Raw genomic sequence first — 57,671 nt, forward strand, 5'->3', positions numbered from 1 at the left:
ATTAGGGCTTCATCTTGAAGGTCCGTGGCTGAATCTGGTGAAAAAAGGTACTCATAATCCGGGATTTGTCCGTCAGCCGGACGCTGCGCTGGTCGATTTCCTGTGCGATAATGCCGATGTGATCACCAAAGTGACGCTGGCGCCAGAAATGGTCCCGGTCGAGGTCATCACCAAACTGGTAAATGCAGGTATTGTTGTTTCTGCAGGTCACTCAAATGCGACGGTAAAAGAAGCAAAAATCGGCTTCCGCGCAGGCATCACCTTTGCGACACATCTGTTCAACGCGATGCCGTATATTACCGGCCGTGAGCCCGGTCTGGCGGGTGCGATTCTTGATGAAGCCGATATCTATTGCGGTATCATCGCCGATGGCCTGCACGTTGACTACGTTAACATTCGTAATGCCAAACGCCTGAAAGGCGACAAGCTGTGCCTGGTCACCGATGCGACCGCGCCGGCAGGTGCAAACATTGAACAGTTCATTTTCGCTGGTAAAACAATATACTACCGGAATGGATTGTGCGTTGATGAGAACGGTACGTTGAGCGGTTCATCATTAACCATGATTGAAGGCGTACGCAATCTGGTCGAACATGCGAATATCGCTCTCGACGAAGTCTTACGCATGGCAACGCTCTACCCTGCTCGCGCCATTGGCGTCGACAAACAACTCGGCAGCATCGCGCCAGGCAAAGTAGCCAACCTGACTGCGTTCACGCACGACTTTAAAATCATCAAGACCATCGTTAATGGCAACGAGGTCGTTACTGAGTAAGAGAAAGAATGACACCAGGCGGACAAGCTCAAATAGGTAATGTTGATCTCGTAAAACAGCTTAACAGCGCGGCGGTTTATCGCCTGATTGACCAGCATGGGCCAATCTCGCGAATTCAAATTGCCGAGCAAAGCCAGCTTGCCCCCGCCAGCGTAACTAAAATTACGCGTCAGTTGATCGAACGCGGGCTGATCAAAGAAGTCGATCAGCAGGCCTCCACCGGAGGCCGCCGCGCTATCTCTATCGTCACCGAAACCCGCAACTTCCACGCCATCGGCGTACGCCTGGGCCGTCACGACACGACGCTCACGCTCTATGATATGAGCAGTAAAGTGGTCGCCGAAGAGCATTACCCTCTCCCGGAGCGCACCCAGGAAACGCTGGAGCATGCCCTGCTCAACACCATTGCAACGTTTATTGAGAGCTGCCAGCGGAAAATCCGTGAGCTGATTGCGATTTCCGTCATTCTGCCTGGCCTGGTTGATCCTGAAAGCGGCGTCATCCGCTATATGCCGCACATTCAGGTCGAAAACTGGGGGCTGGTCGAAGCGCTCGAAAAACGCTTCAAGGTTACCTGCTTTGTCGGTCACGATATCCGCAGTCTGGCGCTGGCTGAGCACTATTTCGGGGCAAGCCAGGATTGCGAAGACTCCATTTTGGTGCGAGTTCACCGCGGAACCGGGGCGGGAATTATTTCCAATGGCCGAATTTTCATCGGTCGCAATGGCAACGTGGGCGAGATTGGTCACATTCAGGTTGAACCGCTGGGTGAGCGCTGTCACTGCGGTAACTTCGGCTGTCTGGAAACCATTGCCGCCAATGCCTCCATCGAACACCGCGTGCAGAACTTATTGAAACAGGGTTATCCAAGCCGGCTAACGCTGGATGATTGCAGCATTAAAGCTATCTGTAAGGCGGCAAATAAAGGCGATAATCTGGCAGCAGAAGTCATTGAGCACGTTGGTCGCCACCTGGGTAAAACCATCGCCATCGCTATCAACCTGTTTAACCCACAAAAAATCGTCATTGCGGGCGAAATTACCGAGGCTGATAAAGTGCTGCTGCCTGCAATAGAAAGCTGTATCAACACGCAGGCGTTGAAAGCGTTTCGCCACAATTTACCGGTGGTTCGTTCCACGCTGGATCACCGCTCTGCCATTGGCGCCTTTGCGTTGGTGAAGCGTGCGATGCTCAACGGTACACTGCTGCAACGTTTGCTGGAAAACTAATACACGTCATCCTTCGAGCTGCCTCTGCGTTAGCTGCATCTGCTCACCCCGGTCACTTACTTCAGTAAGCTCCAGGGGTTCGCAGACTTGCCGCCTTGATGCAACTCGAATGATGTAGTGTATTTTGTGTATAGTAATGCCTTCTTTTTTTAATGTCGGATTGTCCATGGCCATTAAGAATGTAATTTGTGATATCGACGGCGTGCTGATGCACGACAATGTTGCCGTACCAGGTGCGGCAGAATTTCTGACTGGGATCCTGGAAAAAGGCCTGCCGTTAGTTCTGCTGACCAATTACCCTTCACAGACCGGGCAAGATCTGGCGAACCGCTTCGCCACCGCGGGTGTAAATGTCCCTGATAGCGTCTTTTATACTTCCGCCATGGCTACCGCTGACTTTCTACGCCGCCAGGAAGGGAAAAAAGCCTATGTGGTAGGTGAAGGCGCGTTAATTCACGAACTGTATAAAGCCGGATTTACCATTACCGACGTGAACCCCGATTTTGTGATTGTTGGCGAGACGCGTTCCTATAACTGGGACATGATGCATAAAGCGGCATATTTTGTGGCCAACGGCGCGCGTTTCATTGCCACAAACCCGGATACTCACGGTCGCGGCTTTTATCCCGCCTGCGGTGCGCTGTGCGCCGGTATCGAAAAAATATCTGGCCGCAAGCCGTTTTATGTCGGCAAACCCAGCCCGTGGATTATTCGCGCGGCGCTCAATAAAATGCAGGCGCACTCGGAAGAGACCGTTATCGTTGGCGACAACCTGCGTACCGACATTCTGGCGGGCTTCCAGGCCGGTCTCGAAACCATCCTGGTATTGTCTGGCGTTTCGACGCTCGACGACATTGACAGCATGCCGTTCAGACCAAGCTGGATTTACCCGTCCGTAGCTGAAATTGATGTGATTTGATTCGCAGGCCGGATAAGACATGAGTTCGTCTTGTTCGGCAAATTTGCGGCGTTATTGCCGGTTGGCAGTATCAACACCTTATCCGGCATACGGAAACCCTTCCATTTAATAAAACCGCCATAAAAATACCGATTCGTCAATAAACACGTCTATTCTGTAATCTTTTTTCACCAATCCACAATGACCATTGCGTTTTTTATTTTCTGGCCCGTAATTCGCTTGCGCCCTCTCCAGCTTTGCGGCATTTTCTTTATCAAGCAAACATAAAAAGCATCACGCAACAGGTTAACGGAGAAGGTTATGTGTTCTATTTTTGGCGTATTCGATATTAAAACTGACGCAGTTGAACTGCGTAAAAAAGCCCTGGAATTGTCTCGTCTGATGCGCCATCGCGGCCCGGACTGGTCGGGAATTTACGCCAGTGATAACGCCATTCTGGCACACGAACGTCTGTCCATCGTCGACGTCAACGCCGGTGCTCAGCCGCTGTACAACGTGAAGAAAACGCATATCCTGGCGGTTAACGGTGAAATTTATAACCACCAGGCGCTGCGCGCTGAGTACGGCGATCGCTATCAGTTCCAGACAGGTTCCGACTGCGAAGTTATCCTCGCGCTGTATCAGGAAAAAGGCCCAGAGTTTCTGGATGACCTGCAAGGCATGTTTGCTTTTGCCCTGTATGACAGCGAGCAAGACGCTTATCTGATCGGCCGCGATCATATCGGGATCATCCCACTGTATATGGGTTACGACGAGCACGGTAACTTCTACGTCGCGTCTGAAATGAAAGCCCTGGTTCCCGTGTGCCGCACAATCAAAGAATTCCCGGCCGGTAGCTATTTATGGAGTAAAGACGGCGAAATTCGTCAGTATTACCAGCGCGACTGGTTTGAATATGATGCGGTAAAAGACAACGTTACCGATAAAAACGAGCTGCGTCAGGCGCTGGAAGATGCGGTGAAAAGCCACCTGATGTCAGACGTTCCTTATGGAGTACTGCTGTCCGGCGGTCTGGATTCCTCCGTCATTTCCGCGATCACTAAAAAATACGCGGCACGCCGTGTTGAAGATCAGGAACGTAGCGAAGCCTGGTGGCCGCAGTTGCACTCCTTCGCAGTCGGCCTGGAAGGCGCACCGGATCTGAAAGCCGCGCAGGAAGTAGCGAACCATCTGGGTACCGTGCACCATGAGATCCACTTCACCGTGCAGGAAGGCCTGGATGCTATCCGCGACGTGATTTATCACATCGAAACTTACGATGTCACGACGATTCGCGCCTCGACGCCAATGTACTTAATGTCGCGTAAAATTAAAGCGATGGGCATTAAAATGGTGCTGTCGGGTGAAGGCTCTGACGAAGTATTTGGCGGCTATCTCTATTTCCACAAAGCGCCAGATGCAAAAGAACTGCACGAAGAAACCGTGCGCAAGCTGCAGGCGCTGCATATGTTCGACTGCGCCCGAGCCAACAAAGCGATGTCAGCCTGGGGGGTTGAAGCTCGCGTGCCTTTCCTGGATAAGAAATTCCTTGATGTGGCGATGCGCATCAACCCACAGGATAAAATGTGCGGCAACGGTAAAATGGAAAAACACGTTCTGCGCGAATGTTTTGAGTCCTACCTGCCGGCAAGCGTCGCATGGCGTCAGAAAGAGCAGTTCTCTGATGGTGTCGGTTACAGCTGGATTGATACCTTGAAAGAGGTGGCTGCTGAGCAAGTTTCTGACCAACAACTGGAAACCGCCAGCTTCCGCTTCCCTTACAACACGCCATCGTCGAAAGAAGCGTATTTGTACCGTGAGATTTTCGAAGAGCTGTTCCCGGTTGCGAGCGCTGCGGAATGCGTACCGGGCGGGCCGTCGGTTGCCTGTTCTTCTGCCAAAGCGATCGAATGGGATGAGGCGTTTAAAACCATGAACGATCCATCTGGTCGTGCGGTTGGCGTGCATCAGTCCGCGTATAAATAAGTCAATCCTTAGAAAAGGGCCCTGCGGGGCTCTTTTTTTATGTCTGTTTTATGTGCAAAAAAACAATTAATAACTAATAATTGCCGAATATTGCGCCATGCTGTTCGCAACCTAACCAAACAGTCACATTCCAGCTATTTTCAATGAAAAAGGGGTTGACGCTTCAAGGCTCAATACGCATAATGCGCCCCGCAACGCCGATAAGGTTACGCGAAAAAAAGATGGCTACGTAGCTCAGCTGGTTAGAGCACATCACTCATAATGATGGGGTCACAGGTTCGAATCCCGTCGTAGCCACCATCTTTTTTGCGGGAGTGGCGAAATTGGTAGACGCACCAGATTTAGGTTCTGGCGCCGCAAGGTGTGCGAGTTCAAGTCTCGCCTCCCGCACCATTCACCCGTAAGCGTTGCACGGATGGGGTATCGCCAAGCGGTAAGGCACCGGTTTTTGATACCGGCATTCCCTGGTTCGAATCCAGGTACCCCAGCCATTTTTTCTTCGATATAGCGGTTCACCGCAACGGTCATTGGGGTATCGCCAAGCGGTAAGGCACCGGTTTTTGATACCGGCATTCCCTGGTTCGAATCCAGGTACCCCAGCCATCGAAGAATATGTTAGTATTTGGCTACGTAGCTCAGCTGGTTAGAGCACATCACTCATAATGATGGGGTCACAGGTTCGAATCCCGTCGTAGCCACCATATTAAGGACGTATCGACTCGTTCGGTAAATCCAAAAAATTGTTGGGGTATCGCCAAGCGGTAAGGCTCTGGTTTCTGATACCAGCATTCCGAGGTTCGAATCCTCGTACCCCAGCCAATTTCAAAAAGTCATCCACTCAGTGGGTGCGCCCGTTGGGGTATCGCCAAGCGGTAAGGCTCTGGTTTCTGATACCAGCATTCCGAGGTTCGAATCCTCGTACCCCAGCCATATTAAAAAAGCTCGCTTCGGCGAGCTTTTTGCTTTTCTAACACCGGGTGACGGCAAGCCTTACCCGACCTACATGACTCGTAGGCCTGATAAGCGTAGCGCCATCAGGCACCACTCGAGCTACAATCCTAACGCATACTTCAGCGCCTGACGCTTCAGCACGCCTGCGCGCTCTGCGGCCATTAACCCGAGATTACGCATGATACGCAGCGGCTGCAGGTTGTTGCTAAATCCGGCGTAAAACAGATCCATGCCGCTTTGCATGATGAAATTATCAGTCATACGACGGTTCTGATAACGCTTCAGCACCGGCTGACTAGCCCAGGACTCGCCATAGCTGCGCGCATTCACCAGCACATCAATCAGCGCATCCACATCACGGAACCCCAGATTAACGCCCTGCCCCGCCAGAGGGTGAATGGTATGCGCGGCATCACCTACCAGCGCAAGGCCTGGCTGCACATATTGCAGCGCGTGACGGCGCGTAAGCGGGAATGCCCCCGCCGCCACAGGCGTAACGTTACCGAGTCGTGTAGGGAAATGTTTGGCGATCTCCGCCTGCAGTTGCGACATGCTTAACCCCTGCAACTGACGGATTCGCGCCGGTGAGTCATACCACACCAGCGAGGCCCAGTTATCGAACAGCGGTAAAAACGCGCGCGGACCGTCTGGGGTAAATTGCTGCCAGGTGCTGTCTCCCGGTGAATTCTCGCATTGCACGGTAATCAACATACAGGACTGCGCGTATTGCCAGGCATGGATACCAATCCCTGCCATTTTCCGCACCTGAGAATTTGCGCCATCCGCACCGATGACCAGCCTGGCGCTGATCTTTTCACCGCCTGCCAGTTCAAGCTCATGTCGATCGTTATGTTGATGCAAAGAGAGAAGCGACGCAGGCACGCGCAACGTGACTTTAGGGTGGGCTTCCAGCGCCTGCCAGAGTGCCTGTTGCAGAACCGTGTTTTCCACCATATAACCCAGCAAGGGTAGCTTAAGCTCGGCGGCATCAAACATCACATGGGCATTTTCCCATTCCCACGTTTCCAGACGACGATAAGGATGGCTGCGCATCCCCTGAACCGTATCCCAGACGCCCAGCCCCTTCAGCAGCGACACGGAGGCGGAACTGATGGCCGAAATTCTGACATCAGGCTGTCCGTCTGCCACAAACGGCGCAGGAACGGCATGTTCAATGACCGTTACCGCAAATCCATGCTGCGCCAGTCCCAGCGCCAGCGCGCCGCCGACCATCCCCCCGCCGACAATGGCAATTTCCGTTGGTTGATTTGTCATGGTCAATTATCCTGTTACATGTATTGCGTAAGTTTACAGGATTTTTTACCCCTTGAGGCTGACATCCGTCATACTGGTCACAACCGCGCCAAAGCAGTACACTATGCGCCCTGCATTTCAGCCACAATTTCGCAAGAGCAAGTCGATGACCAAAAAACTCCATATTAAAACCTGGGGCTGTCAGATGAACGAATACGATTCATCGAAGATGGCCGATCTGCTGGATGCCACTCATGGGTATCAACTGACCGACGTGGCCGAAGAAGCGGATGTGCTGCTGCTGAATACCTGCTCTATCCGTGAGAAGGCTCAGGAAAAAGTCTTCCATCAGTTGGGTCGCTGGAAGCTGTTAAAAGAGAAGAATCCCAAGCTCATCATCGGTGTCGGTGGTTGTGTTGCGTCTCAGGAAGGCGACCACATTCGCCAGCGCGCCCACTATGTCGATATTATTTTTGGCCCGCAAACCCTGCACCGTCTGCCGGAAATGATCAACAAAGTGCGTGGAAGCACCACCCGTAGCCCGGTGGTTGATATCAGTTTCCCGGAGATCGAAAAGTTCGACCGTCTGCCGGAGCCGCGTGCTGAAGGCCCAAGCGCGTTTGTGTCCATCATGGAAGGTTGTAATAAATATTGTACTTACTGCGTGGTGCCATACACCCGCGGTGAGGAAGTCAGCCGTCCGGCGGATGATATCCTGTTTGAAATCGCCCAGCTTGCGGCGCAAGGCGTGCGTGAAGTGAACCTGCTGGGGCAAAACGTGAACGCCTGGCGTGGTGAGAACTACGACGGCACGACAGGATCGTTTGCCGATCTGCTGCGTCTGGTCGCGGCGATCGACGGCATTGACCGCATCCGCTTCACCACCAGCCATCCGATCGAATTCACCGATGATATCGTTGAAGTTTATCGTGATACGCCGGAACTGGTGAGCTTCCTGCACCTGCCGGTACAGAGCGGTTCAGATCGCGTGCTGAATCTGATGGGGCGCACCCATACCGCGTTGGAATATAAAGCGATCATCCGCAAACTGCGCGCAGCGCGTCCGGATATCCAGATTAGCTCTGACTTCATTGTTGGTTTCCCGGGTGAAACCACGCAGGATTTCGAGCAGACCATGAAGCTTATCGCTGACGTCAACTTTGACATGAGCTACAGCTTTATCTTCTCTGCGCGTCCTGGCACCCCTGCTGCCGATATGGTTGACGACGTGCCGGAAGAAGAGAAAAAACAGCGTCTGTACATTCTGCAGGAGCGCATTAACCAGCAAGCCATGGCCTGGAGCCGTCGTATGGTCGGCACGACCCAGCGCATTCTGGTTGAAGGCACATCGCGTAAGAGCATCATGGAACTGTCAGGCCGTACCGAAAATAACCGTGTGGTGAACTTTGAAGGCACTCCGGAGATGGTCGGTAAGTTTGTTGATGTAGAAATTACCGATGTCTGGACTAACTCCCTGCGCGGTAAAGTGGTGCGCACCGAGGACGAAATGGGCCTGCGCATCGCAGAATCCCCTGAGTCGGTTATTGCGCGTACCCGCAAAGAAAACGATCTGGGCGTCGGTATTTATCAGCCTTAATCCTGCTGAAAAACGTAAACAAGGCCCGATGGCGCTATGCTTATCGGGCCAACACTCCCAGGCTCGCTGCTCCAGCGGGCCTTGTAATCAGCCCTGTCATCCCCATATTTATTGCAATGCTTGCGCCTTTCCCCCATGGCGTGAATAATTTCCTTAGATGCCGGTAAATGTTCAGCGTCCGGCGAGACATGCATAAGAGGAACAGTTTGAACATAGACACTCGCGAAATCACCCTTGAACCCGCAGACAACGCCCGCCTGTTGAGCCTTTGCGGCCCCTTTGATGACAACATCAAACAGCTGGAACGTCGTCTCGGCATCGAAATTAACCGTCGTGATAACCACTTTAAGCTGACCGGTCGCCCAATTTGCGTCACCGCAGCGGCAGATATTTTACGCAGCCTGTATGTCGATACCGCCCCAATGCGCGGTCAGACGCAGGACATTGAGCCTGAACAAATTCATCTGGCAATTAAAGAAGCGCGTGTGCTTGAGCAAAGCGCTGACAGCGTGCCGGAATTTGGCAAAGCGGTGAATATCAAAACCAAGCGCGGGGTAATCAAGCCGCGTACGCCAAACCAGGCACAGTACATTGCGAATATCCTCGACCACGACATCACCTTTGGCGTTGGCCCTGCGGGTACGGGTAAAACGTATCTCGCGGTTGCCGCTGCGGTCGATGCGCTTGAGCGTCAGGAGATCCGTCGAATTCTGCTGACCCGTCCGGCAGTTGAAGCGGGTGAAAAACTCGGTTTCCTGCCGGGAGATCTCAGCCAGAAAGTCGATCCGTATTTACGACCGCTGTATGACGCGCTGTTCGAAATGCTCGGTTTTGAGAAAGTCGAAAAACTGATTGAGCGTAACGTCATTGAGGTTGCGCCGCTGGCCTATATGCGCGGTCGTACGTTAAATGATGCGTTCATCATTCTTGATGAAAGCCAGAACACCACCATCGAACAGATGAAAATGTTCCTGACCCGTATCGGCTTTAACTCCAAAGCGGTCATCACTGGCGATATCACCCAGATTGACCTGCCGCGTAGCACCAAATCCGGTCTGCGTCATGCCATTGAAGTGCTGGCTGAAGTCGACGAAATTAGTTTCAATTTCTTCCATAGCGAAGACGTGGTTCGCCATCCGGTGGTTGCCCGTATCGTCACGGCGTATGAAGCCTGGGAAGAAGCAGAACAGAAACGCAAAGCCGAGCAGGCAGCAGAACGCAAGCGTGAAGCTCAGGAGCAGGAACAAAAATGAGTCAGGTTATTCTCGATTTACAGCTGGCATGTGAAGACGAATCCGGTTTACCAACAGAAAGTCAGTTTCAGGGCTGGCTGGATGCGGTGATCCCGCAGTTTCAGGAAGAGTCAGAGGTGACCATTCGTCTGGTCGATGACGCGGAAAGTCACGAGCTGAACCTGACCTATCGCGGGAAAGATAAATCAACCAACGTGCTCTCATTCCCATTTGAAGCACCACCGGGCATTGAGATGCCTTTGCTGGGCGATTTGATCATCTGCCGTCAGGTCGTCGAGAAAGAAGCGCAGGAGCAAGGCAAACCGCTTGAGGCCCACTGGGCGCACATGGTGGTGCACGGTAGCCTGCATTTACTCGGCTACGACCATATCGAAGACGATGAAGCGGAAGAGATGGAATCCTTAGAAACAGAGATTATGCTTGCTCTGGGCTATGAGGATCCGTACATTGCCGAGAAAGAATAAGTATTTCGAAGTCTGGTAGGCCTGAAAAGGCGCAGCCGTCATCAGGTATTGCGCCTTATACTGTCCACCTGACTCGAAGTACGTTGAAGAAACATGCCGTCAACAGCTGAGTACACGCATGACGCGCTTTGGATTAACTAACATGAGAACCCATACGACGCCATGAGCGACGACAATTCACACAGTAGTGACACCTTAACCAGCAAAAAGGGATTTTTCTCCCTGTTACTGAGCCAACTTTTCCACGGTGAACCGAAAAACCGCGACGAACTGTTGGAGCTGATCCGTGATTCCGGGCAAAACGACCTTATCGATGAAGATACGCGCGATATGCTCGAAGGGGTGATGGACATTGCGGACCAACGCGTGCGCGACATCATGATCCCTCGCTCTCAGATGATTACCCTGAAACGCAACCAGACCCTGGACGAATGTCTCGATGTCATCATCGAGTCTGCCCACTCGCGTTTCCCGGTGATCAGCGAAGACAAAGATCACATCGAAGGGATTCTGATGGCCAAAGATCTGCTGCCGTTTATGCGCAGCGATGCCGAAGCCTTCAGCATGGAGAAAGTGTTACGCCAGGCGGTTGTCGTCCCTGAAAGCAAGCGGGTTGACCGCATGCTGAAAGAGTTCCGCTCCCAGCGTTATCATATGGCTATCGTCATCGACGAATTCGGTGGTGTCTCAGGTCTGGTGACCATTGAGGACATCCTTGAACTGATCGTGGGTGAAATTGAAGATGAGTACGACGAAGAAGACGATATTGATTTCCGTCAGCTCAGCCGCCACACCTGGACTATTCGCGCACTGGCGCCGATTGAAGACTTCAACGAAGCTTTCGGCACGCATTTCAGCGATGAAGAAGTCGACACCATCGGCGGGTTGGTCATGCAGGCCTTTGGGCATCTTCCCGCGCGCGGGGAGACTATCGACATTGATGGTTACCAGTTCAAAGTGGCAATGGCCGACAGCCGTCGTATTATTCAGGTTCATGTCAGAATTCCGGACGACTCACCCCAGCCCAAACTGGACGAATAAACCCGAAACTGGATCTAAGACTACATGGCATTTGCCCCATTAATTGAACGCCAGCGCATTCGCCTGCTGCTGGCGTTATTATTCGGTGCCTGCGGGACGCTGGCTTTCTCTCCGTATGACATCTGGCCAGCCGCGATCGTTTCGCTGATGGGCCTGCAGGCTCTCACCTTCAACCGCCGCCCGCTCCAGTCTGCCGCTATCGGCTACTTTTGGGGGCTGGGGCTGTTTGGCTCCGGCATCAATTGGGTTTACGTCAGCATCGCGCAGTTTGGCGGTATGCCGGGCCCGGTTAACGTCTTCCTCGTGGTTCTGCTTGCCGCATACCTTTCCCTCTACACCGGCCTGTTTGCCGGCGTTTTGGCGCGTCTGTGGCCGAAAACCACCTGGCTACGCGTGGCGATTGCCGCGCCGGTAGTCTGGCAAATCACTGAATTCCTGCGCGGCTGGGTACTGACCGGCTTCCCATGGCTGCAGTTTGGTTACAGCCAGATCGACGGTCCGTTAAAAGGACTGGCGCCGGTAATGGGTGTTGAGGCGATTAACTTCCTGCTGATGATGGTTAGCGGTCTGCTGGCGCTGGCGCTGGTGACGCGTAACTGGCGTCCGCTGGTCGTCGGCGTCGTGCTATTCGCCCTGCCCTTTCCGCTGCGCTATATCCAGTGGTTCACGCTTGAGCCGGAAAAAACCACTCAGGTTTCGATGGTGCAGGGTGACATTCCTCAGTCGCTCAAATGGGATGAAGGTCAGTTACTCAACACTCTGAAGATTTATCTCGACGCCACCCAGCCCGAAATGGGCAAATCACAGCTAATCATCTGGCCAGAATCCGCTATTCCGGACCTGGAAATTAACCAGCAGCGTTTTCTGAGCATGATGGATGACCTGCTGAAATCGAAAAACAGCACGCTGATTACCGGTATTGTAGACGCGCGGCTGAACAAGCAGAATCGTTACGACACCTACAACACCATCATCACGTTGGGTAAAGACAGTCCGTACAGCTACGACTCCAGCAACCGCTATAACAAAAACCATTTGGTACCATTTGGCGAGTTTGTTCCACTGGAATCAATCCTGCGCCCGTTAGCGCCGTTTTTTGACCTGCCAATGTCTTCGTTCAGCCGTGGCCCTTATGTGCAGCCACAACTGCATGCGCACGGCTTTAAGCTGACGGCAGCCATCTGCTACGAAATCATTCTTGGCGAACAGGTACGTGATAACTTCCGCCCGGATACGGACTACCTGCTGACTATCTCCAACGATGCCTGGTTTGGTAAATCCATTGGCCCGTGGCAGCACTTCCAGATGGCGCGGATGCGTTCCCTCGAGCTGGCGCGTCCCCTGCTGCGTAGCACCAATAACGGTATTACGGCGGTGATTGGTCCACAGGGTGAGATTCAGGCGATGATCCCGCAGTTTACCCGCCAGGTTCTGACCACCAGCGTGACGCCAACGACGGGCTTAACCCCTTATGCCCGAACCGGTAACTGGCCGCTCTGGCTGCTTACCGCGCTGTTTGGCTTTGGTGCTGTGGTAATGAGCCTGCGCCAACGTCGTAAGTAATCCACCTCTCCTGGCCGGATAACGTCTCATTTATCCGGCCCAAAACACATCTCTCTTCCCATTCTGGCACGTCTATTGCTTTGTTCTACAAGGCAAACGCTGTTTTGGCTGAATGTGCAACCTGGTCGCACCAAAGTTGAGCGCCGGTAGCACCTGAAAAGTGCAACAAGATATTTTTGCCCCCAAATGGTGCGGCGCACTTCGCAAAAATAAACAATAACACAGCAAATTCTTTACATTCATCCAAACTAAATGTTAACAAACACATACAAGACTGCACGTTTTAGTAGCAAACAATAACAACATCACAATGGGTATCAATGCGTCACTGGCGCAGACGATAAAGGAGTTGGATATGCAATTACGTAAGCTCGCCACTGCCATGCTGGTTATGGGAATGTCCGCCGGTCTGGCGCACGCAGAAGACGCAGTACCAGCGGCAGGCAGCACGCTGGACAAGATCGCCAAAAACGGCGTGATTGTGGTCGGCCACCGTGAATCATCGGTACCGTTCTCTTACTACGATAATCAGCAAAAAGTGGTCGGTTATTCACAGGATTACTCCAACGCAATCGTTGAAGCCGTGAAGAAAAAGCTGAACAAGCCTGACCTGCAGGTGAAACTGATCCCGATTACTTCACAAAACCGTATCCCGCTGCTGCAAAACGGCACCTTTGACTTTGAATGTGGCTCCACCACCAACAACGTCGAGCGCCAAAAACAAGCGGCTTTCTCTGACACCATTTTCGTTGTCGGCACTCGTCTGCTGGCGAAAAAAGGCGGCGACGTCAAAGATTTCGCCGATCTGAAAGGTAAAGCCGTAGTCGTGACCTCGGGTACCACCTCAGAAGTGCTGCTGCACAAGCTGAACGAAGAACAAAAAATGGATATGCGCATCATCAGCGCGAAAGACCACGGTGACTCTTTCCGTACTCTGGAAAGCGGCCGCGCCGTTGCCTTTATGATGGATGACGCCCTGCTGGCTGGCGAGCGCGCGAAGGCGAAGAAACCAGACAACTGGGAGATCGTCGGCAAACCGCAGTCTCAGGAAGCCTACGGCTGTATGCTGCGCAAAGATGACCCTGAGTTCAAAAAGCTGATGGACGACACTATCGCCAAGGCGCAGACCTCAGGCGATGCTGAGAAATGGTTTGATAAGTGGTTTAAAAATCCAATTCCACCGAAGAACCTGAACATGAATTTCGAACTGTCAGACGAGATGAAAGCCCTGTTCAAAGAACCGAATGATAAAGCGCTTAACTAACTAAAATAAATGGGGCGAGTTCACCTTGCCCTCTCGATTGCTACTCGGCACGGACAGACTATAAGCCTGATGGTCGTTCCCCATCAGGCCTGAAAACCGCAAAACGCCGAATAACAATCTTCGAGGGTAGCGCTGCTACCCTCTTTTTTCTGGAGTAGATTTATGTCTATAGACTGGAACTGGGGTATTTTTTTACAACAAGCCCCGTTCGGCAACACCACCTATCTCGGCTGGCTCTGGAGTGGTTTCCAGGTCACGGTCGCGTTATCCATCACCGCCTGGATTATCGCTTTCCTCATAGGCTCTTTATTCGGCATCTTACGTACCGTTCCAAATCGTTTCCTTTCTGGGATCGGCACGCTGTACGTTGAGCTGTTTCGTAACGTTCCGCTCATCGTCCAGTTTTTTACCTGGTATCTGGTCATTCCCGAACTGCTGCCGGAAAACATTGGGATGTGGTTCAAAGCTGAGTTGGATCCCAACATCCAGTTCTTCCTCTCATCGATGCTCTGTCTGGGGCTGTTTACCGCCGCGCGCGTCTGTGAACAGGTTCGTGCCGCTATTCAGTCTCTGCCTCGTGGGCAGAAAAACGCTGCGCTGGCGATGGGGCTAACGTTGCCGCAGGCCTACCGTTATGTGCTGCTGCCAAACGCTTACCGCGTGATTGTTCCGCCAATGACCTCAGAGATGATGAACCTGGTGAAGAACTCCGCGATCGCCTCCACTATCGGCCTGGTCGATATGGCGGCGCAGGCGGGTAAGCTGCTGGATTACTCCGCCCACGCATGGGAATCGTTTACCGCCATCACTCTGGCCTACGTCCTGATTAACGCCGTCATCATGCTGGTGATGAATCTCGTTGAACGTAAAATCCGCCTGCCTGGCAATTTGGGAGGCAAATAATGTACGAATTTGACTGGAGTTCTATCGTCCCTTCCCTGCCGTATTTGCTGGATGGGCTGATTATCACGCTGAAAATCACCGTTACGGCAGTGATCATTGGTATTGTCTGGGGAACCATCCTTGCAGTGATGCGTTTGTCCAGCTTCGCACCTATTGCCTGGTTTGCGAAAGGCTACGTCAACGTGTTCCGTTCCATTCCGCTGGTAATGGTGCTGCTGTGGTTCTACCTGATTGTGCCAGGCTTCCTGCAAAACGTACTGGGTCTGTCGCCAAAAACCGATATTCGCCTGATCTCAGCAATGGTCGCGTTTTCGATGTTTGAAGCCGCATACTATTCCGAGATTATCCGTGCCGGTATCCAGAGTATTTCTCGTGGGCAATCCAGCGCTGCGCTGGCGCTGGGGATGACCCACTGGCAGTCGATGAAGCTCATCATTCTGCCGCAGGCATTCCGCGCAATGGTGCCGCTGCTGCTTACCCAGGGCATCGTACTCTTCCAGGACACCTCGCTGGTTTATGTATTAAGTCTGGCAGACTTCTTCCGTACCGCCTCCACCATTGGCGAGCGTGACGGCACGCAGGTTGAAATGATCCTGTTTGCTGGCGCCGTTTATTTTGTATTCAGTCTGAGCGCATCGTTGTTGGTCAGCTATTTGAAGAAAAGGACAGTTTAATGATTACCCTGAAAAATGTTTCTAAATGGTATGGTCACTTTCAGGTGCTGACCGACTGCTCCACGGAAGTGAAAAAAGGGGAAGTGGTGGTGGTCTGCGGCCCGTCAGGCTCAGGTAAATCAACGCTTATCAAAACGGTGAACGGGCTGGAGCCGGTACAACAGGGCGTTATCACCGTTGATGGCACCGTGGTGAATGATAAAAAAACCGATTTGGCTAAACTGCGCTCACGCGTTGGTATGGTGTTCCAGCACTTTGAACTGTTCCCCCACCTGTCGATCATTGAGAACCTGACTCTGGCGCAGGTAAAAGTGCTTAAACGCGATAAAAAGCCGGCCCGCGACAAAGCGCAAAAGTTACTGGAACGCGTTGGTCTGTCAGCGCACGCCGATAAGTTTCCGGCTCAGCTCTCCGGGGGCCAACAACAGCGTGTCGCCATTGCCAGGGCGCTGTGTATGGATCCTATCGCCATGCTGTTTGACGAACCGACATCAGCGCTTGATCCTGAAATGATCAACGAAGTGCTGGACGTCATGGTTGAACTGGCCAATGAAGGGATGACCATGATGGTAGTCACCCACGAAATGGGCTTTGCGCGTAAAGTGGCGAACCGGGTGATCTTCATGGATGAAGGGAAAATTGTTGAAGACTCGCCGAAAGAAGAGTTCTTCGCTAATCCGAAATCAGACCGCGCCAAAGACTTCCTCGCGAAAATCCTGCATTAATCTTGCTGGCGCGCACCTCCATGTGCGCGCCACCTCACGATTTATCTCTTCACTTCTCGAAACAGGTACAGCCCAGCGTTAACCTTGTCACAAAGTCCCACTTACAAGGAGCAACAATGGCACTTCCTATCCTGTTTGATTGCGATCCAGGTCATGACGACGCTATCGCAATTGTTCTCGCCCTCGCCTCACCTGAACTGGATGTGAAAGCGATAACCTCATCTGCCGGTAACCAGACGCCCGACAAAACGCTGCGTAACGTATTACGCATGTTAACGTTACTCAACCGTACGGATATCCCAGTGGCCGGTGGCGCAGTGAAACCACTGATGCGCGATCTGATTATTGCCGATAACGTCCACGGTGAGAGTGGGCTGGATGGCCCCGCGCTGCCGGAACCCGCTTTTGCGCCACTTGACTGTACCGCCGTGGAACTGATGGCAAAAACCCTGCGGGACAGCCCGGAACCGGTGACCATTGTCTCCACCGGGCCGCAAACTAACGTAGCATTGCTTCTGAATAGCCATCCTGATCTGCACGCCAAAATCGCCCGTATCGTGATTATGGGCGGTGCAATGGGCCTCGGAAACTGGACCCCTGCCGCCGAGTTCAATATTTTCGTGGATCCTGAAGCCGCTGAAATCGTATTCCAATCTGGCATTCCAGTGGTGATGGCTGGTCTGGACGTCACGCATAAAGCGCAAATACATCGCGAAGATACCGAACGATTCCGCGCGATCGGCAATCCCATTTCGACGATTGTTGCAGAACTACTCGACTTCTTCTTTGAATATCACAAAGATGAAAAGTGGGGATTCATCGGCGCACCGCTGCATGACCCATGCACCATTGCCTGGCTGCTGAAACCAGAACTGTTTACCACCGTTGATCGTTGGGTTGGCGTGGAGACTCAGGGTAAATATACCCAGGGAATGACCGTGGTGGACTACTACTTCCTGAGCGGCAATAAGCCAAACGCCACCGTGATGGTGGATGTTGATCGCCAGGGGTTTGTCGATTTGCTGGCAGAACGGTTGAAGTTTTGCGCCTAATACACGCCGGATGGCGCTAACGCTGATCCAGCCTACAAAATCGTTCAATTTGTAGGCCGGATAAGACGCTTTGCGTCGCCATCCGGCAATAAGCGATTACGGCTCAAACGGTCGGCGCTGGAACTGATCGTGTCCGCATTTCGGACATAATGGCAGCACATCCGGGGTGTAAACCGCCAAATGGAAGTGGCACTTCTCGCAGACCAGATTACCTAATCCGACCACCTCGCCGCTGTGATAAACCCCGTGATGACTGAGGTCCTGGAACACTTCGCGCCATTCGAGCTGCGTTTTATCGGTAATATCGGCCAGTTCCTGCCAGATACTCTCTTTGATAACCTGCATAAAGACGCTGTCTGTCTCCTCATCGAGACTTTCTTCATAGCTCAGAGCAAACTCTTCCAGGTCACGTCTGACGGCCCGGGTGACCTCTTCCACCTCGGTTCGCGTTAACTCCCCGGTCTGCATAACTCGTTGACGCGCCTGCTCCACCAACGCATCGATATCGCGTTCGCCATTACGCAGACGTTCGCTCAGTGAAGCCACCAGTTCACGGTAATATTGAGCAACCTTGTTCATCGCTTCGCCTCCTGGGTCGTTAACTGTCTATAATAATAGACGTTATTTACGCTACGCTTTGCAAGACTGTCCACAGAGTGTGTAAATTCGTGCAAGAATTATCCTTGCGGGAATTCAACGCTGAATGCGCGAAAGGCTGTTTTGGCGCGGGCGTTTGGGCTATGCTATGCGGATCTGAAACACCACATCTAGAGCTACGTTTGTAGCTGTATTGAAAACAGGACCACTGGCTGCCATGCAAGAGCAATACCGCCCGGAAGAGATAGAATCCAAAGTACAGCTTCACTGGGATGAGAAGCGCACATTTGAAGTTACCGAAGACGAGAGCAAAGAGAAGTATTACTGCCTGTCTATGCTTCCCTATCCTTCTGGTCGACTACACATGGGCCACGTACGTAACTACACCATCGGTGACGTGATCGCCCGCTACCAGCGTATGCTGGGCAAAAACGTACTGCAGCCAATTGGCTGGGATGCGTTCGGCCTGCCTGCGGAAGGCGCTGCGGTTAAAAATAACACCGCGCCGGCACCGTGGACGTACGACAACATCGCTTACATGAAAAACCAGCTCAAAATGCTGGGTTTCGGTTATGACTGGAGCCGTGAGCTGGCGACCTGCACCCCGGAATACTACCGCTGGGAACAGAAGTTCTTCACCGAGCTGTACAAAAAAGGCCTGGTGTACAAGAAAACCTCTGCGGTCAACTGGTGCCCGAACGACCAGACCGTTCTGGCGAACGAACAGGTTATCGACGGCTGCTGCTGGCGTTGCGATACCAAAGTTGAGCGTAAAGAGATCCCACAGTGGTTCATTAAAATCACCGCCTACGCTGACGAACTGCTGCGCGATCTGGATAACCTGGACCACTGGCCTGACACCGTTAAGACCATGCAGCGCAACTGGATTGGCCGTTCTGAAGGCGTGGAAATCACCTTTGATGTGAATGGTTATGAGAATACGCTGACCGTTTACACCACCCGCCCGGACACCTTTATGGGTGCGACCTACCTGGCCGTTGCCGCAGGTCATCCGCTGGCGCAGAAAGCCGCTGCAAATAATCCTGAACTGGCCGCCTTCATTGACGAATGCCGCAACACCAAGGTTGCAGAAGCTGAAATGGCGACCATGGAGAAAAAAGGCGTCGATACTGGCTTTAAAGCCGTTCACCCGCTGACTGGCGAAGAGATCCCCGTTTGGGCAGCAAACTTCGTCCTGATGGAATACGGTACGGGCGCAGTCATGGCCGTTCCGGGCCACGATCAGCGCGATTACGAATTTGCCACCAAATATGGCCTGACCATCAAGCCGGTAATTCTGACCGCTGAAGGCGCAGAGCCGGACCTGTCAGAACAGGCGCTGACCGAAAAAGGCGTGCTGTTTAACTCCGGTGAGTTTGACGGCCTCGACTTCGAAGCGGCCTTCAACGCCATTGCTGACAAGCTGGTAGCCAAAGGCGTGGGTGAGCGTAAAGTTAACTACCGTCTGCGTGACTGGGGTGTTTCCCGTCAACGTTACTGGGGTGCGCCGATTCCGATGGTGACGCTGGAAGACGGTACCGTACTGCCTACGCCAGAAGACCAGTTGCCGGTTATTCTGCCGGAAGACGTGGTTATGGACGGCATTACCAGCCCAATCAAAGCCGATCCGGAGTGGGCGAAAACCACCGTTAACGGTATGCCTGCCCTGCGTGAAACCGATACCTTCGATACCTTTATGGAGTCGTCCTGGTACTACGCGCGCTACACCTGCCCGCAGTATCAGGAAGGCATGCTGGATTCCGACGCCGCTAACTACTGGCTGCCGGTTGATATCTACATTGGCGGTATTGAACACGCCATCATGCACCTGCTCTACTTCCGCTTCTTCCACAAACTGATGCGCGATGCAGGCATGGTCAACTCTGATGAACCAGCTAAACAGCTGCTGTGTCAGGGGATGGTGCTGGCTGACGCGTTCTACTATGTTGGCGCAAACGGTGAACGTAACTGGGTTTCTCCGGTTGATGCCATCGTTGAGCGTGACGAAAAAGGTCGTATCGTTAAGGCGAAGGACGCAGAAGGCCATGAGCTGGTGTATACCGGCATGAGCAAAATGTCCAAGTCGAAAAATAACGGTATCGACCCGCAGGTGATGGTTGAACGCTACGGTGCTGACACCGTTCGTCTGTTCATGATGTTCGCTTCTCCGGCTGATATGACGCTCGAATGGCAGGAATCCGGCGTTGAAGGGGCAAACCGCTTCCTGAAACGTGTCTGGAAACTGGTTTACGAACATACTTCTCAGGGGGATGTTGCAGCCCTGAACGCCGATGCGCTGAGCGAAGATCAAAAAGCGCTGCGTCGCGACGTGCACAAAACTATTGCTAAAGTCACCGATGATATCGGTCGTCGTCAGACCTTTAACACCGCGATTGCGGCGATTATGGAGCTGATGAACAAGCTGGCGAAAGCACCGCAGGAAGACGAACAAGACAGAGCCCTGATGCAGGAAGCCTTGCTGGCTGTTGTACGCATGCTCAACCCGTTCACCCCGCACGTTTGCTTCACCCTGTGGCAGGCGCTGAAAGGCGAAGGCGATATCGACAACGCGCCGTGGCCGGTGGCGGACGAAGCGGCAATGGTTGAAGACTCAACGCTGGTTGTGGTCCAGGTAAACGGTAAAGTACGTGGAAAAATCACCGTTCCGGTAAACGCCACTGAAGAGCAGGTTCGTGAGCGTGCTGGCCAGGAGCATCTGGTAGCAAAATATCTTGATGGCGTTACCGTACGTAAAGTGATTTATGTACCGGGTAAACTCCTCAATCTGGTCGTTGGCTAAGCGCGGGAGGAAGCGTGCGACTTCTGACAACATTGTTGTTATCTCTGGCGGTGCTTGTCACCGCCGGGTGCGGCTGGCATCTGCGTAGTACTACGCAGGTTCCACCCTCAATGAAAACCATGATCCTGAACACTGGCGATCCGAACGGCCCGTTAAGCCGCGCGGTTCGTAATCAGCTACGTCTGAACGGCGTTACGCTGCTTGAAGACGGTACAATGCGTAAAGATGTGACGTCCTTACGCCTTGGCGCGGTCAGCATTTCGCAGGATACGGCATCGGTATTCCAGAACGGTCAAACGGCTGAATACCAGATGGTGATGTCCGTAAGCGCAACCGTGCTGATCCCAGGTCATGATATTTATCCAATCAGCGCCAAAGTTTATCGCTCGTTCTTTGACAACCCACAGGCTGCACTGGCGAAGGATAACGAGCAGGACATGATTATCAAAGAGATGTATGACAAAGCGGCTGAGCAGTTGATTCGTAAGCTGCCGAGCGTACATCTGGCCGATACTCAGTCATCCAATGCTGATGCTGAGCCTGCGGTGAATAAAGCCGCGACGCCTGCGTCATCTCCGGCGCGTGTTTCCACCACGCTGGGTAACTGATGCTCAAGTTGTACCCTGAACAACTCCGCGCACAGCTCGATGAAGGGCTGCGCGCGGCGTATTTACTCTTAGGTAACGATCCTCTCTTATTGCAGGAAAGCCAGGACGCCATCCGTCAGGCTGCAGCAACGCAAGGATTCGAAGAACACCATGCTTTCACTCTGGACAACAGCACCGACTGGGGAGAGATTTTTTCACTCTGCCAGGCGATGAGCCTGTTTGCCAGTCGTCAAACCCTGCTTTTGCAATTGCCAGAAAATGGCCCGAATGCCGCCATTAACGAACAGCTTGCTTCACTCGTCACTTTGCTACATGACGATCTGCTGTTGATTGTTCGCGGCAACAAACTCACCAGGGCGCAGGAAAACGGCGCATGGTATACCGGGCTGGCGAAAAACGCGGTTCAGGTTAGCTGCCAGACGCCGGAGCAAGCACAGCTCCCGCGCTGGGTCGCCGCCAGAGCAAAGCTTAACAATCTGCAACTGGATGACGCAGCCAATCAGCTGTTGTGCTATTGCTATGAAGGTAATCTGCTAGCACTGGCGCAAGCGCTGGAACGGCTAGCGCTGCTTTGGCCAGATGGCAAGCTAACGCTGCCTCGCGTGGAGAAAGCCGTTAATGATGCCGCGCACTTTACCCCGTTCCACTGGGTGGACGCGCTGCTGATGGGCAAAAGCAAACGCGCGCTGCACATTCTGCAGCAGCTACGCCTGGAAGGCAGTGAGCCGGTTATTTTGTTGCGTACGATACAGCGAGAGTTGCTGTTGCTGGTTAACTTAAAACGGCAGTCGGCCCATACGCCTTTGCGCTCGTTGTTTGATAAACACCGGGTGTGGCAGAATCGCCGGGGTATGATGGGCGATGCGCTAAACCGGCTGAACCCCGCGCAACTGCGTCAGGCGGTAACGCTGTTAACGCGTACGGAAATTACGCTTAAACAAGACTATGGTCAGTCAGTGTGGGCAGAACTTGAGGGACTTTCCCTTTTGCTCTGTCATAAATCGCTGGCCGATGTTTTTATTGATGGTTGATATGAAATCATTGCAGGCTCTGTTCGGTGGCACCTTTGATCCGGTGCATTATGGTCATCTTAAACCGGTTGAAATTCTGGCGAATCTGATTGGGCTTTCCCGGGTCATCATCATGCCCAATAACGTCCCGCCGCATCGTGCGCAACCTGAAGCGTCCGGTGAGCAACGTAAGCGTATGGTTGAACTGGCCATTGCTGACAAGCCGCTATTTTCCCTGGATGAACGCGAACTGAAACGCGATACCGCTTCCTACACCGCACAAACGCTAAAAGAGTGGCGCGAGGAGCAAGGCCCAAACGTGCCATTAGCGTTTATCATTGGTCAGGATTCACTGCTTACCTTCCCTTCCTGGCATGACTACCACACCATTCTGGGGAATACCCATCTTATCGTGTGCCGACGTCCGGGCTATCCGCTCGAAATGGCGCAGGAAAAACACCAGCAATGGCTGGAGGATCATCTGACCCATTCAGCAGATGACCTGCACAACCTGCCTTGCGGAAAAATTTACCTGGCCGAAACGCCGTGGTTTAACATCTCCGCCACGCTCATCCGTGAGCGTCTGGAAAAAGGCGAGCCGTGCGACGACCTGATGCCAGGCGCAGTGCTTGACTATATCAATCAGCAGGGATTGTACCGCTAAGCACCTTGCGTAAGGCCGTCAACAGGCGGTTATTCTCTTCCAGGCTGCGAACGGCTACCCGATAATAGCGCGCATCCAGCCCCGGATAATTAGCACAACTGCGAATCAGGACGTGTTGTTCCAGCAACGCGCGTTGCAAATCAATATCCGCGCAATCGCAGCGTAATAAACGATAATTTGCCCGGCCGGGATACGTCGTCAGGCCGGGCAATTCTTGCAGCTGTTGATCAAACCGCGCCCCCTCTTGTTCCAGCCACTTCCACGTTGCCTGCTGATATGCGCTATCGCGTAAGATAATCTCGCCTGCCAGGGCAGCAAACGTATTAATTGACCACGGCATTTGTCGGCTGCGCATTTGTGCAACGGCCTGCTCGTGACTGTTGACCAGATACCCCAGACGCAGCCCCGGTATCGCATAGAACTTGGTGAGAGAGCGCAGCACCCAAATATGTGGGTTATCCCGCAGCAGCGGAATAAACCCCGGCTCCCCGGCAATAAAATCGATAAAGGCTTCATCGAGGATCAGAGCGATCCCAAGCCGCTCACAACGTGCGGCAATCTCACGTAGCAGGCGGTTATCCGGTAGTAACCCGGTGGGATTGTTGGGCGTACAGAGAAACAGGCAGTCCAGCTCTGAGGTTAACGCATCGAGGATCGCATCGGTAAGCTGCCAGCCGTCGTCTTCGCGCAGCGCAAACTCATGGATCGTACAGTCTCCCCATTGCAGCGCCCGACGATATTCCGCAAACCCGGGCGTCACGATCATCGCGTGGCGTGGCTTCAGGCCATGCACCAGGGTAAAAATAGACTCGGTCTCGCCGTTTCCAGCCAGGATCCACGAGGCCGGAATCTGATGATGCTCCGCCAGCGCCGCATGCAGTTTAGCGTAATCGACATCCGGGTAACGCTCCGCGCAGTCCAGGTTGTCGATGATCCCGCGTTTTAAACTTGCCGGCATACCCAACGGGTTAATATTCGCGCTAAAATCCAGCAAATGCTCAGGCGAGATGCCCAACAATTCGGCGGCTTCTCGGGTATTACCACCATGCGCGCTCTTCAATAAAGACATCGTGCCGCTCCACGTAAAAGAGGGTATTTTAGTGAAAAATCTCTGCGCAATCAGGGCAAACATCATATTTTGTGCGAATAGCCTGATGAGGAAGACATGAGACTCTGGTTAGTACGTCATGGAGAAACCGAAGCCAATGTCGCTGGTTTATACAGCGGCCACGCCCCCACACCGCTAACGGAACGGGGGATCGCTCAGGCGCAAACGCTGGGTAGGCTGTTACGCAATGTGCCTGTCGACAACGTTTTGTGCAGCGAGCTGGAACGCGCCCGCCATACAACACAGTTGGTCTTAGGGGATCGCGAGGTTGCGGTGCGCAATATGCCTGAACTCAATGAAATGTTTTTTGGTGACTGGGAAATGCGCCATCATCGCGATCTGGAGCGCGAAGACGCCGAAAACTACGCCGTGTGGTGTAACGACTGGCAGAATGCGACGCCCACAAATGGCGAAGGTTTTCAGGCATTTTCCCTGCGTGTGGAACGCTTCATTGCGCAACTCGCTGATTACAAAGCCTGCCAGAATCTGCTGGTGGTGAGTCATCAGGGCGTACTGAGCGTATTGATCGCCCGTCTGCTATCCATGCCAGCAGCGGCAATGTGGCATTTCCGCGTCGAACAAGGCTGCTGGAGCGCAATTGATTTTTGTGACGATTTTGCGGTTCTGAAAGTGCTCAACAGCCGTGCCGTATGGCACGACGGGGAGTGAAAGCGCTGTTTTTTATCTCGAAGGGGCTCTCTCCCATTGACACCCCATGACAGGCTGTTATTCTCCGCAACCTGACTTTTCCCGCCCTTCAGAGCTTTGCAGAAATTGTTTTACAAAAATGGCGATGCATTCTGTAGCGTGGGATGGGATGATAGCGCACTTCACAAGCGCTTTCGGAGACATTTGTCCCGATATCGCCTCTGGTTCAGGTATACTAACAGACGTTTTTAACTCTTTTCACCCAGGGGGAACACTTGCAGGGTAAAGCACTCCAGGATTTTGTAATCGACAAAATTGATGACCTGAAAGGTCAAGACATCATCGCCTTAGACGTTCAGGGCAAGTCCAGCATCACTGATTGCATGATTATCTGCACCGGCACATCCAGCCGTCACGTTATGTCTATCGCAGATCACGTTGTTCAGGAGTCCCGCACTGCTGGCCTGCTGCCGCTCGGCGTGGAAGGCGAGAATGTCGCTGACTGGATCGTCGTTGACCTCGGCGATGTGATTGTCCACGTGATGCAGGAAGAGAGTCGCCGCCTGTATGAACTGGAAAAACTCTGGAGTTAATGCGTGAAGCTGCAACTTGTCGCTGTGGGAACGAAAATGCCTGACTGGGTGCAAACCGGATTTACCGAGTATCTGCGTCGGTTTCCGAAAGATATGCCCTTTGAGCTGATCGAAATCCCGGCAGGAAAACGCGGCAAGAACGCGGACATTAAACGCATTCTCGACAAAGAGGGTGAGCAGATGCTGGCCGCAGCCGGCAAAAACCGCATCGTCACCCTTGATATCCCCGGGAAACCCTGGGATACGCCGCAGCTGGCGACCGAACTGGATCGCTGGAAACTGGACGGTCGTGACGTCAGCCTGTTGATTGGCGGGCCAGAAGGGCTCTCTCCCGCCTGTAAAGCGGCAGCGGAACAAAGCTGGTCACTCTCTGCGTTAACCCTTCCTCACCCTCTTGTTCGGGTTCTGGTAGCGGAGAGTCTGTACAGGGCGTGGAGCATTACCACCAACCATCCTTATCACCGTGAGTGATCATTGATTCTTGAGTAGATTAAGCAGCGGATGAAACTACAGAATTCTTTTCGCGACTATTCGGCTGAGTCCGCGCTGTTTGTGCGCCGGGCGCTGGTCGCTTTTTTGGGGATTTTGCTGCTCACCGGCGTGCTGATCGCCAACCTTTATAATCTGCAAATCGTTCGCTTTACTGATTATCAGACTCGCTCGAACGAAAACCGTATCAAACTGGTCCCTATCGCGCCAAGTCGCGGCATCATTTATGACCGCAACGGCATTCCGCTCGCCCTTAACCGCACCATTTATCAGATAGAAATGATGCCGGAAAAGGTCGACAACATTCAGGATACGCTCGACGCGCTGCGTAACGTCGTAGACCTGACGGACGATGATATTGCCGCCTTTAAAAAAGAGCGCGCCCGTTCACACCGTTTCACCTCTATTCCGGTAAAAACCAACCTGACTGAAGTTCAGGTCGCACGGTTTGCCGTTAATCAATATCGCTTTCCGGGCGTCGAAGTTAAAGGCTATAAACGTCGCTATTACCCCTACGGCTCTGCGCTAACCCACGTGATTGGCTACGTATCGAAGATCAACGATAAAGACGTGGACCGCCTGGACAAAGACGGCAAGCTGGCTAACTACGCGGCGACGCACGACATCGGCAAGCTGGGTATTGAACGTTATTACGAAGACGTCCTTCACGGCCAGACCGGTTATGAAGAAGTTGAAGTGAACAACCGCGGCCGCGTCATTCGCCAGCTGAAAGAAGTGGCCCCGCAGGCCGGGCACGATATCTATCTCACTCTGGATTTGAAACTCCAGCAGTACATTGAAACGCTGCTGGCGGGTAGTCGTGCCGCCGTGGTGGTTACCGATCCGCGTACCGGTGGCGTTCTGGCGCTGGTATCCATGCCGAGCTACGACCCGAACCTGTTTGTGGATGGCATCTCCAGCAAAGATTACTCCGGGTTGCTCAATGACCCGAATACCCCATTAGTTAACCGCGCCACGCAGGGCGTTTACCCCCCTGCTTCGACGGTAAAACCTTACGTCGCTGTTTCTGCGTTAAGCGCAGGCGTCATTACCCGCAACACCGGCCTGTTCGATCCGGGCTGGTGGCAGCTACCGGGCTCTGAGAAACGTTACCGCGACTGGAAAAAGTGGGGGCACGGTCATCTGAACATCACCCGTTCTCTGGAAGAGTCCGCAGATACGTTTTTCTATCAAATCGCCTATGATATGGGGATAGACCGGCTTTCAGAGTGGATGAGCAAGTTTGGCTACGGCCAATACACGGGTATCGATCTTGCCGAAGAACGTTCCGGCAATATGCCAACCCGCGAGTGGAAGCAAAAACGGTTTAAAAAACCATGGTACCAGGGTGATACCATTCCGGTCGGCATCGGTCAGGGTTACTGGACTGCAACCCCTATCCAGATGAGTAAAGCGCTGATGATCCTTATCAACGACGGTTTGGTAAAAGTCCCGCATCTGCTGATGAGTACGGCAGAAGACGGCAAGCAGGTGCCGTGGGTACAGCCGCACGAACCGCCCGTTGGCGATATTCATTCCGGTTATTGGGAAATCGCGAAAGACGGTATGTATGGTGTCGCGAACCGCCCTAACGGGACTGCGCACAAGTATTTTGCTGGCGCGCCTTACAAAATTGCGGCGAAATCCGGTACCGCACAGGTCTTTGGCCTGAAAGCCAATGAAACCTATAACGCACATAAGATCGCCGAGCGTTTACGTGACCACAAGCTGATGACGGCCTTCGCCCCTTATGATAAACCCCAGGTCGCTGTCGCCATGATCCTTGAAAACGGCGGTGCGGGTCCGGCGGTGGGCACTATTATGCGCCAAATCCTTGACCACATTATGTTGGGCGACAACAACACCAATCTGCCTGCAGAAAACCCCGCGGTTGCAGCAGCGGAGGACCAATAATCGTGACGGATAATCCGAACAAAAAAACATTCTGGGACAAAATCCACATCGATCCCACCATGTTACTGATTTTGCTGGCTCTGCTGGTCTACAGCTCACTGGTCATCTGGAGCGCCAGCGGCCAGGATATTGGCATGATGGAGCGCAAGGTCGGTCAAATCGCAATGGGTCTGGTCATCATGGTCGTGATGGCGCAAATTCCGCCCCGGGTTTATGAGGGCTGGGCGCCCTATCTCTATATCTTCTGCATTATTCTGTTGGTGGCGGTAGACGCCTTCGGCGCCATTTCCAAAGGCGCGCAGCGCTGGCTGGATTTAGGTATTGTGCGTTTTCAGCCCTCAGAAATCGCCAAAATCGCCGTGCCACTGATGGTCGCGCGCTTTATTAACCGAGACGTTTGCCCGCCATCGCTAAAAAATACCGCCATTGCGCTGGTGCTGATTTTTATGCCCACGCTGCTGGTCGCAGCCCAGCCTGACCTCGGCACCTCAATTCTGGTTGCCCTTTCAGGTCTGTTTGTCCTGTTCCTTTCTGGTTTGAGCTGGCGCTTAATCGGCGTTGCGGTGGTTCTGGTCGCAGCGTTTATTCCGATACTGTGGTTCTTCCTGATGCATGATTATCAGCGTCAGCGCGTCATGATGCTGCTCGACCCGGAAACCGACCCGCTGGGCGCGGGCTATCACATCATTCAGTCTAAAATTGCTATTGGCTCTGGCGGGCTACGCGGCAAGGGCTGGCTGCATGGTACGCAGTCGCAGCTTGAGTTTTTACCGGAGCGCCACACGGACTTTATCTTCGCAGTCCTGGCGGAAGAACTGGGTCTGGTGGGGATATTGATTCTGCTGACGCTGTACATTTTGCTGATTATGCGCGGATTATGGATCGCTGCTCGCGCGCAAACCACCTTTGGTCGCGTCATGGCGGGTGGCTTAATGTTGATATTATTCGTTTATGTCTTCGTAAATATTGGTATGGTGAGCGGTATTCTGCCCGTGGTTGGGGTTCCACTCCCACTGGTCAGTTACGGAGGCTCGGCACTTATCGTGCTGATGGCCGGGTTCGGGATTGTTATGTCGATCCACACCCATAGAAAAATGTTGTCGAAAAGCGTGTAAGGGGTACGCAATGCGTAAGCAGTGGCTTGGTATCTGCATCGCAGCAGGAATGCTCGCGGCGTGTTCGAGTGATGATGGTCAGCAACAGGTTGCTGTCGCGCCGCAGCCTGCGGTGTGTAATGGTCCGATTGTTGAAATCAGCGGGGCCGATCCGCGCTTTGAACCCCTGAACCCAACGGCGAATCAGGACTACCAGCGTGATGGTAAAAGCTACAAAATCGTCCAGGATCCCTCCCGCTTTAGTCAGGCCGGGCTCGCCGCTATTTATGATGCGGAACCCGGAAGCAACTTAACCGCGTCTGGCGAAGCGTTCGACCCGATGCAACTGACCGCTGCGCATCCGACGTTGCCAGTCCCAAGCTATGCCAGAATTACCAACCTGGCAAACGGCAGGATGATCGTCGTACGCATTAACGATCGCGGCCCTTATGGCAACGATCGCGTGATTTCACTTTCGCGTGCCGCTGCCGATCGTCTGAACACCTCCAATAACACCAAAGTACGTATCGACCCGATCATCGTCGCCCAGGATGGTTCCTTGTCGGGGCCGGGAATGGCTTGTACTACGGTCGCGAAACAAACTTATGCCCTGCCGGCACGTCCAGATTTAAGCGGTGGCGGCAATATGGGAAGCATGCCTTCGCCATCGGATGCAGGTCAGCCGCAAGGTGATATTCGTCCAATCAGCAATTCCACGCTGAAAAGCGATGATCCAACCGGCGCGCCAGTCAACAGCGGTGGATTCCTCGGTGCGCCGACCACGCTCGCAGCAGGTGTGCTGGAAGGCAGCGAGCCGACCCCGGCGCCACAACCGACTACCACCGCACCGGTATCGTCAACCGCGCCGGCAGCGACACCAGCAGCCGTCGCAGCACCTGCTCCAGCGGCAACCGCTAACGGACGCTACGTGGTGCAGGTTGGCGCTGTCAGCGAGCAGTCGCGCGCACAGCAGTATCAAAAGCGTTTAAGCCAGCAGTTTGGCGTCCCTGGCCGGGTAGTACAAAACGGCGCAGTCTGGCGTATCCAGATGGGGCCGTTCGCCAGCAAAACTGAAGCTTCCGCATTGCAGCAGCGTCTTCAATCCGAGGCGCAATTACAGTCCTTCATCACCGGCGTGTAATAACGTAAATCAGGTATCTGAACTGTCAGTTTCTGTAAATGACATTAACAAAGTCACGCGGAAAGTCAGATGCCTGCCAGTTATGCATTTGCTATAGTAGGGCACTTTTTTTAATTTCATCACGGACGTCGTAGTTCAGACCATGAAGACCACTTTTTCCGCTCGTTTCGTGCAGCGTATGGCGCTCACCGCGGCTCTCTGCGCAGCCTCTCTCTCTGCTGCCCATGCCGATGACCTGAATATTAAAACCATGATCCCGGGCGTTCCGCAGATCGATGCGGAGTCGTATATCCTGATTGATTACAATTCAGGTAAAGTTCTCGCAGAACAGAACGCCGATACTCGCCGCGATCCCGCCAGCCTGACCAAAATGATGACCAGCTACGTCATCGGCCAGGCGATGAAAGCCGGGAAATTCAAAGAAACCGATCTGGTTACCGTCGGTAATGACGCATGGGCTACGGGCAACCCGGTCTTCAAAGGTTCATCGCTGATGTTCCTTAAGCCAGGCATGCAGGTTCCTGTTTCTCAGCTGATCCGTGGCATTAACCTGCAATCCGGAAACGACGCGTGCGTGGCGATGGCGGACTTCGCCGCCGGTAGCCAGGATGCTTTCGTCGGACTGATGAACAGCTATGTGAATGCGCTGGGCCTGAAAAACACCCACTTCCAGACCGTTCATGGTCTTGATGCTGACGGCCAGTACAGCTCGGCTCGCGACATGGCGATGATTGGTCAGGCGCTAATTCGTGACGTGCCTAACGAATACTCTATCTATAAAGAAAAAGAGTTCACCTTTAACGGCATTCGTCAGCTAAACCGCAACGGCCTGCTGTGGGATAACAGCCTGAATGTCGACGGTATCAAAACCGGTCACACCGATAAGGCTGGCTATAACCTCGTTGCATCCGCAACTGAAGGCCAGATGCGTCTGATCTCCGCCGTCATGGGTGGTCGCACCTATAAAGGCCGCGAAACCGAAAGTAAAAAACTGCTGACCTGGGGCTTCCGTTTCTTCGAAACCGTCAACCCGCTGAAAGTAGGTAAAGAATTTGCCTCAGAACCGGCCTGGTTTGGTAACACCGATCGTGCATCGTTAGGTGTTGATAAAGACGTCTATCTGACCATTCCACGCGGTCGCATGAAAGATCTGAAAGCAAGCTATGTGCTGAACACCACTGAACTGCACGCACCACTGCAGAAAAATCAGGTTGTCGGTACTATCAACTTCCAGTTGGATGGCAAAACCATTGAGCAGCGCCCGCTGGTGGTCCTGCAGGAAATCCCTGAAGGCAACTTCTTTGGGAAAATCATTGATTACATTAAATTAATGTTCCATCACTGGTTTGGCTAAAAATCGAACACTTGAAAGTGTGATTTACGTCCCCATATACTAGGTATCCTGATAACTCCCACGCACTGTGGGAGTTATTATTTTTTGATGTAACGCCGGAGCTGACATGAAAACCAAACTTAACGAACTGCTTGAATTCCCTACTCCATTTACTTACAAAGTAATGGGGCAGGCGTTGCCTGAGCTGGTTGATCAGGTGGTTGAAGTGGTACAGCGCCATGCGCCAGGTGATTACTCTCCGACGGTAAAACCGAGCAGCAAAGGCAACTACCACTCGGTCTCTATCACCATCACTGCTACACACATTGAGCAGGTTGAAACGCTGTACGAAGAATTAGGTAACATCGATATCGTACGCATGGTGCTGTAAAAACCTGTCGGTTACCCGCTGCATCCCCGCTCGGGTAACCCCTCCCTCCTGTGATATACTTTTCCCCTCTTTAACATTCTCTACTCTGTGTGAGTATTTACGGAGATGCCGTTTTGTATCAGGATAAAATTCTGGTCCGCCAGCTCGGTCTTCAACCTTACGAGCCAGTCTCTCTGGCCATGCACGAATTTACCGATACCCGCGATGAAAACAGCCATGATGAAATCTGGCTGGTAGAGCATTATCCTGTCTTTACCCAGGGTCAGGCAGGTAAAGCAGAACACGTACTGATGCCCGGAGATATTCCGGTGATCCAGAGCGATCGTGGCGGCCAGGTGACCTACCACGGGCCGGGCCAGCAGGTCATGTATGTGCTGTTAAACCTGAAGCGTCGTAAACTTGGCGTTCGCGAACTGGTTACGCTGTTAGAGCAAACCGTCGTCAATACCCTGGCGGAAATCGGCATTGACGCTCACCCGCGAGCCGATGCGCCTGGCGTTTACGTTGGTGAGAAGAAAATCTGCTCTTTGGGGTTACGTATTCGTAAAGGATGTTCATTTCACGGCTTAGCGCTTAACGTGGATATGGACTTGTCGCCTTTCCTGCGTATCAATCCTTGTGGCTATGCCGGAATGGAGATGGCGAAGGTATCGCAGTGGGATAGCGCCGCCACGACTGAGAGCATTCGCCCACGCCTGCTGGCCAACATTCTGACGCTGTTAGGTAACCCACCGCACGAGTACATCGTGGACTGAAAATACGCTCATACTTTGCCACGGCATATGTTGTGGCAAATGGCACAAAACAACAACTATTTTACATTTTGCCAGCCTGTCAGGCTGCTTTCTGGCCCGTTTCAATGATATACTGCGTATCACTAATTCAAAAATAGTTGATAAATGCAACATTCCCTTGAATTGAAACGCTTTCCTTCGTAATTCGCAACTGGAACACGCAAGCTATGAGTAAACCCATTGTGATGGAACGCGGTGTTAAATACCGCGATGCCGATAAGATGGCTCTTATCCCGGTAAAAAATGTGGCAACAGAGCGTGAAGCCCTGCTGCGTAAACCGGAATGGATGAAAATAAAACTGCCAGCGGACTCCACTCGCATCCAGGGCATCAAAGCGGCAATGCGCAAAAATGGCCTGCACTCTGTCTGCGAAGAAGCTTCCTGCCCTAACCTGGCTGAATGTTTCAATCACGGCACTGCAACCTTTATGATCCTCGGCGCAATCTGTACCCGCCGTTGCCCATTCTGCGACGTTGCCCATGGCCGTCCGGTTGCTCCTGATGCTAACGAGCCGTTAAAACTGGCTCAGACGATTGCGGACATGGCGCTGCGCTATGTGGTCATTACCTCCGTTGACCGCGACGATCTGCGTGACGGCGGCGCCCAGCATTTTGCTGACTGCATCACCGCTATTCGTGAGAAAAGCCCGTCGATTAAAATCGAAACGCTGGTGCCTGACTTCCGTGGTCGTATGGATCGCGCGCTGGATATCCTCACCGCCACACCGCCGGACGTGTTTAACCACAACCTCGAAAACGTACCGCGTATTTATCGCAATGTACGCCCTGGGGCTGACTATAACTGGTCGCTGAAGCTTCTGGAACGTTTCAAGGAAGCACATCCGGAGATTCCGACCAAGTCGGGTCTGATGGTGGGTCTGGGCGAAACCAATGCTGAAATCATTGAGGTCATGCGCGACCTGCGCAGCCATGGCGTGACTATGCTGACGCTGGGGCAGTATTTACAACCAAGCCGCCATCACCTGCCGGTGCAACGCTATGTAAGCCCGGATGAGTTTGATGAGATGAAAGCAGAAGCTATGGCTATGGGCTTTACCCATGCTGCGTGTGGTCCATTCGTTCGCTCTTCATACCATGCTGACATGCAGGCCAAAGGGCTGGAAGTGAAGTAATCGTGTAATAATCACTTACATATCAGCAATAAAAAAACCGGCAAATCGCCGGTTTTTTTTCATTCAGAGTTTGCAGTATGAGCATCATGCTCCTGACATTACTCTTTATGAGAAAGCTTCTCAGCCTGAACGCTACCATCAGCCTCTTTCTTGGCATCGGCATTATCGTCGTTCATCGCTTTCTTGAAGCCCTTGATTGCCGTTCCCAGGTCTCCACCCAGTGTACGTAACTTCTTGGTACCAAACAGCAGAACAACCAGTGCGGCAACCACCAGCAGTTTGGTAATACTAATCTCACCCATAGATACCTTCTTGACTTAAACCAGGCTGCATAAAGCGCCATATTAACCTGAGAATATTAACGGCCTTTCGACGCGCGCACACAATAGCAATCTGTAACAAGGTGAATCAAGCCTTGTTTAAAAAAACGTCATAATAATTGCGGTGGCGCAAAGCGTCGGTTACTTAATACCGGAAGTTGCGCCCTGACCTGCCTCACCCTCTCGCCGGAAACCTCGGCTATGATTAGCGCGGGCGTTTCTGCCGCTGCTGCAATGGTCACGCCTAAAGGATCGATAACCCGACTTTGGCCAATATTCTTGTTACCGCACTCTCCAGCCGCCACCAGATAACACGTGGCATCCAGCGCTCTTGCTGCCAAAAGTGTAGCCCAGTGATGCTCTTTTAACGATCCCCGCACCCAAGCCGCGGGTAAAACGAGGATTTCAGCCCCCTGCAGCGCGTGCGCCAGCGCCAGCTCGGGGAAGCGCAGGTCATAGCAGGTCATTAGCCCTACTTTTAATCCGTCTACGTCCAGCAGCGGCGCGATGGCGTCCCCTGCATCTACATTACGTGATTCCTGAATGGAAAAGGCGTCATAGAGATGTAATTTCGCGTAATGGGCCACAACCTGCCCTGCCCGTAATGCCACCAGCATGTTATAGGCACGACCAGGCACAGAGGGAACATGAATGGTCAGGATTGTTGTCATCTCATTTTGCGCACTTTCTCGCAACAAACGCGTCAGAAACCCACCTTCTAACAGTTGGGCTGATTTCACTGACATGTCAGGGTCAAAATCGTCACGCGCCAGCAATGCCTCCGGTAATACCAGTAGCGATGCTCCCTCGCCTGCTGCCTGAGACATCAGTAAGGCACAAGTTTCTGCATTTTTCTCCCATGAAGGACCCACGGCAAATTGCCCTGCAGCAACGAACATATTCCCTCCAGAAAACTTTGTTAAGCTCGCCAACAACGATTATTCAGCGTTACACTCACTCTCTATACAATCAAATAGCAGGATTACGCAGTGTTACAACTCCTTTTAGCGGTTTTTATTGGTGGTGGTACAGGTAGCGTAGCAAGATGGATGCTGAGCATGCGGTTTAACCCGCTGCATCAGGCCATTCCATTCGGTACGCTGGCTGCAAACTTAATTGGGGCATTTATCATTGGTATGGGCCTGGCATGGTTTAATCGCATGACAAACATTGACCCAATGTGGAAGGTACTGATTACCACTGGCTTTTGCGGGGGACTAACAACATTTTCCACTTTCTCTGCAGAAGTGGTGTTTTTGCTACAGGAAGGACGCTTTGGTTGGGCTATGGTGAATGTGCTGGTGAATCTATTGGGGTCATTCGCGATGACCGCCCTCGCATTCTGGCTGGTTTCTGCCTCGCCCGCACATTAGAGCGAAAAAAACCCGCAATTAAGCGGGTTTTGAATGCTTGCTGTCGTATGCTTACAGAGCGATTACGTTTGCAGCAGAAGGGCCTTTGGCACCGTTAGTGATTTCGAACTCTACACGCTGACCTTCAGCCAGAGTTTTAAAACCATTGGTCTGGATTGCAGAGAAGTGTACGAACACGTCTTTGCTGCCATCTTCCGGAGTAATGAAACCGAATCCTTTGGACTCATTAAACCACTTAACGTTACCTTTAATCTTAGACATCAAAATTACCTTTACATGAAAAATAGACACAAATGCTGTGTCGGGTATCAGTACAACAATTGTGGTGCACTTTGTCCAGTCGAACTTTATCAAAAAGTGATAAATGTCGCGTTATTTTTCAGTTAAACTTCGTAACAATATGTTTTTAAAAGCATTTTTAATAAACCACCTGACAATACAGGTAGTCTATCAAAACTGGAAACGCATCCAGGCAAAGTAGACGTTGCCGTTGTTATACGTTCCTGGAATGTAGGTCATCTGAAACGTTGCCGGACCATAGCCAATTGATGCCAGCGGTAACAGCACGGGTACAGGAATGTAGTTCCAGTTATCACGCGCGGTAAAACCGGCGGTAAAACCGAGACCTGTATGGAAGTTTTCATCGGCCAGCGGCCGCCAGGTTTTTTCCCAGCCATAGCCGCCGATCGGTTCCCATTTATTGTAGGAATCCTTAAAGGCCATTATATAGAGCCCGTGCCAGTTACCTTTATCATCCCAACGGGATTGGCCAAATCCAGCCCCCCATGGGCGTTCATTGTAGCGATCCGTTTTGTCTTTATCGTAGGCAAAACGTGCATGCCACGTAATAGCAGGTACATACAGATCATAATGTTCCGGCTGCTGCCAGGTCTCACTAACATTATCTTTAAAAGTAGCAAACCAGCCTTTGTCTTCAGCAGCACCCTGGGGAATGAAAGCTAACTGAATAAAAAGAAATGAAAAAATGAGAAAATATCGTTTAGCGACAATCACAACTTAATTACCATCCTGGGATTTATTATTAATTATAGCAAACCCAACCTTAATGTTAGCTTAACAAAAAAACGCAGATAAAAAATCAGAATATTCCTCAGCTTATAAATTTTAAGATAATTATCCCTTTATTTATTGAGTCATTTCATAGGAACAATTTTCTCTTTATTGCCAATAAATAGCTCTTCCCTCCACAAAAAAGTTAAAAAATAAAACAATAAAATAACAACTAATTATCAATACCACCACAAAACAGACACACCAACGCCGCGCTTCACAGTTTTTTATTGTGAGATTCTTTTTTAACCACGATGCTGAAAAAATGGCTTAGCCATCGCTTGAATCCGTATTTTTATTGATTTCAATCAGCAAGAGTTATCGTTTTATTAGGCACATTCTGTCACCACTTTTTACTTTTTTTAGTTTTTTTACTTTCTGGGCAGCAATGCGACAGGGGAAACAATGTTGACATTTATTGAACTCCTTATTGGAGTTGTGGTTATTGTGGGTGTAGCGCGCTACATCATTAAAGGTTATTCCGCGACAGGCGTACTGTTTGTTGGCGGTCTGGTTTTACTGATTATCAGTGCGCTGATGGGTCATAAAGTTTTGCCGTCCAGCGCAGCAACGACGGGCTATACTGCTACAGACATTGTTGAATATATTAAAATTTTGCTGATGAGCCGCGGTGGCGATCTCGGCATGATGATTATGATGCTGTGTGGTTTTGCCGCCTATATGACCCATATTGGCGCGAACGATATGGTAGTTAAGCTGGCCTCCAAACCGCTGCAATATATCAACTCACCTTATCTGTTGATGATTGCCGCCTATTTTGTCGCCTGCCTGATGTCGCTGGCAGTCTCGTCAGCTACCGGCCTGGGCGTATTGCTGATGGCAACGCTGTTCCCGGTGATGGTTAACGTTGGGATCAGCCGTGGCGCCGCGGCGGCCATTTGTGCCTCTCCCGCTGCAATCATCCTTTCTCCTACATCCGGTGATGTGGTGCTGGCTGCCAAAGCTGCGGAAATGCCGCTGATCGATTTCGCGTTTAAAACCACGCTGCCCATTTCCATTGCCGCCATCATTGCTATGGCGATTGCCCACTTTTTCTGGCAGCGTTATCTGGATAAAAAAGAGAACATTTCTCATGAAATGTTAGATGTGGCTGAAATCACCACTACCGCCCCTTCGTTTTACGCAATCCTGCCGTTTACCCCGATCGTTGGCGTCCTGATTTTCGATGGTAAATGGGGTCCACAGCTGCATATTATTACAATTCTGGTGCTGTGCATGCTCATCGCTGCGGTCCTGGAGTTCGTTCGCGGATTCAACACCCAGAAGGTTTTCTCTGGCCTGGAAGTCGCCTACCGTGGCATGGCGGATGCCTTTGCTAACGTGGTAATGCTGTTAGTCGCGGCGGGGGTTTTTGCCCAGGGTCTGAGCACAATCGGCTTTATCCAGAGTCTGATCTCTATCGCTACCTCGTTTGGCTCAGCAAGCATTATTCTGATGATGGTGCTGGTGATCCTGACGATGCTGGCAGCAATGACTACAGGCTCCGGTAACGCCCCGTTCTATGCCTTCGTTGAGATGATCCCTAAGCTGGCACATTCTTCCGGCATTAACCCGGCTTATCTTGTTATCCCGATGCTGCAGGCATCAAACCTTGGGCGCACAATCTCCCCGGTTTCCGGCGTGGTTGTGGCTGTCGCAGGCATGGCGAAGATTTCTCCGTTCGAAGTGGTGAAACGTACCTCGGTTCCGGTCCTGGTTGGACTACTGGTTGTGATTATCGCCACTGAAGTGATGGTACCGGGCTCTTCTTCGGCCGTCGTTGGCGGCTGACACTCAGCTAAATGTAGGCCGGATAAGGCGTTTACGCCGCATCCGGCATTTCAACCCGTTGCCGGATGGCGATGCTAAAGCATCTTATCCGGCCTACGTCAGAAATCAGCATTTAGCCGCCGTGATAAATACGCTGCGGCCTGCCTACCTTACCGTGAATAATCTCCGCAATAATCAAATGACGGCTGGCGCAGTATTCCAGGTAACGCCTGGAAGTTGTACGGCTGATAGTGAGCGCCTGAGCGATCGTTTCCGCAGTATGATGTACCGTCGGATCGGCAAATAATTTCAATACCGCATTCAGCGTTAAGGCGTCAATCCCGGTCGGCAAATCGCCCTTCGGCTCGCCGCGCGCGTAGGCATTGAACATTTCATCAATCTGCTTTTGACTGGCGCTGTCATTGCCTGCCAGCATGCGTCTGCGCTGTTGATACCGCGTAAGCGTCTGCCCCAACCGCTCGTAAGCGATAGGTTTGACCAGATAATCAAACGCGCCGCTGCGCACGGCCTCGGAGACCGTTTCCATGTCGCTGGCCGCCGTGGTAAACACCACGCCACCCGGATATCGCGCCTGGGTTAGCTCATGCAACAACGTAATTCCCTTGCCGTCCGGCAAGTAGTTGTCGAGCAGTATCAGACCGGGCTTAAAACGCTCAATCATCATCCTCGCCTGCGCAAGATTACCCGCCAGCCATATCTGGCTAAAGCCCGGTATATGGCGGATATATTCAGCATGCATTTCCGCCAGTAGCGTTTCATCCTCAACGATCAACAGCGTTAATGGTTCCGTCATTATTTTTTTTCACTTTCGGAAGAAATAAAGAAAATAAGGTGCCGCAAGGGGAGTTATCTTCGAGCGTAATCACCCCGTTACAGCGCCTCACATAACTTGCAATCAGATACAAACCGATGCCATGTTCACCGGGTTCATCGGTACGGGTGCTCACACCCTGCTCAAATATTTTTTCACGCAATGCTTCCGGTACACCGCATCCCTGATCGGCAACTTCGATGATCACGTCATCTCCTTCATCGCTTAAATAGAGCTCGACGACCTTGTTGCCTTGCTGGGTGCGCAAGCTCGCTTCAAATGCATTATCAAGCAGATTGCCAACAATTGCTGCAAACTCTGTGCTGTCCAGCCCCTCGGGAAGTTGATGCAGTTGGCTGCCTGGAACGATGGTCATGGTAAGGCCCAACTCCCGCGCGCGCTGCACCTTGCCAAATAACAGACCGGCTACCTGACGATCGGCAAACGCGCCGCGCAGGCTGTCAATCAGTTGCTGCTGTGCCTGTGACTCTCCCTGAACCATAGCCAGCACCCGGTCATACTCTTTCATTTGCAGCAGGCCGTTAATGGTCGACATCCAGTTCAGGTGCTCATGACGCAGCGTTCTCAGGCTCTCTACATACTGTTTGATCTGCGTTAATTGCGCATTAAGGGTAGCAATTTCATCTTTACTACGAAAACTGATGATTGCCCCAAGCAGTTCATCGCCGGAGCGAATCGCCTCACGGTTAGCGATAACGCTCAGGCCATTAAAGTTCACCATCGCGTCCTGTCGTTGTTCCGCAATCTGCTGGATGAAAAAGTCAGCCGGCTGAACCACCTCACTCACCGGTTTTCCCAGCCACTTTCGCCCAGGCGAAGACAGCCCCAGCATTTTCCTCGCGCTGCGGTTTATGGCGGTGATATACCCATCAGGATCCACGGCGATCAATCCTTCATACACCGAGCTAAATAGCGCTTCCTGCTGACGCACCACCCGCGCGATTTGTTTGGGCTCCATCCCCAGCATCTGCCGTCGAATATGGGCGGCAAAAAACCAGGAGAGCAGCATAAGTACCAGCAACAGCAGGATAAACACGCCTGCCATTGGGAGTAAGAAGTCAGAGCGCCAGCTATCAATTTTACTGATCAGATAGCCAATTGAGACCACGCCAATGATTTTGCCATCGTCATCAAAGATGGGCGTTTTGGCACGCATCGCCATCCCGATTGACCCTTTGCCGGTAATAAAGTAACTCTCCCCCTTTTCCAGCGCGCCGGGTTTCGTGAACTGCATCGGGTAGCCAATTTTTTCCGGATTCGGATGATAAAGACGGATAGAGTGGGTATCTCCGATAACCACATAGTCGAAGTCTGTCCCGCTCTGCAGTTTATCGGCAATGGTCGCCAGACGCTTGTAATCACGATGCTTCACCGCCGTGATGATACTGTCGTTAGAGGCGATGATTTTGGCCTGATTCATCGCCATATCGCGGACATGCGTTGCCAGATAATCTTCAAAGCTGGCGGTGAAGTATTGTGCTAACGCAGCGATAATAAAAACAGAAACGACCAAAATAAGCAGAAAGATACGCAGTGGAAACGCCAGACTGCGAAAAAAAGGAAACCGTGTTTTATTTTTTTGCTTTGCCATATATCTTCCTCAGCGACGTTATCCGAAACTTATTTTTTATTGTAGTTGTAATGAAAATGTTTTATTTACAAGTCACGGTATAAAACAGGATCGTTGCAGATTCCCCACCTTAAATCAATTAAACAAATTAAAACCACACGCTATTTCGGAGTTAAATTAATTAAAAAACTTAAAACCATAAAACACATTAAAACCTTCTAACTTATTGTGAAATAAATCAAAAATTACCTCCAAAATACTCCTTACGATGTATGCAGCAGGGGAAAAAAGAAATACGCCGTAATAAAAAAACACTCCCTTCAATTGCAAACAAAACGTTATCAGGTTGCTAAACAGGGCAACAAAAACAGAAACCCAGTAACAAATATAGCATCGGGGCTCTATTTACTATGTTCGGTAATAATATATTCACGCAAGTTAAACGCTCAGAAAATAAAAAGATGGCGGCAATCGCGCAATTTCTGAAAGAGAATGATTTGAGCGTTGATACCACCGTCGAAGTATTTATCACCGTTACCCGTGATGACCGCCTGATCGCCTGCGGCGGCATTGCCGGCAATATCATAAAATGCGTCGCCATCTGCGAATCCGTAAGGGGTGAAGGCTTAGCGCTGACGCTGGCGACCGAGTTAATCAACCTCGCCTATGAGCGCCACTGTACGCACCTCTTCATCTATACAAAAACCGAGTACGAGTCGCTGTTTAAGCAGTGTGGTTTTTCTACTCTGACCAGCGTCCCCGGCATTATGGTGCTCATGGAAAACAGCACCACACGTCTGAAACGCTATGCAGAATCACTGGCGAAACAGCGTCGTGAAGGGAAAAAAATTGGTTGTATCGTCATGAACGCCAACCCCTTCACCAACGGACACCGTTTTCTGATCCAACAGGCGGCCGCGCAATGCGACTGGCTGCATCTGTTTTTGGTGAAAGAAGATACCTCGCGTTTTCCGTATGAAGACCGACTGGATCTGGTGCTTAAAGGGACCAAAGACATTCCACGTTTAACCGTACATCGCGGTTCGGAATACATCATTTCCCGCGCCACGTTCCCGTGCTACTTCATCAAAGAGCAGAGCGTTATTAACCACTGCTACACCGAAATAGACCTGAAAATCTTCCGCCAGTATCTGGCCCCGGCTCTCGGCGTTACGCACCGCTTCGTCGGTACGGAGCCGTATTGCACCGTCACCTCCCAGTACAACAATGATATGCGCTACTGGCTGGAGACCCCAACGCTTCCCGCCCCACCGATTGAACTGGTGGAAATTGAGCGGCTGTGCTTCCAGGAGATGCCGATTTCCGCCTCCTGGGTGCGCAAGCTGCTGGTTAAAAAAGATCTCACGGCTATCGCATCCCTGGTCCCTGACGCCACGCTGCACTATCTGCAAAGCATGGTTGAGCGAGCCTCATCGGGTGCGGCAGTCCGCCAAAATACCCCCGCATTAGCAACAGGTGAAAAATGAAAATAAACCAGGCAGCCGTCGCAGGCACACTCGAGTCCGGTGATGTGATGATTCGCATCGCCCCGCTCGATTCGCAGGATATTGACCTGCAGGTTAACAGTAGCGTCGAAAAGCAGTTCGGTGATGCCATTCGGGCCACCATCCTGGACGTTCTGTCCCGCTACAACGTACGCGGCGTGCAATTAAATGTTGATGATAAAGGCGCACTGGACTGCATTTTACGTGCGCGACTGGAAGCACTACTGGCCCGCGCTGGCGGTATTCCGGCACTGCCATGGGAGGATTGCCAGTGATTAGCGAATCTTTGCAGCAACGTAAAACCCGTACCCGCCGCAGCATGCTGTTCGTACCGGGTGCCAATGCCGCCATGGTCAGCAACTCGTTCATCTACCCGGCAGATGCGCTGATGTTCGACCTCGAAGACTCCGTCGCGCTGCGCGAGAAAGATACTGCTCGTCGTATGGTGTACCACGCGCTGCAGCATCCGCTGTATCACGACGTTGAAACTATCGTGCGCGTAAACGCCCTCGACTCCGAATGGGGCATTAACGATCTCGAAGCCGTGGTACGCGGCGGCGCAGACATCGTGCGTTTACCGAAGACCGATACCGCGCAGGATGTTATCGACATCGAAAGCGAAATCCTGCGTATCGAGAAAGCCTGTGGCCGTGAACCCGGCAGCACTGGTCTGTTAGCCGCTATTGAATCGCCGTTAGGCATTACCCGTGCGGTAGAAATTGCCCACGCTTCCGAGCGCCTGATCGGTATTGCCCTGGGCGCGGAAGATTATGTGCGTAACTTGCGCACTGAACGCTCCCCGGAAGGGACTGAACTGCTGTTTGCCCGCTGCTCTATTTTGCAGGCGGCACGCTCTGCCGGCATTCAGGCGTTCGACACCGTGTATTCCGATGCCAACAACGAAGCAGGTTTCCTGCACGAAGCCTCACACATCAAGCAGTTGGGTTTTGACGGCAAGTCGCTCATCAACCCGCGCCAGATCGAACTCCTGCACAACCTGTACGCCCCGACGCGTAAAGAGCTGGCTCACGCGCGCCTGGTGGTAGAAGCCGCTGAAGCCGCCGCTCGCGAAGGCCGTGGCGTAGTTTCCCTGAACGGCAAAATGGTCGACAGCCCGGTTATCGAGCGCGCCCTTCTGGTTATCTCCCGTGCAGAACTTTCCGGCATTCGCGAAGAATAAGGCAAAAAAATGACGCAGAAAATCGAACAGTCTCAACGCCAGGATCGCGTGGCGACCTGGAGCCGTCATGCAGAAAGTGAGCTTTCCGCTTATCAGAGCACCGCAAAAGTAGAACTGCAGGCGCAAAAACCGCGCGACAAAAAGCTGTGCGCTAACCTGGAAGACGCCATTCGCCGTTCCGGTTTACAGGACGGCATGACCATCTCTTTTCACCACGCTTTCCGCGGCGGCGATCTGACGATTAACCTGGTGATGGACGCCATCGCCAGTATGGGCTTTAAAAATCTGACGCTGGCCTCCAGTTCCCTGAGCGACTGCCATGCTCCGCTGGTTGAGCACATCCGCCAGGGCGTGGTTAGCCGTATTTATACCTCCGGCCTGCGTGGTCCGCTGGCGGAAGAGATCTCACGTGGCCTGCTGGCCGAGCCGGTACAGATTCACTCCCACGGCGGCCGTGTACACCTGGTACAAAGCGGCGAACTCAGCATTGATGTGGCGTTCCTCGGCGTACCGTCCTGCGACCCGTTTGGCAACGCCAACGGTTATACCGGTAAAGCGTGCTGCGGCTCACTGGGCTATGCCCGCGTCGATGCCGAAAACGCGAAACAGGTTGTCCTGCTGACTGAACAGCTGCTGACCTATCCGCATAACCCGGCCAGCATTACACAAGATCAGGTGGATCTGATCGTGCAGATCGACCAGGTCGGCGATGCGGACAAAATCGGTGCCGATGCGACCCGCATGACCACCAACCCGCGTGAACTGTTAATCGCCCGAAGTGCGGCAGACGTCATTGCTAACTCCGGTTACTTCAATGAAGGCTTTTCACTGCAGACAGGAACCGGCGGCGCTTCTCTGGCCGTTACACGTTTCCTGGAAGACAAAATGCGCAGCCGCGATATCCGCGCTGACTTTGCGCTGGGCGGCATCACCGCGACCATCGTTGATCTGCACGAAAAAGGCCTGATCCGCAAACTGCTGGACGTACAGAGCTTTGACCGTAACGCGGCGGAGTCTCTGGCCCGCAACCCAAACCACATTGAGATCAGCGCTAACCAGTATGCCAACTGGGGCTCGAAAGGCGCATCTGTCGATCGTCTGGACGTCGTGGTGCTGAGCGCGCTGGAAGTTGATACCAGCTTCAACGTGAACGTACTGACCGGTTCTGACGGCGTACTGCGCGGCGCATCCGGTGGTCACTGCGATACCGCGGTTGCGGCTGCGCTTTCCATCATCGTCGCTCCGCTGGTTCGTGGGCGCATCCCGACGCTGGTTGATAACGTGCTGACCTGCGTAACGCCAGGCTCCAGCGTAGACATTCTGGTCACTGACCACGGTATCGCCGTTAACCCTGCGCGTCCGGAACTGGCAGAACGTCTGAAAGAAGCCGGTATGAAAGTGGTTTCCATTGAGTGGCTGCGCGAACGCGCACAGCAACTCACCGGTCAGCCACGCGCTATCGACTTTACCGACCGCGTGATTGCCGTTGTGCGTTACCGCGATGGCTCGGTGATTGACGTTGTGCATCAGGTGAAGGAATAAGCCATGCACCTGCTCCCTGAACACGCCACCCAACACGCGGTTTCTATTCCCGAGCTGCTCGCCAGCCGTGATGAGAGGCAAGCAAGGCAACATGCCTGGCTGACCCGCCACCACGCGGCGCTGGTCTCGTTTACCGTGGTCGCACCGGGTCCGATTAAAGACAGCGAATTAACTCGTCGCATCTTTAATCACGGCGTCACCGCCCTGCTCGCGCTGGCGGAAAAATCCGCCTGGATTATCAGGGAGCAAACGGCGCTGGTTTCTGCCAGCGGTCCGGAAGGTCTTTTGTCTGTTGAGGCTCCGGCCCACGACCTCAAGCTCGCCACGATTGAACTTGAGCATTCACACCCGCTGGGACGGTTATGGGACATCGATGTCCTGACCCCTGAGGGGGAAATTCTGTCCCGGCGTCATTTCGCACTCCCTGCCCGCCGCTGTCTGTTGTGCGAGCAAAGTGCTGCCGACTGTGCGCGGGGTAAAACCCACGCGCTTTCCGACTTACTTTCTCAGATGGAGGCACTGCTGCATGATGCCGATTCCCGCAACATCAACCAATAACGCTGTCCTTCCTCTGGATCTGCCTGATGCTTACGCAACGCTTGCGTGGCGGGCTATGTTGACTGAAGTCAACCTGTCGCCCAAACCCGGTCTGGTGGATCGTATTAACAACGGCGCGCATAAAGATATGGCGCTGGAAGATTTTCATCGCAGTGCTGAAGCGATTCAGGCATGGCTACCACGTTTTATTGAATATGGGGCGTTTAGCGCGCAGCTGTCGCCTGAAGATGTGCTGAAAGGACTGCGTCCGCTGGGCATGGCCTGCGAAGCCGATATGTTTCGCGCCACCGCCGGGGTAAACACCCATAAAGGGAGCATCTTTTCACTGGGGCTGCTGTGCGCCGCCATTGGCCGCCTACACCAGCTCCAACTGACTGTCACCGCTGAAACCATTTGCTCTACGGCAGCAACATTTTGCCGTGGCCTGACCGAGCGCGAACTGCGCCAGAACAATCAACAACTCACGGCTGGCCAACGTCTTTATCAGCAATTGGGATTAACCGGCGCACGGGGCGAAGCCGAAGCGGGGTACCCGCTAGTCATCCAGCATGCCCTGCCGCACTACCGCGCACTGCTGACTCAGGGCCGCGACCCTGAACTGGCGTTACTCGACACATTATTGCTGCTGATGTCTATCAACGGCGACACCAACGTGGCTTCACGTGGCGGCGCAGAAGGTCTGCGTTGGCTACAGCAGCAGGCCACCTCCCTGTTGCAGCAAGGGGGAGTTCGCACCCCTGCCGATCTCGAATACCTGCGCCAGTTCGACCAACAGTGCATTGAACGCAACCTCAGTCCTGGAGGCTGCGCCGATCTGCTGATCGTCACCTGGTTCTTAGCTCAGATTTCACAAGTTCATCATTATCACAATTAAAGATCCTTTCCGGAGAATCACACACATGTCTTTAGCAAAAGATAAAATATGGAAGTTATTGGCCCCGCTGGTTGTAATGGGCGTCATGTTTCTTATCCCTGTACCCGATGGAATGCCCCCACAGGCCTGGCACTACTTTGCTGTATTTGTGGCGATGATCGTCGGTATGATCCTTGAGCCAATTCCGGCAACAGCGATCAGCTTTATCGCCGTCACGATCTGCGTTATCGGCAGCAACTATCTGCTGTTTGATGCTTCCGAACTGGCCGACCCGGCGTTTAAAGCGGGTAAGCAAGCGCTGAAATGGGGTCTGGCAGGCTTCTCCAGCACCACCGTGTGGTTGGTGTTCGGTGCGTTTATCTTCGCACTGGGTTATGAAGTCACCGGTCTGGGTCGTCGTATCGCACTGTTCCTGGTGAAATTCATGGGTAAACGTACCCTGACGCTGGGCTATGCGATTGTTATCATCGACATTCTGCTGGCGCCGTTTACACCGTCCAACACCGCGCGTACCGGTGGCACCGTATTCCCGGTAATTAAAAACCTGCCGCCGCTGTTTAAGTCATTCCCGAACGATCCTTCCGCGCGCCGTATCGGCGGATATCTGATGTGGATGATGGTCATCAGTACCAGCCTGAGCTCCTCTATGTTCGTTACCGGCGCTGCGCCTAACGTGCTGGGTCTGGAATTCGTCAACAAAATTGCCGGTATTCAAATCAGCTGGCTGCAATGGTTCCTCAGCTTCCTGCCAGTGGGTATTATTTTGCTGATCGTTGCTCCGTGGCTGTCCTATGTTCTGTACAAGCCAGAAGTCACTCACAGTGCTGAAGTTGCCGCATGGGCCGGTGATGAACTGAAAACCATGGGTAAACTGACGCGCAAAGAGCTGACCCTGATCGGTCTGGTTCTGCTCAGCCTGGGTCTGTGGGTCTTCGGTGGTAAACTGATTGATGCAACCGCAGTAGGCCTGCTCGCCGTTTCCCTGATGCTGGCGCTGCACGTGGTACCGTGGAAAGACATTACCCGCTATAACAGCGCATGGAACACCCTGGTCAACCTCGCCACGCTGGTCGTTATGGCGAATGGTTTAACCCGTTCAGGCTTCATCGACTGGTTCGCCAACACCATGAGCACGCACCTGGAAGGCTTCTCGCCTAACGCGACCGTGATCGTTCTGGTGCTGGTGTTCTATTTTGCTCACTACCTGTTTGCCAGCCTTTCTGCACACACTGCCACCATGCTGCCGGTTATTCTGGCCGTCGGTAAAGGCATCCCGGGCGTTCCAATGGAACACCTGTGTATCCTGCTGGTACTGTCTATCGGTATCATGGGCTGTCTGACTCCGTATGCAACGGGCCCTGGCGTTATCATCTACGGCTGTGGTTATGTGAAGTCCAAAGACTACTGGCGTCTGGGTGCTATCTTCGGCGTTATCTACATCTCTATGCTTCTGCTGGTCGGCTGGCCGATTCTGGCAATGTGGAGCTAATCATCCTGGTTCACGCCTGATGAAAATGATGCCAGTCAGCTAAACCTGACTGGCATTTTTTATGATTAAATAGATGATATTCAGAATTTATATAAGTATCCGAAATCATCATGACATCAACATGGCGTTATTCTTCGTTGCTGGCAGCACTCCTGCTGCCCGTTTCTGCGGCTCAGGCCGATGAACTTCTGGCAAAACAGTACGCTGATTTTGACAGCTACGTGCTGGCCCTCTCCTGGCAAACCGGATTTTGTCAGAGTCAACACGAGCGTAATCGTCAGGAGCCTGACGAATGTCGTCTGCAAAAAGAGAGCGCGAACAAAGCAGATTTCCTGACCGTTCACGGTTTATGGCCCAGCCTGCCAAAATCCATCGCCGCCCGTGGAGTAGACAACCGCCGCTGGATGCGCTTTGGCTGCGCGACTCGCCCTATTCCCAACCTGCCTGAAGCACGCGCCAGCCGTAAATGCGCGGCCCCCGAAACCGGGCTGTCGCTGGAAAGCGCGGCAAAACTCAGCGCCGTAATGCCCGGCGCAGGCGGGAGAACTTGTCTGGAACGTTACGAGTATGCCAAACATGGCGCCTGTTTCGGCTTTGATCCCGACGAGTATTTCGGCACGATGGTACGGCTAAATAACGAGGTTAAGAACAGTGACGCGGGCAAATTCCTGGCGGAAAACTACGGCAAAACCGTCAGCCGTAGCGCATTTGACGCCGCCATCGCCAAAAGCTGGGGCCAAGAGAGCATCAAAGCCGTGAAGCTAAGCTGCCACGGCAATCCGGCGTATCTCACCGAGATCCAGTTGTCCCTGAAGGCAGACACCATCAACCAGACGTTATCCCCACAGTCATTCTTACCGCAGCCGCATCCGGGTAACTGCGGTAAACAGTTTATTATCGATAAAGTGGGATACTGAAACTCGCGACCGGGCATAACGCTGACCCCCATCGGGCGGATCAGCGTTATACGTTCTCAAAAGATTACGATTGAATAAAGTTGAGCAGATCGCCGTTGATCTGTTGTTTATGGGTGGTGCAAATACCATGCGAGCCGCCGACATACACCTTCAGCTGCGAGTCCGGCAGTATTTCCGCCGCGACCTTTCCGCAGGTTTCAAACGGGACAATCTGATCGTCATCACCGTGGATAACCAGCGTCGGAATGGTCATTTTTTTGAGGTCCTCACGCAGGTCGGTTTCTGAAAACGCGTGAATACAGTCGTACAACGCTTTGATGGAACCTTGTAAGCCCTGTTCAACAAAGCTTTCGCGAACGGCTTTTGACTCGTTCGCACCCGGGCGGTTGTAGCCATAGAATGCTGCGGTCAGTTCATAGAAAAAGGCAGCGCGATCGTTTATCACCCCTTCACGGATGCCATCAAACACCTCTTTCGGCACGCCATTTGGATTAAAGTCGGTCTTGATCATAATGGGCGTCACCGCGCCGATTAACACCGCTTTTGCCACCCGCTGCGTTCCATGGCGACCTATGTAGCGCGCCACTTCCCCACCGCCGGTAGAGTGTCCGACATGAACAGCATCTTTAAGATTGAGATGCGCGGTCAGTTCAGCCAGATCGTCAGCATACTGATCCATATTGTGGCCATCCCAGGGTTGGGCCGAACGCCCATGGCCGCGCCTGTCATGGGCGATTACACGAAATCCTTTCGACCCGAGGAACAGCATCTGATCTTCAAACGCATCTGCCGTCAACGGCCAACCATGGCTGAAGACGATAGGCTGTCCACTTCCCCAGTCTTTAAAATGCAAATAGCTGCCGTCTTTCAAGGTAAGTTTGTCGTACTCGCTCATGAGATCTCCTGTCGCGGAACACTGAGTTGTTTGACGCGCCCGTAGCGAGCGCTTAAAAAGCATAATGCAAATTGGAGAACGATCACGTTTTTCGGCTAAAATCACACTATATGCGACAAAATTGATGATTTACCTGAATGTGAACTAAATCACTTCAAACATGGGGTAAGTCTCAGTATCATCATAAAAGCTAAACCCTTGCCGCCTGACGGTGAGGGTTTTCTTTTGGGATTATTTACCTGCGCACCCGCAGTTTCGACGACATGGAGTAATAAATGTCCAGACCAACTATCATCATTAACGACCTCGATGCGGAACGCATTGACCGCCTGTTGGAGCAACCTGCGTTTGCTGGTTTACCGATTGCCGACGCCCTGAACGCCGAGCTGGATCGTGCCCAAATGTGTTCTCCAGAAACCATGCCGCACGATGTCGTAACCATGAACAGCCGCGTGAAATTCCGCAATCTGAGTGATGGCGAAGTCCGTGTGCGTACCCTGGTGTATCCGGCCAATATGACTGACAGCAGCACACAGCTTTCGGTAATGGCACCTGTCGGCGCTGCACTTCTGGGCCTGCGCGTTGGCGACACTATTCACTGGGAACTGCCTGGCGGGACCTCAACGCACCTCGAAGTCATCGAGCTTGAGTACCAGCCTGAAGCTGCAGGCGACTACCTGCGCTAACTCTGTCTTATCAAAGCCACGCGCTTTATCTTACAGGGGATGCATCCGCATCCTCTTTCCGGTTAGATTTCCCTGCTCCTCGCTTTCTTTCCTGTGCGCAAAACATAAATCTGTGTCGTGACTGACAGAATCATTTTTAATACTATGCTGTTATGTGTTCATGTAATGACAAGGAGAATGTTTATGTACAACACAATCATAATGCCTGTTGATGTATTCGAAATGGAACTGAGCGACAAGGCTATTCGCCATGCAGAATTTCTGGCCCAGGATAAAGGGGTTATCCATCTGCTGCATGTGCTGCCAGGCTCAGCGAGCTTAAGCCTGCACCGCTTTGCGGCCGATGTCCGTCGTTTTGAAGAGCATCTGCAACACGAAGCGGAAACCCGTCTGCAAACAATGGTCGGTCACTTCAGCATCGATCCTTCCCGTATTAAACAACACGTCCGCTTTGGCAGCGTCCGTGACGTGGTCAACGAGTTGGGTGAAGAGTTGAATGCGGATGTGGTCGTCATTGGATCGCGTAACCCATCAATCAGCACCCATCTGCTCGGCTCAAATGCTTCCAGCGTAGTTCGCCACGCGACGCTGCCGGTGCTGGTCGTGCGTTAACAGCCTCACCGTTACTAAAGAAAACCCCTGCCAGGTTAATGCCTGACAGGGGTTTTTATTACCTCACGATCAGTACAAATGACCGATATTGACGATAGTGCTGACCGTATCGCCAAAGAACGTCAGACGACTCAGGAATACGCCAACAAACAGCAGGACAAAGAGCGCTTTTGCACGACGCTCGCCCTGGCGGCTGAGCGCAAAGGCCACCACCAGACACACCAGGCTTGCGAGATAAAGCGGCGACGTCAGCCAGGCATGCGCCGTCATCTGCATGATAGTGCCGCCGCTTAGCCAGATAACAGGCGCGGCAATCATGACCGCCATACAAACAATAATTCCCTGGCGCAATGCGGCAACGGCAGGCGCGAGGTTAAGCAGCGGAATCGCCGCGCAGCCCATCACCCACACCGTAATGAAAAACAGCAGCATTGTCAGACCGTTGGCGATCGCCACCATTGCCGGGGCGGCATAGGTCATCCCCTGAACCGCCACCAGTGCGATCCCGAGAACAGAAGCCAGAACCGCCGGCACTTTATGTCCTTTTGCCAAAAACGTCACGCCCACCGCCGCGCCGTATAACGTTGCGCCGAGAATTTCACGGCTGAGCCAGGCGTGCTGCAGGTTGATCAGGGCGTTGTAGGCGCGATCCGGATGCGCAAGGTGCAATACCGCCGCCACGGAAGCCGCTGCCAGAATCAGCCCGCTAACCAACCAGTACAGGCGTTTGCTTTCCAGTTTTCCTTGCAACGCGCGCAGCGTCAGAATGAGCGTTATACCGACCGACATCTGGCTCAAGACGGTAAAAATAACCAGAGGAAGTTCATACTTTTCCATTACTTGCCCTCCGGTTGCTTCGGTTGACGCGCGAGGATAAAACGCGTGCCAGGATTAAGCTGCGGCATACGCGGGAATCCCGGCGGATACTGCACCGCATTGTCAGGTATCGGATCGGCATCGAGGTCAATAAGCGTCAGCGCACCTACCGGACAGGCATTCACGCACGCCGGCTGCATGCCAACATCAAGACGCTCGTAGCACATGCTGCATTTTTCCGCTTTTTTCGTTTCTTCATTAAAGCGCGGCGCACCGTATGGACAGTTGCGGATACAGTTTTTGCATCCGATACAACGTTCCGGGTTATGCACGACAACGCCATCCTCACGTTTGGTGTACGCCTCTACCGGACAAGCTGCCAGGCAGGCCGGATTTTCGCAGTGGTTACAGGCCAGCGAGTAGAACGCTCGCTCCTCATGCGGATAAATTTCTTTATCCAGCGGGTAGACATAGCGCCAGAAACGTTCTGGCTCCAGCTGGTTAAAACTTTTACACGCCATCGCACAGCCACGGCAGCCGATGCACTTATCGCTATTAACTAAAAACGCGCGTCTCATGCCGCTGCTCCTTCATTTCCTGACAGAGTAATATCTACAAATTGACTGTGAATGGCCGCACCAGGTGCGCCTGTCGCCATTTTCCCCATATCGGCTGGCGTATCTTTAACCACATTCTGTACGTTGTAACTAAGCTTATTGAACCAGGACTCGTACATCACAAGAAAATCTTCCGGCACGTTGGTGGTGATTTTGGCGCGCAGCTCAACATGACCCGCCTCGTTGAAAACTTTGACGTGAGCGCCCTCTGTGATGCCCTTTTTCTGCGCAGCAAGCGGGTGGATATAGACAAAGGGTTCTGGCCAGAAAACCTGCATCCAGTCCAGATTGACAAACTGCGAGTGCAGACCGTACTGCAGGTGAGGTGTAAACAGGTGGAACGGCAGCGCTCCCTGCGCACCCACTTTATATTCAGGCAAAGCCGTGTGACCGTTTTCCGCGCAGCGTTCTGATTTAAACTCATACTTGCCTGACGGCGTTTTGAATTTGCGATCGAACCAGGCCGCGCTGCTGACCATTTTTGCTTTGCGGGGTCCTTCCAGCAGGTCATTCCAGCCCGCTATGCCGAACTGTTTGCCCATTCCCTCATTGAATTCCTGATCCAACCAACGTTTAGCATCAAACTCCTGCGGGAAGGTACATGAACCGGGTTCCAGTTTATTGATGGTTTTGGACAACAGCGCCGCTATTTCAGGATCGCTCTTGCACTCATACAGCGGTTTAATAGCCGGTTCGTTGACGGATAACCAATAGTGCCAATAGGACGAAGAGACATCCCATTGCTCAAAAGTTGTTGTGACGGGCAGCACGATATCCGCATGCTGGACGGTTTCGTTGAAGAACTGGTCGACACAAACCACCATTTCCAGTTTATCAAACGCTTTGATCATCTTGTTGCGGTCGAAATCCTGAGCAAATGGGTTTTTAGAGGCCACCCACAGCATACGTACCGGCGGTTCACTGGCGTCGAGGATCCCCTGCGCCGTTTGGTTGATGTTCAGTGCACGATCGGAGTATTCGCTCTTCTCACCGCTATCGCTAACAAACTCGCCCACCGGACCACCAGCGCCTTTCATGCCGACAGAACCTGCAGGCTTTTGCATCATTCCGTGGTAGTTATAGCCCCATGTCTGCAGATGGCCGTAGCGAGCGCCGCCGCCCTCAATACCAATATTGCCGGTCATCGCCACAAAGGCATCGATCGCACGTACGTTAGCGCCGCCGTTAACATGGCGCTGCATGCCGTAGCCAATCCACACGGTGGCAGGATTAACCGCCGTAAACTCTTCCGCCAACTGGCGAATCACATCCGCCGACAGACCGCAAATTTCAGCAGCCCACTCTACGGTCACACTGTTGCGTAGATACGCTTCGAATTCCGGGTATCCGTGGGAATAGTGAGTGACGAAATTCTGATCCACCAAACCTTTATCCACCAGGTGGCGCGCCATGCCCAGCGCCAGGGCGCCATCAGAGCCTGGACGAACACGTAAATAGAGATCGGCTTTCGCGGCGGTTTGCGTTAACAGCGGATCGATAACGACCACTTTTGCGCCTTTCTCCCGCGCCTGATAGATGTACTTCATGGTGTGCATAGAGCACCATGCCGGGTTAGCGCCCCAGATGATGATGTATTTTGCTTTAACAAAATCTTCCGGGTCGTTACACCACATGTCGCCCATGTCGTAGTTCTGGGCATCGATACCCGCTGGCCAGCAAGGCGTCCCGGCAAAACGGGTGGTGTAACCCAGCGAAGACATCATCCCTTCAACGGCATAGCCCATCACGCCAAGATTGCCTGAGTATTTTGATAGCGCCAACCCAAGCATTGAGCCGTCTTTCTTTTTGATCTCCAGCATCTTGGTTGCAATGCGCTGCATTGCTTCGTCCCAGGAGATACGACGCCAGTTACCGCTGCCACGAACATCCTGAATCATCGGATATTTAATGCGATCCGGGCTATATACCCGGCGAGGATAAGTCAGACCTTTTACACACGGTGTTCCGTGCGTAAACGTTGACTCAGGCGCGCCTTCCACAAAGGTGATAACGTCATCCTTGACCCAGGTTTTCAGGCTACAGGTGTCATAGCAGTTACGCGGACAGGCGTTGCGAGAAATTTTGTAGGTTTTGGGGTTAAACGGAATGGGCGGTTGCGCCAATGCGCAGCGTGAAGTCAGCAATCCCCCTGGCAGGGCAGCCACTGTTCCAAGGGCAATTAAGCCTTTCAAAAATGAACGTCTGTTCAGAATTCCCGGTTCATTACTCATATTGATACTCTCGTGTTTAATTCATCAAGCCAAGAAGACAACCTTTCCGCGACGGTTTTCAGCGTGGCGGTCTGTGCATTTATATTTATTTTTTCTATATACTCGGGCACCCACATCGCTATATACTCAATTACATATCGAGTAAGGGCGACCTGGTATTCTGCTGATGTTCTGGCATTAGCCGATAATAAAACCGCTAATTCCAATACACAGGAAATATGATCATCCGGAATGTTATTTACATGGCTTATAGACAAACCTATGTTTGCCATAAATTCCCGCATGCTCAGCGTTGATTTACCCATTACGAGGGCATCTTCTTCGAGATAAACCGAAGCGAATGGCGCGGCCTTTAGCGTTTGTGGCCCGACAAATAGCGCATTGAAGTCGTACTCTGCTTCCAGCCACTCCTGCTCTGTTAGCGTCGAGGCATTTGTATCCAAAGCTGAATAAGCCGCTTTCAGCGTGTGACTATCGTGAGAAATAAAAAAATCACGCAACAACAACCCTGTCGATTCAAAGATCGTCAGGGTTTCATATATTTCACCCATGAATTAACCAACCATTTATTCATACAACAAATGAAAACATAATGCAGGTTAATATAATAAAGAAAACGTCTAATCTTTCTTTGATAAAACTAATGATCAGACTAATTAAGTGAATGTTTTATGCGGTTAATTGTTTCAAGAATTGACAATATGAGAGCGTGGAAATAAAAAACCGCCAGCGGATGACTGGCGGTTTTGGCATTGCAGGTGAGTCTTACTTTTTTTATGCTACTGTCGTGCGAATCAGATAATCAAACGAACTCAACGAGGCCTTCGCGCCTTCACCGGTCGCGATGATGATCTGCTTATACGGTACGGTGGTGCAGTCACCGGCGGCGAAAACGCCCTTCACGCTGGTTTCACATTTGGCATCGATGATGATTTCACCCATGCGATTACGTTCAACGGCACCTTCCAGCCAGTTGGTGTTTGGCAACAGACCAATCTGTACAAAGATACCTGCCAGTTCCACGCTGTGAACATCGCCACTCACGCGGTCGCGATACTCCAGACCAGTGACTTTGCTGCCATCGCCTTTCACTTCTGTCGTTTGCGCATTCAGAATGATGTCGACGTTTTTCAGGCTGCGAAGCTTATTCTGCAGCACCTGATCGGCCTTCATTTCAGGAGCAAACTCCAGCAGCGTCACATGTTCAACAATGCCTGCGAGGTCAATAGCTGCTTCAACACCAGAGTTACCGCCGCCAATCACCGCCACGCGCTTACCCTTAAACAGCGGGCCGTCGCAGTGCGGGCAGTAAGTTACGCCTTTGGTGCGATACTGATCTTCGCCCGGAACGTTCATGTTGCGCCATTTCGCGCCGGTGGCGATGATAATGCTGCGCGCTTTCAGCACCGCGCCGGATGCCGTTTCAATCTGGTGCAAACCGCCTTCCTGCGCCGCCGGAACCAGTTTGCTTGCGCTCTGGCTGTCGATCACATCAACATCATAATCATCAACGTGTGCTTTCAGCGCGCCCGCCAGTTTCTGGCCTTCGGTTTTCGGTACCGAGATGTAGTTTTCAATATCAACGGTATCAAGAACCTGACCGCCAAAGCGTTCGCCCATCAGACCGGTGCGAATACCTTTACGTGCAGAGTACACCGCCGCCGCCGCTCCCGCAGGACCGGAGCCAACAATCAGCACATCATAGGCATCGCGCTTATTCAGCTCTTCGGCCGCACGTTTTTCTGCGCCAGTATCCACTTTCGCGACAATCTCAGTCAGCGTCATACGACCCTGGCCAAACTCTTTGCCGTTCATATATACCGCCGGAACGCCCATCACATTGCGATCGGTGATTTCGTTCTGGAATGTACCGCCGTCAATCGCCGTATGCTTGATGCGTGGGTTCAATACCGACATCAGGTTCAGCGCCTGTACCACATCCGGACAGTTATGGCAGGAGAGCGAATAATAGGTTTCAAATTCAAAATCACCGTCGAGATCGCGGATCTGCTCCAGCAGCGCCTGCGCCTCTTTTGACGGATGACCGCCAGTCCACAATAGCGCCAGTACCAGAGAGGTAAACTCATGGCCCAGCGGAGAACCGGCAAAGCGCGGCCCCTGGTGAGAACCGGGATTGGTAATCAGGAACGATGGCTTACGTACCGCCAGAGTATTGTCTTCTTTAAAGGTGACTTTTTCTGACAGTTCAGCAATTTCAGTCAGCAGTTCCTTGATTTCTGCCGATTTAGCGCTGTCATCCAGCGTAGCAATCAGCTCAACAGGTTTGGTCAGTTTCTCAAGGTAAGCCCTGAGCTGGGTTTTCATATTTGTGTCGAGCATTCTTCTTCCCTCTCTGAAAACATCATCATGCAAGCGGCCTCGTTCAGGCAGTCTGAATACGTTTGCATCATGGTGTTGGAATAAAACGGGCACGACGCACCCGCTTAAGGATTAATTCGCAAGAATTTCGTGTTACAGGCAGGCGGCAAGCTTATGAATCCCCGGGAGCTTACATAAGTAAGTGACCGGGGTGATTAAGCGTAGCCAAGGCACCTGTAGCGCGAAAGGCGTAGCGAATTTTAGATTTTACCGACCAGGTCCAGAGACGGAGCTAATGTGGCTTCACCTTCTTTCCATTTTGCCGGGCAAACTTCACCTGGGTGAGAAGCGACGTACTGAGCCGCTTTGATTTTACGCAGCAGGTCAGACGCATCACGGCCGATACCTTCAGCGGTAACTTCGATTGCCTGGATGATACCCTGCGGGTCAACAACGAAGGTTGCGCGGTCAGCCAGACCTTCATCTTCACGCATGTTGTCGAAGTTACGGGTCAGAGCGCCAGTCGG

General features: G+C 52.5%; 56 protein-coding genes and 7 tRNA genes (2 of these 63 cut by a window edge). 47 read left to right on the plus strand and 16 right to left on the minus strand.

Annotated elements, in window-relative coordinates; translation table 11 throughout:
* From nagA to OGV77_RS03200, 11 genes are all read left to right on the plus strand, one after another.
* Positions 1-775: the 3' portion of an N-acetylglucosamine-6-phosphate deacetylase gene (gene nagA / locus OGV77_RS03150; RefSeq protein WP_043015582.1), read on the plus strand. Its footprint begins 374 nt before the window's first position; 775 of the gene's 1,149 nt are visible here — the last part of the coding sequence; its start codon lies beyond the left edge, outside the window; its stop codon occupies positions 773-775.
* A gap of 8 nt (positions 776-783) precedes the next feature.
* Positions 784-2,004, plus strand: a complete 1,221-nt coding sequence (nagC, locus tag OGV77_RS03155; protein WP_075144993.1) for a DNA-binding transcriptional regulator NagC — start codon at positions 784-786, stop codon at positions 2,002-2,004.
* Positions 2,005-2,170: 166 nt separating this feature from the next.
* Entirely contained in the window at positions 2,171-2,923 is a 753-nt protein-coding gene (gene nagD, locus OGV77_RS03160) for a ribonucleotide monophosphatase NagD (protein WP_005121413.1), read from the plus strand.
* Between the two features lie 300 nt (positions 2,924-3,223).
* Positions 3,224-4,888, plus strand: coding sequence for an asparagine synthase B (gene asnB, locus OGV77_RS03165; RefSeq protein WP_003835552.1), 1,665 nt, complete (start codon positions 3,224-3,226; stop codon positions 4,886-4,888).
* A 223-nt stretch (positions 4,889-5,111) separates the two neighbouring features.
* Positions 5,112-5,188 (plus strand) — tRNA-Met (locus OGV77_RS03170).
* Between the two features lie 8 nt (positions 5,189-5,196).
* Positions 5,197-5,281: transfer RNA gene (locus OGV77_RS03175), tRNA-Leu, on the plus strand.
* Between the two features lie 23 nt (positions 5,282-5,304).
* Positions 5,305-5,379, plus strand: a tRNA-Gln gene (locus tag OGV77_RS03180).
* A gap of 37 nt (positions 5,380-5,416) precedes the next feature.
* A tRNA-Gln gene (locus tag OGV77_RS03185) sits at positions 5,417-5,491 on the plus strand.
* A gap of 21 nt (positions 5,492-5,512) precedes the next feature.
* A tRNA-Met gene (locus OGV77_RS03190) sits at positions 5,513-5,589 on the plus strand.
* A gap of 43 nt (positions 5,590-5,632) precedes the next feature.
* Positions 5,633-5,707: transfer RNA gene (locus tag OGV77_RS03195), tRNA-Gln, on the plus strand.
* Positions 5,708-5,743: 36 nt separating this feature from the next.
* A tRNA-Gln gene (locus tag OGV77_RS03200) sits at positions 5,744-5,818 on the plus strand.
* A 120-nt stretch (positions 5,819-5,938) separates the two neighbouring features.
* Here OGV77_RS03200 and ubiF read toward each other — a convergent pair.
* Positions 5,939-7,114: a 3-demethoxyubiquinol 3-hydroxylase gene (ubiF, locus tag OGV77_RS03205; RefSeq protein WP_087051566.1), complete on the minus strand. Its 1,176-nt coding sequence runs from the start codon at positions 7,112-7,114 to the stop codon at positions 5,939-5,941.
* Positions 7,115-7,259: 145 nt separating this feature from the next.
* Between ubiF and miaB the strand changes: the two genes are divergently transcribed.
* The 10 genes from miaB (at position 7,260) to rihA (ending at position 17,629) form a co-directional block, all read left to right on the plus strand.
* Positions 7,260-8,690, plus strand: a complete 1,431-nt coding sequence (gene miaB / locus OGV77_RS03210; RefSeq protein WP_043017864.1) for a tRNA (N6-isopentenyl adenosine(37)-C2)-methylthiotransferase MiaB — start codon at positions 7,260-7,262, stop codon at positions 8,688-8,690.
* A gap of 206 nt (positions 8,691-8,896) precedes the next feature.
* Positions 8,897-9,943: a PhoH family protein gene (locus tag OGV77_RS03215; protein WP_003022776.1), complete on the plus strand. Its 1,047-nt coding sequence runs from the start codon at positions 8,897-8,899 to the stop codon at positions 9,941-9,943.
* Positions 9,940-10,407, plus strand: coding sequence for an rRNA maturation RNase YbeY (ybeY, locus tag OGV77_RS03220; RefSeq protein ID WP_003835559.1), 468 nt, complete (start codon positions 9,940-9,942; stop codon positions 10,405-10,407). Before OGV77_RS03215 ends, ybeY begins: the two co-directional genes overlap by 4 nt.
* A 162-nt stretch (positions 10,408-10,569) precedes the next feature.
* Complete coding sequence (corC, locus tag OGV77_RS03225) at positions 10,570-11,448, plus strand: CNNM family magnesium/cobalt transport protein CorC (protein WP_038638785.1); 879 nt, start codon at positions 10,570-10,572, stop codon at positions 11,446-11,448.
* A gap of 24 nt (positions 11,449-11,472) precedes the next feature.
* On the plus strand, positions 11,473-13,011 hold the full coding sequence (lnt, locus tag OGV77_RS03230; RefSeq protein WP_043015579.1) for an apolipoprotein N-acyltransferase: 1,539 nt from the start codon (positions 11,473-11,475) through the stop codon (positions 13,009-13,011).
* Between the two features lie 355 nt (positions 13,012-13,366).
* Positions 13,367-14,275, plus strand: coding sequence for an amino acid ABC transporter substrate-binding protein (locus OGV77_RS03235; RefSeq protein ID WP_087051567.1), 909 nt, complete (start codon positions 13,367-13,369; stop codon positions 14,273-14,275).
* Between the two features lie 162 nt (positions 14,276-14,437).
* Entirely contained in the window at positions 14,438-15,178 is a 741-nt protein-coding gene (gene gltJ, locus OGV77_RS03240; protein WP_003831316.1) for a glutamate/aspartate ABC transporter permease GltJ, read from the plus strand.
* The gene (gene gltK / locus OGV77_RS03245) at positions 15,178-15,852 is read left to right on the plus strand and encodes a glutamate/aspartate ABC transporter permease GltK (protein ID WP_087051568.1); all 675 of its coding nucleotides are present in this window, start codon (positions 15,178-15,180) and stop codon (positions 15,850-15,852) included. The genes gltJ and gltK overlap by 1 nt, the downstream gene beginning before the upstream one ends.
* Positions 15,852-16,577 (plus strand): glutamate/aspartate ABC transporter ATP-binding protein GltL, encoded by a 726-nt coding sequence (gene gltL / locus OGV77_RS03250; protein ID WP_043015577.1) that lies wholly within the window; start codon positions 15,852-15,854, stop codon positions 16,575-16,577. The genes gltK and gltL overlap by 1 nt, the downstream gene beginning before the upstream one ends.
* Before the next feature lie 116 nt (positions 16,578-16,693).
* The gene (rihA, locus tag OGV77_RS03255) at positions 16,694-17,629 is read left to right on the plus strand and encodes a pyrimidine-specific ribonucleoside hydrolase RihA (RefSeq protein ID WP_286502605.1); all 936 of its coding nucleotides are present in this window, start codon (positions 16,694-16,696) and stop codon (positions 17,627-17,629) included.
* A 96-nt stretch (positions 17,630-17,725) separates the two neighbouring features.
* Here rihA and OGV77_RS03260 read toward each other — a convergent pair whose 3' ends face one another.
* A complete protein-coding gene (locus OGV77_RS03260) occupies positions 17,726-18,208 on the minus strand; it encodes a zinc ribbon-containing protein (protein ID WP_286502606.1) in 483 nt (160 codons plus the stop codon).
* Between the two features lie 235 nt (positions 18,209-18,443).
* Between OGV77_RS03260 and leuS the strand changes: the two genes are divergently transcribed.
* Genes leuS through nadD form a run of 4 tightly spaced genes read left to right on the plus strand, consistent with a single transcriptional unit; the run spans position 18,444 to position 23,308 of the window.
* On the plus strand, positions 18,444-21,026 hold the full coding sequence (gene leuS, locus OGV77_RS03265; RefSeq protein WP_087051570.1) for a leucine--tRNA ligase: 2,583 nt from the start codon (positions 18,444-18,446) through the stop codon (positions 21,024-21,026).
* A gap of 14 nt (positions 21,027-21,040) precedes the next feature.
* The gene (gene lptE, locus OGV77_RS03270) at positions 21,041-21,634 is read left to right on the plus strand and encodes an LPS assembly lipoprotein LptE (protein WP_047412692.1); all 594 of its coding nucleotides are present in this window, start codon (positions 21,041-21,043) and stop codon (positions 21,632-21,634) included.
* Entirely contained in the window at positions 21,634-22,665 is a 1,032-nt protein-coding gene (gene holA / locus OGV77_RS03275) for a DNA polymerase III subunit delta (protein WP_043015573.1), read from the plus strand. The genes lptE and holA overlap by 1 nt, the downstream gene beginning before the upstream one ends.
* A 1-nt stretch (position 22,666) precedes the next feature.
* The gene (nadD, locus tag OGV77_RS03280; protein ID WP_087051702.1) at positions 22,667-23,308 is read left to right on the plus strand and encodes a nicotinate-nucleotide adenylyltransferase; all 642 of its coding nucleotides are present in this window, start codon (positions 22,667-22,669) and stop codon (positions 23,306-23,308) included.
* Here nadD and cobD read toward each other — a convergent pair.
* On the minus strand, positions 23,283-24,377 hold the full coding sequence (cobD, locus tag OGV77_RS03285) for a threonine-phosphate decarboxylase CobD (RefSeq protein WP_087051571.1): 1,095 nt from the start codon (positions 24,375-24,377) through the stop codon (positions 23,283-23,285). The two genes, nadD and cobD, sit on opposite strands and share 26 nt — an antisense overlap.
* Before the next feature lie 96 nt (positions 24,378-24,473).
* Between cobD and OGV77_RS03290 the strand changes: the two genes are divergently transcribed.
* The 10 genes from OGV77_RS03290 to lipA all read left to right on the plus strand — a co-directional run bounded on the left by OGV77_RS03290 (position 24,474) and on the right by lipA (position 33,946).
* Entirely contained in the window at positions 24,474-25,085 is a 612-nt protein-coding gene (locus OGV77_RS03290; protein ID WP_043015571.1) for an adenosylcobalamin/alpha-ribazole phosphatase, read from the plus strand.
* Between the two features lie 254 nt (positions 25,086-25,339).
* Complete coding sequence (gene rsfS, locus OGV77_RS03295) at positions 25,340-25,657, plus strand: ribosome silencing factor (protein ID WP_003022728.1); 318 nt, start codon at positions 25,340-25,342, stop codon at positions 25,655-25,657.
* Positions 25,658-25,660: 3 nt separating this feature from the next.
* Positions 25,661-26,128 (plus strand): 23S rRNA (pseudouridine(1915)-N(3))-methyltransferase RlmH, encoded by a 468-nt coding sequence (gene rlmH, locus OGV77_RS03300; RefSeq protein WP_087051572.1) that lies wholly within the window; start codon positions 25,661-25,663, stop codon positions 26,126-26,128.
* Positions 26,129-26,158: 30 nt separating this feature from the next.
* Complete coding sequence (gene mrdA / locus OGV77_RS03305) at positions 26,159-28,060, plus strand: peptidoglycan DD-transpeptidase MrdA (RefSeq protein ID WP_043015570.1); 1,902 nt, start codon at positions 26,159-26,161, stop codon at positions 28,058-28,060.
* A 2-nt stretch (positions 28,061-28,062) separates the two neighbouring features.
* Complete coding sequence (gene mrdB / locus OGV77_RS03310) at positions 28,063-29,175, plus strand: peptidoglycan glycosyltransferase MrdB (RefSeq protein ID WP_006685529.1); 1,113 nt, start codon at positions 28,063-28,065, stop codon at positions 29,173-29,175.
* A 10-nt stretch (positions 29,176-29,185) separates the two neighbouring features.
* Positions 29,186-30,295 carry an endolytic peptidoglycan transglycosylase RlpA gene (gene rlpA / locus OGV77_RS03315; protein ID WP_043015569.1) on the plus strand — a complete coding sequence of 370 codons (1,110 nt, stop codon included), beginning with the start codon at positions 29,186-29,188 and terminating at the stop codon, positions 30,293-30,295.
* A 142-nt stretch (positions 30,296-30,437) separates the two neighbouring features.
* Positions 30,438-31,649 (plus strand): D-alanyl-D-alanine carboxypeptidase DacA, encoded by a 1,212-nt coding sequence (dacA, locus tag OGV77_RS03320; RefSeq protein WP_003022711.1) that lies wholly within the window; start codon positions 30,438-30,440, stop codon positions 31,647-31,649.
* Between the two features lie 106 nt (positions 31,650-31,755).
* The gene (ybeD, locus tag OGV77_RS03325) at positions 31,756-32,019 is read left to right on the plus strand and encodes a DUF493 family protein YbeD (RefSeq protein WP_003022706.1); all 264 of its coding nucleotides are present in this window, start codon (positions 31,756-31,758) and stop codon (positions 32,017-32,019) included.
* A 113-nt stretch (positions 32,020-32,132) separates the two neighbouring features.
* Entirely contained in the window at positions 32,133-32,774 is a 642-nt protein-coding gene (gene lipB / locus OGV77_RS03330) for a lipoyl(octanoyl) transferase LipB (RefSeq protein WP_080625562.1), read from the plus strand.
* Between the two features lie 206 nt (positions 32,775-32,980).
* A complete protein-coding gene (gene lipA, locus OGV77_RS03335) occupies positions 32,981-33,946 on the plus strand; it encodes a lipoyl synthase (RefSeq protein WP_003022702.1) in 966 nt (321 codons plus the stop codon).
* Positions 33,947-34,044: 98 nt separating this feature from the next.
* Here the strand turns inward: lipA and tatE are convergent, their stop codons facing one another.
* Positions 34,045-34,248: a twin-arginine translocase subunit TatE gene (gene tatE / locus OGV77_RS03340; RefSeq protein ID WP_016152230.1), complete on the minus strand. Its 204-nt coding sequence runs from the start codon at positions 34,246-34,248 to the stop codon at positions 34,045-34,047.
* 128 nt (positions 34,249-34,376) lie between these two features.
* Entirely contained in the window at positions 34,377-35,165 is a 789-nt protein-coding gene (locus OGV77_RS03345; RefSeq protein ID WP_087051573.1) for a deaminated glutathione amidase, read from the minus strand.
* Positions 35,166-35,255: 90 nt separating this feature from the next.
* On the opposite strand from OGV77_RS03345, the gene crcB reads away from it, so the two are divergent.
* On the plus strand, positions 35,256-35,639 hold the full coding sequence (gene crcB, locus OGV77_RS03350) for a fluoride efflux transporter CrcB (protein ID WP_043015566.1): 384 nt from the start codon (positions 35,256-35,258) through the stop codon (positions 35,637-35,639).
* A 51-nt stretch (positions 35,640-35,690) separates the two neighbouring features.
* Here the strand turns inward: crcB and cspE are convergent, their stop codons facing one another.
* Both cspE and pagP read right to left on the minus strand, forming a co-directional pair.
* Entirely contained in the window at positions 35,691-35,900 is a 210-nt protein-coding gene (cspE, locus tag OGV77_RS03355; RefSeq protein WP_000034825.1) for a transcription antiterminator/RNA stability regulator CspE, read from the minus strand.
* Between the two features lie 189 nt (positions 35,901-36,089).
* Complete coding sequence (gene pagP, locus OGV77_RS03360) at positions 36,090-36,653, minus strand: lipid IV(A) palmitoyltransferase PagP (RefSeq protein ID WP_043015565.1); 564 nt, start codon at positions 36,651-36,653, stop codon at positions 36,090-36,092.
* Between the two features lie 462 nt (positions 36,654-37,115).
* Here pagP and dcuC point away from each other — a divergent pair, with 462 nt between their 5' ends.
* Complete coding sequence (gene dcuC / locus OGV77_RS03365) at positions 37,116-38,501, plus strand: anaerobic C4-dicarboxylate transporter DcuC (RefSeq protein ID WP_043015564.1); 1,386 nt, start codon at positions 37,116-37,118, stop codon at positions 38,499-38,501.
* A gap of 112 nt (positions 38,502-38,613) precedes the next feature.
* On the opposite strand, the gene dpiA is transcribed toward dcuC, so the two are convergent.
* Both dpiA and dpiB read right to left on the minus strand, forming a co-directional pair.
* Entirely contained in the window at positions 38,614-39,294 is a 681-nt protein-coding gene (gene dpiA / locus OGV77_RS03370; RefSeq protein ID WP_003831279.1) for a two-component response regulator DpiA, read from the minus strand.
* Positions 39,263-40,924 carry a sensor histidine kinase DpiB gene (gene dpiB, locus OGV77_RS03375; RefSeq protein WP_080625563.1) on the minus strand — a complete coding sequence of 554 codons (1,662 nt, stop codon included), beginning with the start codon at positions 40,922-40,924 and terminating at the stop codon, positions 39,263-39,265. Before dpiB ends, dpiA begins: the two co-directional genes overlap by 32 nt.
* A 389-nt stretch (positions 40,925-41,313) precedes the next feature.
* On the opposite strand from dpiB, the gene citC reads away from it, so the two are divergent.
* From citC to rna, 8 genes are all read left to right on the plus strand, one after another.
* Positions 41,314-42,390 carry a [citrate (pro-3S)-lyase] ligase gene (gene citC, locus OGV77_RS03380; protein ID WP_047412710.1) on the plus strand — a complete coding sequence of 359 codons (1,077 nt, stop codon included), beginning with the start codon at positions 41,314-41,316 and terminating at the stop codon, positions 42,388-42,390.
* Positions 42,387-42,683, plus strand: a complete 297-nt coding sequence (citD, locus tag OGV77_RS03385; RefSeq protein ID WP_003831276.1) for a citrate lyase acyl carrier protein — start codon at positions 42,387-42,389, stop codon at positions 42,681-42,683. The genes citC and citD overlap by 4 nt, the downstream gene beginning before the upstream one ends.
* Positions 42,680-43,588 carry an aldolase/citrate lyase family protein gene (locus OGV77_RS03390; RefSeq protein ID WP_043015560.1) on the plus strand — a complete coding sequence of 303 codons (909 nt, stop codon included), beginning with the start codon at positions 42,680-42,682 and terminating at the stop codon, positions 43,586-43,588. The genes citD and OGV77_RS03390 overlap by 4 nt, the downstream gene beginning before the upstream one ends.
* A 9-nt stretch (positions 43,589-43,597) precedes the next feature.
* Positions 43,598-45,130 carry a citrate lyase subunit alpha gene (citF, locus tag OGV77_RS03395; RefSeq protein ID WP_043015559.1) on the plus strand — a complete coding sequence of 511 codons (1,533 nt, stop codon included), beginning with the start codon at positions 43,598-43,600 and terminating at the stop codon, positions 45,128-45,130.
* Positions 45,131-45,133: 3 nt separating this feature from the next.
* Positions 45,134-45,688, plus strand: coding sequence for a citrate lyase holo-[acyl-carrier protein] synthase (gene citX / locus OGV77_RS03400; protein WP_047412719.1), 555 nt, complete (start codon positions 45,134-45,136; stop codon positions 45,686-45,688).
* Positions 45,657-46,562 carry a triphosphoribosyl-dephospho-CoA synthase CitG gene (gene citG, locus OGV77_RS03405; protein WP_043015557.1) on the plus strand — a complete coding sequence of 302 codons (906 nt, stop codon included), beginning with the start codon at positions 45,657-45,659 and terminating at the stop codon, positions 46,560-46,562. The genes citX and citG overlap by 32 nt, the downstream gene beginning before the upstream one ends.
* A 25-nt stretch (positions 46,563-46,587) precedes the next feature.
* The gene (citT, locus tag OGV77_RS03410; protein WP_043015556.1) at positions 46,588-48,051 is read left to right on the plus strand and encodes a citrate/succinate antiporter CitT; all 1,464 of its coding nucleotides are present in this window, start codon (positions 46,588-46,590) and stop codon (positions 48,049-48,051) included.
* A gap of 110 nt (positions 48,052-48,161) precedes the next feature.
* Entirely contained in the window at positions 48,162-48,968 is an 807-nt protein-coding gene (gene rna / locus OGV77_RS03415; protein ID WP_043015555.1) for a ribonuclease I, read from the plus strand.
* Positions 48,969-49,032: 64 nt separating this feature from the next.
* On the opposite strand, the gene OGV77_RS03420 is transcribed toward rna, so the two are convergent.
* A complete protein-coding gene (locus OGV77_RS03420; protein WP_043015554.1) occupies positions 49,033-49,863 on the minus strand; it encodes an alpha/beta fold hydrolase in 831 nt (276 codons plus the stop codon).
* 275 nt (positions 49,864-50,138) lie between these two features.
* Between OGV77_RS03420 and rnk the strand changes: the two genes are divergently transcribed.
* Together rnk and uspG are read left to right on the plus strand one after the other, a co-directional pair.
* Entirely contained in the window at positions 50,139-50,549 is a 411-nt protein-coding gene (gene rnk / locus OGV77_RS03425) for a nucleoside diphosphate kinase regulator (protein ID WP_005120853.1), read from the plus strand.
* Between the two features lie 183 nt (positions 50,550-50,732).
* The gene (gene uspG, locus OGV77_RS03430; RefSeq protein ID WP_003022101.1) at positions 50,733-51,161 is read left to right on the plus strand and encodes a universal stress protein UspG; all 429 of its coding nucleotides are present in this window, start codon (positions 50,733-50,735) and stop codon (positions 51,159-51,161) included.
* 69 nt (positions 51,162-51,230) lie between these two features.
* Here the strand turns inward: uspG and OGV77_RS03435 are convergent, their stop codons facing one another.
* The 6 genes from OGV77_RS03435 to ahpC form a co-directional block, all read right to left on the minus strand.
* Positions 51,231-51,998: a dimethyl sulfoxide reductase anchor subunit family protein gene (locus OGV77_RS03435; RefSeq protein WP_087051575.1), complete on the minus strand. Its 768-nt coding sequence runs from the start codon at positions 51,996-51,998 to the stop codon at positions 51,231-51,233.
* Positions 51,998-52,555 (minus strand): 4Fe-4S dicluster domain-containing protein, encoded by a 558-nt coding sequence (locus OGV77_RS03440; RefSeq protein WP_003022094.1) that lies wholly within the window; start codon positions 52,553-52,555, stop codon positions 51,998-52,000. Before OGV77_RS03440 ends, OGV77_RS03435 begins: the two co-directional genes overlap by 1 nt.
* A complete protein-coding gene (locus OGV77_RS03445) occupies positions 52,552-54,825 on the minus strand; it encodes a molybdopterin-dependent oxidoreductase (protein ID WP_286502609.1) in 2,274 nt (757 codons plus the stop codon). Before OGV77_RS03445 ends, OGV77_RS03440 begins: the two co-directional genes overlap by 4 nt.
* Entirely contained in the window at positions 54,822-55,376 is a 555-nt protein-coding gene (locus OGV77_RS03450) for a TorD/DmsD family molecular chaperone (protein WP_080625567.1), read from the minus strand. The genes OGV77_RS03445 and OGV77_RS03450 overlap by 4 nt, the downstream gene beginning before the upstream one ends.
* 223 nt (positions 55,377-55,599) lie before the next feature.
* On the minus strand, positions 55,600-57,165 hold the full coding sequence (gene ahpF, locus OGV77_RS03455; protein WP_043015550.1) for an alkyl hydroperoxide reductase subunit F: 1,566 nt from the start codon (positions 57,163-57,165) through the stop codon (positions 55,600-55,602).
* 239 nt (positions 57,166-57,404) lie between these two features.
* Positions 57,405-57,671: the 3' end of an alkyl hydroperoxide reductase subunit C gene (ahpC, locus tag OGV77_RS03460; protein ID WP_004859485.1), read on the minus strand. 297 nt of this gene lie beyond the right edge of the window; the window shows 267 of its 564 coding nt (coding positions 298-564); its start codon lies off the right edge, out of view; the stop codon is at positions 57,405-57,407.

Source organism: Citrobacter sp. Ce129, from assembly GCF_030334545.1.
Classification (GTDB): Bacteria; Pseudomonadota; Gammaproteobacteria; order Enterobacterales; family Enterobacteriaceae; genus Citrobacter; species Citrobacter europaeus.

Bases quoted from the DNA above. Each gene is read 5' to 3' on its own strand.
- rna (WP_043015555.1), top strand. From the start codon at position 48,162: ATGACATCAACATGGCGTTATTCTTCGTTGCTGGCAGCACTCCTGCTG.
- nagC (WP_075144993.1), top strand. From the start codon at position 784: ATGACACCAGGCGGACAAGCTCAAATAGGTAATGTTGATCTCGTAAAA.
- OGV77_RS03435 (WP_087051575.1), bottom strand. From the start codon at position 51,998: ATGGAAAAGTATGAACTTCCTCTGGTTATTTTTACCGTCTTGAGCCAG.
- cobD (WP_087051571.1), bottom strand. From the start codon at position 24,377: ATGTCTTTATTGAAGAGCGCGCATGGTGGTAATACCCGAGAAGCCGCC.
- gltJ (WP_003831316.1), top strand. From the start codon at position 14,438: ATGTCTATAGACTGGAACTGGGGTATTTTTTTACAACAAGCCCCGTTC.
- leuS (WP_087051570.1), top strand. From the start codon at position 18,444: ATGCAAGAGCAATACCGCCCGGAAGAGATAGAATCCAAAGTACAGCTT.
- OGV77_RS03235 (WP_087051567.1), top strand. From the start codon at position 13,367: ATGCAATTACGTAAGCTCGCCACTGCCATGCTGGTTATGGGAATGTCC.
- dcuC (WP_043015564.1), top strand. From the start codon at position 37,116: ATGTTGACATTTATTGAACTCCTTATTGGAGTTGTGGTTATTGTGGGT.
- asnB (WP_003835552.1), top strand. From the start codon at position 3,224: ATGTGTTCTATTTTTGGCGTATTCGATATTAAAACTGACGCAGTTGAA.
- OGV77_RS03440 (WP_003022094.1), bottom strand. From the start codon at position 52,555: ATGAGACGCGCGTTTTTAGTTAATAGCGATAAGTGCATCGGCTGCCGT.
- dpiB (WP_080625563.1), bottom strand. From the start codon at position 40,924: ATGGCAAAGCAAAAAAATAAAACACGGTTTCCTTTTTTTCGCAGTCTG.
- nadD (WP_087051702.1), top strand. From the start codon at position 22,667: ATGAAATCATTGCAGGCTCTGTTCGGTGGCACCTTTGATCCGGTGCAT.
- ubiF (WP_087051566.1), bottom strand. From the start codon at position 7,114: ATGACAAATCAACCAACGGAAATTGCCATTGTCGGCGGGGGGATGGTC.
- lnt (WP_043015579.1), top strand. From the start codon at position 11,473: ATGGCATTTGCCCCATTAATTGAACGCCAGCGCATTCGCCTGCTGCTG.
- citX (WP_047412719.1), top strand. From the start codon at position 45,134: ATGCACCTGCTCCCTGAACACGCCACCCAACACGCGGTTTCTATTCCC.
- tatE (WP_016152230.1), bottom strand. From the start codon at position 34,248: ATGGGTGAGATTAGTATTACCAAACTGCTGGTGGTTGCCGCACTGGTT.
- uspG (WP_003022101.1), top strand. From the start codon at position 50,733: ATGTACAACACAATCATAATGCCTGTTGATGTATTCGAAATGGAACTG.
- corC (WP_038638785.1), top strand. From the start codon at position 10,570: ATGAGCGACGACAATTCACACAGTAGTGACACCTTAACCAGCAAAAAG.
- rihA (WP_286502605.1), top strand. From the start codon at position 16,694: ATGGCACTTCCTATCCTGTTTGATTGCGATCCAGGTCATGACGACGCT.
- citF (WP_043015559.1), top strand. From the start codon at position 43,598: ATGACGCAGAAAATCGAACAGTCTCAACGCCAGGATCGCGTGGCGACC.
- OGV77_RS03260 (WP_286502606.1), bottom strand. From the start codon at position 18,208: ATGAACAAGGTTGCTCAATATTACCGTGAACTGGTGGCTTCACTGAGC.
- lipA (WP_003022702.1), top strand. From the start codon at position 32,981: ATGAGTAAACCCATTGTGATGGAACGCGGTGTTAAATACCGCGATGCC.
- holA (WP_043015573.1), top strand. From the start codon at position 21,634: ATGCTCAAGTTGTACCCTGAACAACTCCGCGCACAGCTCGATGAAGGG.
- cspE (WP_000034825.1), bottom strand. From the start codon at position 35,900: ATGTCTAAGATTAAAGGTAACGTTAAGTGGTTTAATGAGTCCAAAGGA.
- citG (WP_043015557.1), top strand. From the start codon at position 45,657: ATGATGCCGATTCCCGCAACATCAACCAATAACGCTGTCCTTCCTCTG.
- dpiA (WP_003831279.1), bottom strand. From the start codon at position 39,294: ATGACGGAACCATTAACGCTGTTGATCGTTGAGGATGAAACGCTACTG.
- gltK (WP_087051568.1), top strand. From the start codon at position 15,178: ATGTACGAATTTGACTGGAGTTCTATCGTCCCTTCCCTGCCGTATTTG.
- OGV77_RS03345 (WP_087051573.1), bottom strand. From the start codon at position 35,165: ATGTTCGTTGCTGCAGGGCAATTTGCCGTGGGTCCTTCATGGGAGAAA.
- mrdA (WP_043015570.1), top strand. From the start codon at position 26,159: ATGAAACTACAGAATTCTTTTCGCGACTATTCGGCTGAGTCCGCGCTG.
- citC (WP_047412710.1), top strand. From the start codon at position 41,314: ATGTTCGGTAATAATATATTCACGCAAGTTAAACGCTCAGAAAATAAA.
- nagD (WP_005121413.1), top strand. From the start codon at position 2,171: ATGGCCATTAAGAATGTAATTTGTGATATCGACGGCGTGCTGATGCAC.
- citT (WP_043015556.1), top strand. From the start codon at position 46,588: ATGTCTTTAGCAAAAGATAAAATATGGAAGTTATTGGCCCCGCTGGTT.
- rnk (WP_005120853.1), top strand. From the start codon at position 50,139: ATGTCCAGACCAACTATCATCATTAACGACCTCGATGCGGAACGCATT.
- ybeY (WP_003835559.1), top strand. From the start codon at position 9,940: ATGAGTCAGGTTATTCTCGATTTACAGCTGGCATGTGAAGACGAATCC.
- dacA (WP_003022711.1), top strand. From the start codon at position 30,438: ATGAAGACCACTTTTTCCGCTCGTTTCGTGCAGCGTATGGCGCTCACC.
- ybeD (WP_003022706.1), top strand. From the start codon at position 31,756: ATGAAAACCAAACTTAACGAACTGCTTGAATTCCCTACTCCATTTACT.
- rlpA (WP_043015569.1), top strand. From the start codon at position 29,186: ATGCGTAAGCAGTGGCTTGGTATCTGCATCGCAGCAGGAATGCTCGCG.
- ahpF (WP_043015550.1), bottom strand. From the start codon at position 57,165: ATGCTCGACACAAATATGAAAACCCAGCTCAGGGCTTACCTTGAGAAA.
- miaB (WP_043017864.1), top strand. From the start codon at position 7,260: ATGACCAAAAAACTCCATATTAAAACCTGGGGCTGTCAGATGAACGAA.
- citD (WP_003831276.1), top strand. From the start codon at position 42,387: ATGAAAATAAACCAGGCAGCCGTCGCAGGCACACTCGAGTCCGGTGAT.
- OGV77_RS03445 (WP_286502609.1), bottom strand. From the start codon at position 54,825: ATGAGTAATGAACCGGGAATTCTGAACAGACGTTCATTTTTGAAAGGC.
- gltL (WP_043015577.1), top strand. From the start codon at position 15,852: ATGATTACCCTGAAAAATGTTTCTAAATGGTATGGTCACTTTCAGGTG.
- OGV77_RS03450 (WP_080625567.1), bottom strand. From the start codon at position 55,376: ATGGGTGAAATATATGAAACCCTGACGATCTTTGAATCGACAGGGTTG.
- OGV77_RS03420 (WP_043015554.1), bottom strand. From the start codon at position 49,863: ATGAGCGAGTACGACAAACTTACCTTGAAAGACGGCAGCTATTTGCAT.
- OGV77_RS03290 (WP_043015571.1), top strand. From the start codon at position 24,474: ATGAGACTCTGGTTAGTACGTCATGGAGAAACCGAAGCCAATGTCGCT.